Below are 57,671 nucleotides of genomic sequence, written 5' to 3' on the forward strand. Positions count from 1 at the left end.
CTTGTCGGGCTAGCGGTGGCAGCCTCGGGCGTTATCTCGGCATCTGCCGTTGCAATCGGCGCAGCGTCATACCTGCACGCTTTGACCGGTTTTACGATCCCTATTTTGACCATAAGCGTTGTTTTCATCATGGGTCTTATCGCGCTTTGGGGGATCACGGAGTCAGTCCTTGTTGCGGCTATCATCACAATCATCGAAATCGCAGGTCTTCTCTTTGTGATTGGCTGGGGCATGTCGATCCAGGATCCGCAGGGATACGCGATAAGTTCGATGCTTCCGCCGCTGGAACTCGGCGCGTGGAGAGGCATTTTCGCGGCATCACTACTCGCTTTCTTTGCATTTGTTGGCTTCGAGGACATGGCCAATGTCGCGGAAGAGGTGAAAGACCCTGTGCGCACCATCCCAAAGGCGATTTTGCTAACGCTCGTTCTGGCGACCGTATTGTATTTAGGAACCTCAATGACGGTTCTACTTGTCGTTCCGATTGATGTTCTTTCGACGTCAGCAGCACCCCTCGCGCTTGTGTTTTCAAACGCGCCCGAGGTGATCAAACAGGGCTTTTCCGCAGTAGCGATTGTGGCGACAGTCAATGGAGTGCTGATCCAGATGATCATGGCCTCTCGGGTGATCTACGGGCTAGCTGATCGTGACCATTTGCCGAAGGTTCTCGCGATAGTGCCTAAAGCAACTCAGACACCGGTTGTCGCTACATTGCTGGTCGTGGCGATCATCGTTCTGCTGACCCAAACTATACCGATTGGCACTCTGGCAGAGCGCACGTCTCAGATCGTTCTGGGCGTCTTTGTGCTCGTCAACATTTCGTTGATCCTGCTGAAGATGAAGCCGGACGAGGCCGCCGAGCACTTCCGCGTTCCTTTTGTGGTTCCGGTTCTTGGGGTGATCACCAGTGCATTGCTTTTCGGATCTGGATTTCTGTAACTAAACACTACGACCCAAAGGCTTCCACGAGCTACCACGGCATATGACGACTGACCAAACCTCCATAGGATCAACACTCTCGGCTTGGTGGCATAGAACCTTTGTGAACCGGAATGACGGCACTCACTGCCTTCGCTACAGTCGAAGGTCAGAGGGCAAAGATTGCACGTTTCGTGGGCAATATCGCGAAGGAAGCCGGTTGCAACACAAGGATGATCAATACTGACGAAATGCACGGCCAAATGTTGCTTGATGATGTGGCCGAGGTAATTCTTCTTGCCTTTGTCGGCGAGCGTAGGCACCGCGAGTCATTCGAGGCATTTTTTGCGTTAGGTCCAGAAGAAGCGCATGACTACCTTAACAAAATGCTTGTACGAACAGTTTTTTGACCAAATGCGACGATGTTGATCTCAGGCGCAGTTACGGGGCATCCATCCTCGCCCCAATAATCCAGACAGCGGCTCTGTCACTGGGTGATTTCCTTCCTACGCGACCGCTTCGCGAGGCAATCCTTGCAGCACAATTCATTATTGGCTGCGGGATCTGTGTGAAATTCGTGGGCGTCACTTGGGTCGAACTCCGCCGGGTGGTTGCAGCGGGCTTCGTCTATGTCATCGTCCTTGCCATCTTAGCTACCGCTTTTTTCGCCTTTGTGACTGCGTTGGACTTCGGCCAGCCGGTCGAGGCTTTCATGGCCGTTGCCCCCCGATGGACAGGCCGAGATGACAGTTTTGGCCATCGTCTCGGGCGCGGATCTGGGCTTTATGATCACCCACCGTCTGACAAGGGTCGTGCTGGTGATCATCGGCGCGCCCATAGCGACCAACCTTATCCCGCGCTGTTCCAAGCCTCGGGGTTGATCATGTGAATGGGAGCACCTTCAGAATAGGCGTTCACCTGATCGAAGATATCCGCGAATTGCAGGTCGAATTCGTCCTCGGTCACAAAACCTATATGCGGTGTCGCAATCAGTTCTGGGTGCGATAGCAAAGGGTCATTCGGGTCAGTAAGCGGCTCGGTATCAAAGACATCAATTGCGGCCTTACCCGGGCGACCGGCGTTCAGCGCGTCCAACAACGCACCCGGAGCGATCAGCCCGGCCCGGGAGGTGTTCACAAACAGAGCTCCCGGTTGCATCTGCGAGAAATCCGACGCTGTGATGATGCCGCGTGTGTTGGGCTTCAGGCGGACATGGACTGAGACAACGTCGCTGTTGGCAAAGAACGCTTCGCGGCTTGCGGAGACTTGAACACCATCCGCCTGCGCGCGCGCCCGACCTTCGTCCGAGGACCACCAGACCACGTTCATCCCAAACGCCTCGGCGTAGCCAGCAACAGCGCGGGCGATGCGGCCATATCCATACAGACCCAGCTTCCGACCCCTCAGGGTCTTGCCAACTCCGGCCTGCCAATGCCCGGCTTTGACCGAGGCCATCTGCGCAGGCAAATCGCGCATCCCGGCCATGATCAGCGCCCATGTCAGTTCTGCTGCTGCATATGAAGGCGTCCCGCCATGCATGTTCGAACACAGCAGCACGCCGCAATCCGAGCATGCCTGCACATCGACATGCGGGTATACGCTGCGCTGACTGATCAATTTCAGATTTGGGAGTTTTTCAACCAAATCGCGGGTGATCTTGGTGCGTTCTCGAAACAAAACCAGCGCTTCAGCGTCCTTCAAGCGTGCGGCCATTTCGCTGGTATCTTCGACATGATCTGTCCAGACCTTCACGTCATGGTAAGATAGCTTTTCAAAACAGGGCAGGCCCTGCAGTGTATCAAACCAATCATCCAGAATGTGAACTTTCATCGACTTCCTATACCCTACTCGGTGCTCAGATTTCTTGGCGTCGGCACAAAATGACGAGTGTCGAGTGCTTCTAGCGCATTGCGAACCCGTTCACGTTGATCCAGCAAATGGTTGAATTGCTCGTCACACCCGGCAATCGGAGTCGGGTAGTCCGAGATATCCCTCCGCAGAGCCGCCTGCGCCAGCCTGAGTTCCTGACGCGCGATATCAAGGCATTCGGAATAGTCGTCCATCGTGACACCCTCATGATGTATACCATAGTATACCCAGTTAGACCCACCATTTCAACAGCCGTTCCATTCTGATTCCGGTACATAAACATGCCCATCCGCCAATTTGCGGGCAGTCCTTACCAGACCGGCAGATATTACGTTGAACTCCTCGTCGTTCGAAAAGTCCACCAGAACGTCGATCTTGCCTGAGGCGTGTTCCAATACAACGTCAGCCGGGCTTGAAGCCGGGCGATCAAGCAAACCGTCGGCGACGGTACCGGGCGTCAAAGCGCAAGACGCCATGCATTGCGCACCTGTAACGGCCAGTGTCGGGTGAGTTTTCCATGGCATGAAATACCGAACCGCAAGAGTTCCACCCTCTCTGGCGGGTGCGATCAACCCGAATTTCGGAGTTACCGATTTCGAGACGTCCCCCATACCCATCAGTTCTCCGGCTTCGATCCGCACGGCCTCCATCCGATCAAAAAAAGCACGGTTGGCATCCAGCTCTTCGGCGCTTTCATATCCTGTCAGTCCGAAATCCTCAGCTCGAGCTATCGCCATCGGCATAGCGACATCCATGCAAGTCAGCTCGACCCCCTGCACTGTATCGCGCAAATTTCCAGTGGGTAGAAATGCACTAGTTGCCGAACCCACAACGCCCATGAAACTCAGCTGCACCGGTGCAGAATGGCCGGGGACTCCGGCGATTTCCACATCGCCGTCGTACACCAACTCACCGCCCGGGGTCTGCACTTTAGTAACGACACGGGCGCCTGTATTGACGGCGCGAATACGGATTTCGGTTTCATCGCCGTTGGGCTGGAACAATCCCATTTCGATCGCAGCTGGACCAACTCCTGAGAGGATGTTCCCGCAGGTGGGTTTGAAATCGACCCGCTTTTCATCAACAGAAACCTGCGCGAAGAAATAGTCGATATCGGCCCATTCGTCCTCGCTGACTGAAAGCATCGCCACTTTGGTCGTCACTGCGTTACCACCACCGATCCCGTCGATGTTGAGCGCTTGTCCAGCCCCGATGGCAGCGACCAGAACATCGGCCAAAGTGTCCAAATCTTCGGGCAGATCAGAGCGTCGAAAATAAGGTCCTCGGGAAGTGCCGCCGCGCATGAAAACATATGGGATTGCTGTCTGGGTCATCGCGAACCCTCCTTTACAAACCGTTGATATTTCGAATTTCAGCGCTGCCCAGCCCGCCAGATTGGCCGGCCGGGCAACCGTGGAGCGCTTAATTGAGCGGCCATGGCAGGTTCACCATGTCTTGCAGCAGACCCGGCGGGAAATCCCTGTTCAAAGCGCCGGCCATGAAGCACATGAAACCGATGCCACAAGCCGTCAGGAGCAGCGTCATCTGCCAGCTGGACCCGGCGCGAATGCGGAAAAATGCGATCAGGAACCCGATCAGGGCTAGGATAAAACCCACTACCCAAGTGGCCGCGATCAAACCTGCAAACCAGGCGAGCGTTGACCAAAGTCCATGTGGCGCGCTCGCATCTTCGCCGGCGAGTTCCTTGTCAGCAAAGATCGCATCCCCCTCGGGTCGCCGCATCATCTGGATCAACAGAATGACGCAGCAGAACAGCGACACGCTGCCGATCACAAGCGGGATGATCTTGTCGGTCATGTTGTAGTCAGGGATCATGTTGGCATTGACCAACGCCACGATCAGATAGGCCATGATCACTAGCAAAAAGATCAGCGGCGCGCGCTTGCTTCCGGATTTGACCTCACCTTCGGCCATGATCATCTTGGCCTGCCGAATGCCCAGAATGACCGAAACCACAGTGACCACGATCAGGACGATCACGATCGGGCTAAAGACATATTCCATGCCTTCTGCAAAGCTTTTGCGGAAGCGGAACGAAGCGATCTGGAACGCCTGGTTGGTGAATTTCTCAACCGGGTTCGACAGAACGAAGCCGATCAGAAAGGCCGGGCGCGACCAGTCAAAGCGGCGCAGGAAGATACCGATCAAGCCGATGACAAACAGGGCCAGAAGGTCTTCGAAGTTTTGTCCGGACTGGAACGCTGCGAAGCTGATCAGCATGAATAGGAATGGCGCCAGATAAGTGAAGCGGATCGTCGTGAGCTTGGCGATACCGCCGGAGGCCGCGATGCATAGGATGGTGCCGACCACGTTGGCCAATGCCAGCAGCCAGACGATCGAATACGTAATATCGAGGTTGTCCTTGAGCATGCTTGGGCCGACCTCGATATCGCCGGACCCCAACAGGGCGACCGCACCGATGAAGATTGCCATAGAGCCGGAACCGGGAATGCCGAACAGCAGGGTTGGAACCAGCCCTCCACCTTCTTTGGCGTTGTTCGAACTTTCCGGTCCAATGACACCCCGCACTTCACCCTTGCCGAAGTTGCTTTTATCTTTAGTCGATTGAACCGAATGGCCATAAGCGATCCAGTCAACAACCGAGCCACCAAGGCCGGGAATGACACCGACAACCACGCCAATGATTGAACAGCGGACTGACAACCAGATGTTTGCAGCCCAGTCTTTGACGCCATCAAGCCAGCCCGCGCCCAGTGAGGCACCCTTAGCAATGGATCGGTCTTGACGCAGCAGCGAGACGATTTCCGGCACCGCAAAAATACCCAAGCCAACGATGACCAACTTCAAACCATCGGTCAGGTAGGGAATGTCATAAGTCGCCATACGCAGCGACCCGCCTGCGTCCGCCTCGCCAATCGTACCGACCATCAAACCCAGCCCTGCGGCCGCGACACCCTTCAGTGGGATACGTCCGGCTAAGATAGCGACCATCGACAAGCCAAGAATGGTGATCATCAGCATCTCGGGCAGACCGAATGCCAGAACGATGGGCCGCGCGATCAGGATAAACATGGTCAGAAATGTTGCGCCGACCAAACCGCCAAAAAGCGATGAAGCAAAGGCCGCTGACAATGCCCGCGCGGCCTCGCCCTTTTTTGCCATCGGAAAGCCGTCCAGCACGGTCGCCTGTGAGGCAGAGCTGCCGGGGATGCCCATAAGAACCGATGCGAAGGTGTCAGAGGTCGGAACAACGGCAACCATCCCGATCATCAGCGCCAACCCAAGAATAGGGTCCATGCCGAACATGAAAGGCAGCAATAGGGACAGACCAGCAATACCGCCAAGCCCCGGGAAAACACCTACGGCCAGCCCCATGACGACGCCGAGAACAAGATACCCCAGAACAATAGGTTGCAGGATCAGACCCCACGCGTCATTGAGCGCAGGAAGAGCGGTGGCGAAAACCTCCATAGCGGCCGCCTTTCATAAATTGTCTTGTGTTTGGAAAAGCGCGCGCCCGACCTTGGGGCACGCGCAGTGGTGTTTGGGCTTAGTTCAGCTCGACACCATAGGCTTCTTTGAGCCAGTTAAGGACATAGGCCTTGGCGTTGTCATCGACGTTTGTCGCAGTTTGCAGCGCCGACTTGGAGCCGTCACCTACAAACACAGGATATTTACCCACGCGCTTCGAGGAGATGTCAGCAAAGTCGCCGCGCTCGGTCACAGCCTGGAACGCTGCGGTGTATGCGTCGACCACTTCCTGAGGCGTGTCACCCGGCAGGAAGGCCAGCTTCTGAACCGGGAAACCGGCTACAAAGAAAGCTTTCCACGCATCCCATGCCTCACCGCTGGTTTCACAGCCATCGGTTGCTTCGCATACTTCCTTGAATGTCGGGATGTCCGGGAAGGTCGGGTCGCGCACGATGTTGCCGTCCGCATCAAGAGCCCCCCAGGTCATCATCGGCACAGCCTGACCGGATTCAACCAGAGGTGCCGATCCACCCAGATAGCCGGACGAGGTCTGATAATCGATGTTGGCTTCACCGCGCTCGAACATCAGACGACCATCGCCACGTCCTTTGATGCCAAAAACAGGCTCAACATTCATACCCAGCATTTGCCAGGCCAGCAGCGGCACAAGGTCAAGACGTGTCGCGCCCTGCGAACCGTAAATGAAGTTGGTATCTTTAAGCGCGTTCGCGGAGCCATCAAACTTTGCTCCGTCTTCGGCGTTCAGATAGGCAACACCACCGGTTCCCGACGCCATGACTGGAATCCAGTCGTTGTATTCATAGCGCACGCGAGGATCGCTCAGCAGATATGGGAATTGAGTTGAACCGGAGGTGCCAAACAGCAGCGTGCCGTCGTCATGGCTCTGGTCCTGAAACCAGTTTGCGCCTTTGGTCGAACCAGCGCCCGGCATGAATTTCACGACCACCGTCGGTTGACCCGGTAGAGCTTCGGACAGAAGCGGCGCAAAGAAGTTGGCCCATTTGGCAGACCCGCCGGTTTCCGAGAACGGGATGACCCATTCAACTGTCTTGCCCGAGAAATCGACCTCGGCAGCGGCAGGTGCGGCGATACCGGCGGCGGCGATCAGCCCTACGACGGCGCGACGGGTGAAGTTGGAAATGGTCATTGGTTCCTCCCTGTTGACCAGACAACCACGCTAGCGCCCTCTGCGCCACCGTGATCGCAAATAGAACTGTGGGGTTGATTCCCCCTCCCATCTGGCAATCATGGAGCGCCAACCTTGCGCGAAACTTGCAGGAGACCCGATGCGGATCGTCATCGTCGAGGATAACGAGACCCTCGCCAAAGCTATTGCTTACCGCCTACGTGACCGGGGTCATGCAGCAGAAATGCTTGTGGATGGCGATGAGGCTGAATTGTATCTCGCGCAAGAGGGCGCGGACCTAGTTGTTCTGGACATCAATTTACCCGGACAGTCTGGGCTGGAGATTCTAAAGTCTCTTCGCAATCGAGGCGACGGAGTACCGGTGATCTTGCTCACGGCACGTGCCGAAACACGCGACCGCGTTTCCGGGTTGGATATGGGTGCCGATGATTACCTGGTTAAGCCATTTGAAATGGACGAGTTGGAAGCACGTATCCGGGCGCTTTCTCGACGCAAAGACCTCGACTACGGAGCAAAGGAGAGCATCGGTGGCCTGGAATTCGACCGCGCCGCACGTCAGGTCAGTGTGCAGGGCGAAGTTATGGACATTCCGCGGAGGGAAATCGCGGTGCTTGAATGCCTGTTAGAGCGCAGGGGTAGAATTGTTCCCAAAAGCCAACTTACAGACTACGTCTATGGCGTGGGTGCCGATGTCGAGGCCTCTGCCGTTGAGCCTCATGTATCTAGGCTGAGAAAACGTCTTCAAGATCTCGGTATTAGAATAAAGACAGCCCGAGGTCTGGGATATCTGCTTGAGGTGCAGAAGTGATCAATCACGGCTCGCTCAGGTCAAGGCTTTTCATTCTTATCCTAACCCCCTTGGTGTTAATTGCCGCTCTGCTTGGTCTTTGGCGCTTTATGATTGCGCAGAATACGGCTCAGGAATTGTTCGACGACAGCCTGTTATCTGCTGGCCTAGCCATATCGCGAGATGTTGCGATTTCGGGGGGTGACGCGCTGTCACCAACAACACGCAGCATGATCCGCGACGCGTCGGGCGGAGAGATATTTTACCACGTAACGGGCCCCGGCGGCATCTATGTAACAGGCTATGCCTACCCTCCGGCAGCCACCAACCCGTCTGCTCAAGAGGCGTACAAACCGCAGTTTTTCGAAGCGCTCTACCGTCAGGAACCAGTGCGCGTTCTTAAGATGACGGAACGCGTGACCATAGACAATCTAATCGGAGATGCGACGGTTACCGTCTGGCAACGCATGGCGGACCGCAATGCGTTTGCGAATGAGCTGTCAATCCGCGCAGGAATTCTCATGGGAATTCTGCTGGCCACCCTCGCCATTGTGGTGTGGTTCGGCGTCGCTCGTGGCCTTAGGCCCTTGCTGGATTTGCAGGACGCAATAGACCTGCGTTCACCGGATGACCTCAGTGAGATTAAGCGCCCTGTCCCAGTCGAAGTTCAAGGAGTTGTCAGTACCCTGAACCGGCTTTTTGGGCAGGTGGAAAACAGTATCAACGCGCACCAAGTGTTCATATCCGAAGCTGCACATCAGCTGCGGAATCCTGCGGCCGCCGTGCAATCGATGGCCGAAGCGCTGCAGGACGCAAAAACTGATGACGACCGCGAAAAACGCATCTCAGAGCTTGTTGAGGCGGCAAAAAACTCAGCAACGGTTGCCGAACAGCTTTTGTCACTCGAGAGACTTAGGCAGCCGACGCATCAAGACCAAATGGACAAAATTGACTTCCGCTCGGTCGTGGAAGAGGCCTGCGCCGAAATGGGAGTCCACATCCTCGCAAAGGGTATCGAGTTTGATGTCACGATGCCTGAGAGAGCGGTCGCGGTGTTCGGCGATCAGGTCTTTCTGATTGAGGCTCTAAAGAACCTGTTGGACAACGCGGTCAAACACGGTGGCCCAAAATTAAGCCAAATCTCAGTTGAGCTGCGGTGTGACGGCAAATACGTCAACCTAACCGTGACCGATGACGGTGCTGGCCTGTCGCCAGACCAAAGCGAAGCGGCATTCAATCGGTTTTCTCAGTTGGAAAATTCCGAGGGCAGCGGTTTGGGGCTGTCAATCGTCTCTGCGGTGGCGCAGCGCCACGGAGGAATAATCGAAATCAACCAAGTCGAAAGAGGAGCGAGCATTACGCTTAAGCTCCCCATAGTCTTGTAAGCTGTTTCAAATTTCACTCGAAATCCGAAACCGATCAAAATCAACGCGCGTTCTTGCGATTGATACGAAAGCAAGTTTTTCGCACTGAGCGACGAACGCAGCGATCATCATATATATCTTTGTCGCCTTTGGACTCGATGCGGTCCTTTGCCTACATCTGTTGAATGTCCACATTTGCGAAGAAGCTGTCATTAAGGGAAAAACACCGTATTCTCGCAGTCAAATAGCTGCTCGCACTGATCTGGAATGTTTTTGCAATAGCCAAGCTTGTCGGGTCGCCAGACGATTGATGGATTCTGAATCTGTTCATTGAATAGTCAGCCCGCTTTGAAAGCGGATTCTTGATTAGTGACGCGTATCTCATCATGATCCAAAGATGTCAGTTGAAATAGACCAGTGGCTACAAGACCTCGAACTGGGTCAGTACGCAGACGCATTTGCGGAGAACGATATCGATGCGCGTGTTCTGCCGCTCCTGTCTGGCGACGATTTAAAAGAGCTTGGAGTAAGTCTGGGTCACCGAAAAATCATCCTCGCTGCAATTCACAAGCTGGTCAGCCAGCAGCAGACAACTTCGTCGTTACAAACAACTCGTGAACAAGCACCGACCTCAGACAATGCGAAAAATGACGATCTGCTCAAAAACAAGCATAGTGAACCTGCCACGGCAGAGAGGCGTCACGTAACAGTCTTGTTTGCCGATCTCGTCGGCTCCACCGAACTTACTAATCGGTTTGATCCTGAAGATATGCGGGAACTGCTGCAAAATTACCAGGATGCTGTGGCTGGAGCCGTAACTCGATACGGTGGCTACGTTGCAAAATACTTGGGCGACGGCCTTCTCGTGTTTTTTGGCTGGCCGACGGCTTACGAAGATCACGCAATTCGGGCGATAAAGGCCGGTCTCGAGGCCGTGCGTCGTGTCAGGGAGCTCAAAACACCGGACGAAGAGTGTTTGTCGGTGAGACTGGGCGTTGCAAGCGGCGATGTGGTGGTAGGCGACACCATTGGTGAAAACACATATGAAGAAGGGGCCATGACTGGTCCGGTTGTCAATCTTGCGGCCAGGATTCAAGAACATGCAGAACCAAACTCGGTCGTTTTGCCGGCCGAGGAAACTGAGACAGCTTTGCATGGGATTTTTGAGTACAAATCCCTTGGAAAGACAGAGTTAAAGGGTTTTGCTGAACCGCGCACACTTTTGAAAGTTGTGTCGGAACGCAGTGCGGAAAGCCGGTTTCGAGCTTCACATCGCGATAATACCGCCAGCGCGATGATTGGCCGCGACTACGAAAAAGGGATACTACTGCAAACATGGCAACGGGCTCAGAATGGGCACGGAGAGGTTGTTCTGCTGTCCGGTGAACCCGGGATTGGAAAATCGCGACTTACAGAGGAGTTCCTTGCTGAAACCGCAGCAAACGAGCAAGCCGATGTTATTAGACTGAACTGTTCCCCTTATCTCAGCAGCAGCCCCTTTCATCCGGTTGCCCAACGAATTTCCCAGGACGCCGGGGTCGAACCGGGCTTCGACGATCATCTGATCCTCGAACATGTTAAGAATATGCTTGAAGGGCGGCCCGGACTGGACTGGGAACAGGTTCTGCCTGTCTTCGCAGCTTTGGTCGCACCTCGAAGTGCACTCGCCCAAAAGGTACTCGAGATGTCACCGCAGGAGCAGCGTGACATAACAATCCAAACTTTGATCCACACCGTACAAGTGCGATCAAGCGTACGTCCGGTAATTCTGTGCGTCGAAGATGCTCATTGGATTGATCCTTCCACCCAAGCCCTGTTAGAACGGTTTAAGTCAATATGCACCGATCTTCCCCTGATGATCCTGATAACCCACAGGCCTGGGTGGGAACTGGCTCGAGATGACGGGGACACGCACGTTCAGTCTTTGGTATTGCGCCGGTTTGATGCTGCGCATGTCTCAAACCTTGTCGAAAACATTACAGGCAAGAAACCCGACGACGCCCTGATTGCCACAATCATTGAAAAGACCGACGGTGTACCTTTGTTCGTGGAAGAGCTGACCCGAGCGATTGTCGAGGCGGGAGAGCACGGGCAAATCCACATACCTTCGTCCTTGAAAGGCGCGTTGATGGCGCGCCTCGACGCGGTGTCGCCTAAGGCAAAACAGGTCGCACTTACAGGTTCTGTAATTGGTCGAGAATTTGAGCCGAGTATTCTGCATGCGGCGATGCGCCTTGCAGATTCTGATATCAACAAATGCCTCGAAGAGCTTGCTCGAACCGGCATAATCTTCGAAAGCGGACACAATCGCGGGCATTTTGTTTTCCGTCATGCCCTTATTCGCGATACCGCCTATCAGTCCATGCTGAGCTCGACCCGAAAACAGCAACATGCAGACGTGGCGCATGCGTTAATACGGACAAGGTCCGCTGAGATCGAGCGTCGTCCCGAACTGGTCGCCCGCCACCTTTCAGAAGCTGAGGATTGGGAGGCTGCGTTCGCACAATGGCAGACTGCGGCAGAAATGGCGTTGGCGCGATCTGCCAGCCAAGAGGCGATGACCAACGCCAACGAGACGCTAAGAGCAGCCGAGAATTTGGGCTCAGACACCAATTCAGAATTGATCAAAGCCAAGATCCTGGTTGGCCGCAGCCATGACAGCCTGGGCCAATTGCCTGAAGGGATAGCGGTTCTCAAGGACGCTTCCAACGCAGCCCGGGCGGTGCAAAACGTAGAGCTGGCCGCAGACGCGGCCAACCACTTTGCTGACTCATGTATGATGTCCAGTGAGAGGCACGGTGAGGCAATCGATCTCTGCGATAATGCGCTGAAGGATTTGCCCGACGATGATGAAGTCCGTCGGTGCAGATTGATGAGCCAACTTGCGCGTGCCCATATGTTCGTTGGTCAATTTTCCGAAGGGGCGCGTTACGGCCAGCAATCCATGGAACTGGCCGCAAAACTGGGTGACTATAAATCCCAGTTCTCGGTCATGATGATGCATTTCGGGGCCCCATTTGTTGCGCGGAAGGGAAGAGAGGCCCAGCATTGGCGCGAAAACCTGGAGGCTATGCATGGTGTGGCCGAACATCTTGGTAGTATCGATCAAGGGCGAGATCGCACTCTCAGCTTGTTTGTCGGCGCCGAGATGGCCGACCGCGCATTGATGGACCATTCACTGGAATTGCTCACTGAGATTTCGGAAAAGGACAATCATCTGCAACTCTATTGGGTTCAGAAACACGCACGCGCCATGGTTGCAATTATGGACGGCGATTTTGAGCAGGCCGAGAAACACGCCACCGAAGCGGTTAAAATCGGTCGGAAGACTCATGGGGAGCATGTTGAGGGCGTTTTTGGAGTTCAGATGTTCACCATCCGCCGCGAACAAAACCGGCTGCACGAGGTCGCTCCTGTAATCAAGAAACTGATGACAGACAGCCCTGAAGACATTTCGTGGAAGCCGGGATTTGGTCTTATCGCTGCCGAGCTTGGATACAAGGAACCTGCCGAACGTGTACTGATTGAAATGGCCGGCAATGGCTTCGATCTTCCACCTGACGCCATGTATTCAACGACATTGTCATATCTGGCAGACATATGTGTCGCCGTTGAGCATCAGGAACACGCCAAGACACTCTTTGACATGCTTGCCCCATACGAAGACCTGACAATCACCGCAGGGGCAACCACAGTTTGCACTGGCGCCGCTGCGCGACGCTTGGGCCGTCTGAGCGCGGTATTGAAAGATTGGGATACCTCAGACGCAATGTTCCAGAAGGCCATAGAGATCGACACCCGCATGAAATGCCCGCCTTGGATTGCCCATAGCAAGGCGGCTTATGCATCCGCATTAAGGCGGCGGGGACACCCGGACGATGTGGAACAGGCGTTTCAACTGGAAGGGGAAGCGTTGGCAATTTCACAGAAATTGAGTATGGTTTCCCTAAGGTCAAGGCTCGAAGGAGTACCGAGTTAAGGTAAAAATCTGGTTTGGGGGAAATTATGCCAAGGTACATAATTGAAAGAAATTTTGCCGAGCAGCTGAACGTCACAGACGATGACAAAATTCACATCAAAGAGATCAATGACGAAGTCGGTGTCGAGTGGATTTTTTCGTTTCTCAGTGCCGACAAACGCAAAACGTACTGCCTGTACGAAGCCCCCGACGAGGAAAGCCTGCGAAAGGCGGCCAAACGCCTGAACATCCCAGCCGATGTAATAACGCCTGTGGATCGGATTGATCCGGCAATATTTGCCTGATCAGCAACATATTTTTCCTAATTCAGTAAAATGCCTTCGCGGGGCAACGCGACGGGAAACAATCGACCGAGGCAGAACTGCAAGAAGCCCGACCTGACAATAGGGAGGCTTACGCATGTTTGATCTGAAAACACTCGACGGTGGTACGGCAACCGTAGACCAAGACGCATTGGGCGCTCTTGATGCATCGCTTCGTGGCGGGGTCTATCAGAAGGGCTCTCCTGAATACCAGGACGCTAGAACAACGTGGAACAGCATGTTCGAACGTTACCCCGGGTTCGTAATCCGCGCATTGGGGGCCAGTGACGTGCAGAAGGCCGTGAACTTTGTTCGGGATGCCGGCCTTGTAATGTCTGTTCGGTCCGGTGGGCATCAGATTGCGGGTCACGCTGTTGCAGATGAAACAGTCATGCTTGATCTGTCACAGATGCGGTCGGTTCACGTCGATCCTGTCAAAAAGACCGCTCGGGTTGCGCCAGGAGCACTGTTGGGCGATGTGGATCGCGAAACGCAGGCGCACGGTCTTACTGTTCCCGTTGGAATCAATTCGACCACGGGCATCGCAGGACTTACCTTAGGCGGTGGCTTTGGGTGGACCACTCGGAAATTCGGCATGACGATCGATAACCTGCTCTCAGCGGAGGTCGTGACTGCGAACGGAGCCATTGTCACGGCGTCCCCCGGGAGCCATCCGGAACTCTTCTGGGCGATCCGTGGAGGGGGTGGAAATTTCGGTGTCGTGACCTCATTCGAGTTTCAACTGCATGAGTTAGGGCCTGATGTCCTATCTGGCCTCATTGTCCATCCGATAGAAAAGGCGCCAGAGCTTCTGGCCGAATTCGCGACCATTGCTGACAATTCCCCGGATGAGCTGACCGTCTGGAGCGTGATGCGAAAAGCGCCGCCTCTGCCATTCTTGCCAGAAGAGTGGCACGGGCGCGAGGTGCTGATCTTTGCAGCCTGCTACAGCGGTCGGATGGACGAAGGTGAAAAAGCCATGGCGGCATTGCGCTCGCTTGGCGAACCAATTGTCGATGTGATTTCTCCCCACAAGTTCGTAGATTGGCAGGCCGCTTTTGACCCGTTGCTGACACCCGGCGCGAGGAACTACTGGAAAAGCCACGATTTCGATGCGCTTTCTTCGGACGCGATCGCTGGTCTTCTCGATGCAATCTCCACGCTTCCGGACCCTGCGTGTGAGGTGTTTATTGCCCATGTCGGCGGCGCGATGGCACGCGTCGAGGCCGGTTCGACCGCGTACCCCCAAAGATCTGCTCACTTCATCATGAATGTTCACACACGTTGGGAGGATCCCAGCAAGGATGCCGAGTGTATTGATTGGGCGCGAGAACTGTACGACAGGATGCAACCGCACTCGAGCGGAAGCGCTTATGTCAACTTCATGCCCGAAGATGAAGCGAACCACATGGCTGGCGCTTATGGCGACAACGGCGAAAAGCTTTCTAGGGTCAAAGGCACCTATGACCCCGCCAATTTGTTCAGAGTGAACCACAATATCTTGCCTGCGTGACGGCATTTGGAACTGCTGGCAGCGCATTAGAAAGCACTGAAAGAATTCGCCTTTTGAGGCATGCGGTATACCCGTAAATTGCAGAAACGGCTCCCGACATTTATCGGGAGCCGTGTTTACTGAATAGGAGGGTCATTCAAAAATCAGACGTGTCCACCACCGATCAAGCCGATATGGGATTGGCTTTTGGATGTTTGTCTCTGCCAATTGGGATCAGGCTAATGCAAAATCATCCAAAACAACTCATTTCGCCTTAGGTGAGTGAGCTTCCGCTTTGGACTCGCCGTAGAGGTTCGGAAGTATTCAGTCACCGTCTGTTGCGCGGACTTTTCCGTCACTGGCGGGCCGCTTGTAGCCCATCCGTCGGACGCGAAAAAATAGATTTAGGCTAGTCGTTGACTTTGGGATAAATGAACCCGTTCACCGGGTAGAAGCTGCCATACCGACCCGGATGACTTTCGACGCGGACCAACGTCCAATCATTGTTCTTGGATACGTCCTTGACGCCCATCTTCAATGATACCTTGTTGCGGTGCCAGTTGGCGTGGTTCACGATGACTTCTCTGTCAGTAATCACATCTGATACGACGGCCACGTGACCAAGGGGCATCCCTCTGGTTGCTCGAAATGACATGACCGCACCGACAACCGGTTCACTGCCTCGCTCAAAAGTACTGCGCGCCTTGCCCCACCAATCCTTGGCGTTTCCGCGAATTTCGATACCGCTGAGGTTACGTGCGTAGGGCACACACCACACCCTTTGCCCTCGAGCCTGTTTTTGTGAAACCTCGCGCAACGCCATGGCCTGACGTTCTGGATCGAGATCCGCGTCGTTTGAGCCCTGAGCGCAGGCAGATACAAGAACACAAAACCCCATCGTAACCGCAGCGCGAGCAGTACCGGGCAGGCGCGGCCGTTTTGTACTCTTTTTGCTGTCGCTGTTTTGCAAGAAACTACATTGCCGGTTTGAGGGGTTGATGAGTTTTATGGCGATCTTGCGGGTTATGAAAAGAGCCAAACTTGTTCCCCGGCAGAAATTTGCCAGTTGATGGTCATCCTCTATGGGCCAAGCGCCCGACTTTGCAAAGTCAGCTTTCTGCGCATAGCCACCTTCGGTTGATCATGCAGCATCGGTCACTAGAGGCTCGAAGCGGCCATTCGCTAACCCCCCGCCACCTAGTAGGCCCCTCTGCGGACGAAGCAGTCTCCTGTCGTAGCGCCGAGATTTGACGCACCGGAAGCATGGACACCCAGCCTATCTGGATGTAGCGCCAGATAAACCTTTGCCCGGGACCGAAATGACGGAAACAACATACCCAAGCCCTGTTCAATCGCACCGCCATGCTGACATTGCCGTTCACGCAATCGGGCTGGTAGCGATTCTGGCGGCTGGCGGATTGCTACTCTTTAAATCAATCCTCGGCCTCGAGCCGAAGTTGGTTTTTGCAGTCGCTGTTTATGTGCTTTGTGCGCTGTCGTCCAATCTAGCATCCGTCGCCTATCACTTTTCTACAAATCACCACCGGCGCACACTATTGCGACGTATTGATCACGCCGCGATCTACCCCAGCATTTCGGGTACCTTCACACCCATTTTCGTCTTGGCAGATACGACCTGGACGATGGCCTTGCTGTGGCTTTGTTGGGGTCTGACAGCCCTGGCCGTCTGGAACAAAGTCACGAACGAAACGGTCAAATCTCGATGGTCCACTGCATCCTACCTTGGACTGGGCGCAATTGGGTTAAGTGCCCTTCCTGACTTAACGAATTTACCTATCACGACATTGTGGTGCGTCTTGGCTGGCTCAGCTGCATACGTCATTGGAACGGTGTTTTACGCCCAAAAGACTATGCCTTACCGGTATGCTGTTTGGCATACATGGGTGAACATTGGCGGAGCCCTGATGTTCGCGGGTATATGGATAGCACTATCCACGCAATGGTAGATTTTGCGGCGGTAGGATTAACCGTTTCGCAACCGGAACTTTGATCGTTCACTGGAACGATAGGCTTGTTTTGGTCTCGAAGGCCAAGATCTCAGAACGCAAGAAGCTGGGCCTCGGCAAGAGAGGCAGACTTAGGTAACTACGGTCGCGGCCCACTTCGACGCCAAACTCGTGCAAAAGGTCTACTAAATCGCGAGTTGATAGAGGCCATCGAACACAAATCATCACGGCCAGATGAATGACCTCAGGATTACTTTGAAGTACTTGAATGGCAATGCACATTCATGGACCGAGACCAGGAAAGCCCCCTGCCCGCCTCAACCCAAGCTGTTCTGAAAAGGCGATTGAACTGAGCTGATTTGCAACGGGTCTGATGGTGTGCAGAGATGGACAACACCTGTGCACGCATGTGCCTAACAGATTGAAATCATGGCACACAAATAACTGCGGAAAGGAGTAAGCTCATGCTTGATACTTACAATATCCGCACCGCAGACATGCCAAGTGAGATGCAGATCTTGCTAGACAAGTATCCTCGTGACAGCTGGGACGCACACCCAGGCTTCAAAGAGAAAACGCGTCACTGGCTGGGTGCGCACCAGATGTTCCGGCGCCTTGCCGAACTGGTTCGGACGGATGCAGAAGACTACCTGAAAAAGGACGTGTCGCCAGATGAATACGCAGCGCGCCTGTCCTACTATGGCAATGCCCTCGTGGGGAATCTGCATGGACATCATGGGTGGGAAGATCGCAGCTACTTCCCCGAGCTTTCTGCCGCGGATTCCCGCTTTGATGCCGGGTTAGAAGTGTTGGAAAAGGACCATGCTGATCTTGATCTGGTGCTTGACCAATACACCCGGACGGCCAATCGTGTGATAAAGCTCATTCATCTGGACGAGGTTCAGGCCCGATCCGAAGTGGGGGCACTGCGCGATACATCTGAGGCCATCGAGGCCTTTCTACAACGCCACCTGAGCGATGAAGAGGAACTTGCCGTTCCAATCATCCTCCATCACCGCCTGAGAGGATAAGGCCACCCGAATGACCGACCATTCCAAACAGGAAGATCAGTCAAACGCGGAAACGCGCCGCGCACGAGGAGAATTCGTGCGCGGCGTCAGCGGTTTTCGGCATTCGATTGGCGATCCGGATTTTCCGGCTGAACCAAACCGTTATCACTTGTTTGTCGCCTTGAACTGTCCTTGGTGCCATCGTGTAACTTTGGCTCGCAATTTGTTGGGGCTGCAGGGCAGCCTCTCGATGGACGTAGCCTTTCCAAACCGTACGGACGAACACCATCCTGACGGCCCCAATCACTGGCAGTTTGCACCCGAACAAGTGGCATCGCTGACCGGTAGCCCGCTACCTGAATGTACTGATGAAACCGGCACGGGTCAGGGATTTAAACTGGTGCGGGAAATCTATCGGGCCGAAGGAGCGGACGAACGATCGGTGCCGATACTCTACGATAAAAAGACGAACCGAATCGTTAACAACGAAAGCGCAGAGATCATTCGGATGCTCGGCCAACACGCAGCAGAACTGGGTTGTTCGTGCAGCGTTTCTGAACAGCAAAAGTTGTACCCCGACGAGCTGGAGCTTCGGAGTGAGATTGACGATTTGAACGAGCGGATTTACGTCAATATTAACAATGGCGCGTACAAAGCAGGTTTTTCTTCAGATCAGGCAATTTATGCCAAAGCGTTCGAAAACTACTTTGAAACACTGGCCCAGCTTGAAACGCGTCTTGCCAGTGATGAACGCCCATTTCTAACTGGAAACACCTTCACCGAAGCTGACCTGCGCCTGTTCCCAACGCTGTACCGTCACGATCCTGTCTATTACCTGCGCATGAAGTTGAACGGCGCTAAAATCCTTGATTACCCACACCTGTGGCGCTGGCTTTGCCGAGTTCACAGTTTGCCGGGCGTTGCGAAAAGCAGTTCTCTGGACCATTGTCGGCAGGGGTATTTCGGACGTAGTTGGAATGGCGTCATACCTTTGGGTCCTTTACAGCCTATGCCTTACCCAGAGGCTTACAGCCATCCGGAATTGGCAAGGTCAACTGGGCACGTTCGGAATTAGAAATACCCAGAAAAGCGCAGTTTTTGCTTTGGGACAAAACTAGCGCGCGACCTAACACTCGGTGACACCCACAACCCAAGGTTTGTCCGGTCTTTTCTGTCGCTTCACAGAAATGCCCTAGGATTTGTAGAGCCCGGGCACCAATCCCTCTGCCAGCTCTTTCAGAAGGTGCGGCGCAGTCCCCGCAGGCTGTATTGGGCCATAGTGCACATCGTAGGTTCCACCCAATTTAGCGATCAACTCAGATACGTACCTTAAGGATGCTACCCTGCGCCCGACCTCATCATTTCCTCCGCTGAGTAGCGCAGCCAGTCTTCGCGTTCGGTAGTAGTGCCGCGAATTACGCATGTTCGCCGAGGCGGGAACAATCGGTGCCCCGCTTTCTGCGGAAACACGTGTCACCCCGGTTCGCCACGGCGGTTCGACCAGACGTCCGTTTCTCAATGTTGGCACGCGGCCCGAACCAAAAACCAACAGCGCGCCCTCCACATTCAGATGCGCCAACATGCCCGCCCTGGTTTGGCGCGCCGTCAGCACCTTGTCCTGTCTGTCCAAGTCCACCGGGACAATCAAATCGCGCCCAAGAAACCGCTCGGCCTCTCGCCCGGCAACGACCTTCAGGTCGGAACGGTGGTCGAGCAGAGCTCCTGCGTGGGCCAAAAAATCGAAAGTGCCGATTGGATGTGTTGATCCAATGATCACGGGGCCGCTGGCAGGAATGTTCTCAAGCCCGTGGGCTTTGACAACAGTTCCCCCATTCATAGCTAGAACCGCTCTCACCAGGTCATGCCCAGTACGTTCCCCCAGCTCTAACAGAATTTGTTCTGTTTCGTTCAAGGCAAAAAAAGCCTGGCCGGTCACGGTACGGCTGATCAAGTCAACGCCCTTCATTAACTGGCATAGCGTCTTTAGCCTAAGGTCAGCGCCAATCGGAATGCGCAGTCGAGCGCGCAGCAACTCATCCAGCGGATCGTGTTTCTTGTCGTTGGTCAATACCGTTGCCCCGTGGTTACCGCAAAGCTAGCACGCTTTGACAACAACGGCACAAGGCCAAGCGAACAGTTTTGAAGCTCTCTGTGGTCCAGACTGCGCGTCGGCGAGATTGAATACTAAGGGATGTGCAATGATACTCTTTGGAGATCGTAAAAGCGTATACGATTGACTTTCTCAACATGCGCTAAATTCTTGTAGACAAAGGAGGAGAGACCGAGTGCAAGCTGAAGGTTTTATCAAAGGTCGACCCTTGAGCCTTGCTGTGTTGGACTATGGTTTATTCAAGGTTCATTCCAACGGTCGCATTATCGGCATCTCGGGCTTTGCAATCCAAACGGATGAAAATGAAACGATCCTCGTCGACACTGGCCTCCCGGAGAAATACGCTCAGGATGCCGAAGCAGCCTCCAAAGAAGACCGATTGGATGAGTTTGGCGAGGTACTTGCGTGCACGCCCGACAACTTGCCTGCAGCACAGTTGGCCAAACTTGGTTTAACCTCCGAAGATGTCACACTTCATGTTTGCACACATACCCATATCGACCACGTGGGCGGGTTGCATGCATTTCCAGAAGCGCCGATCTTGATCTCTGCGAAGGAACGCAAACTCGCCAAGCCACTGTATTGGGGCAACGCGTGCCCAATTGACTGGCCCGCGTGTGACTATTTTCAGGTTGAGGGTGATGTGCGTGTCGGCCCGGGGCTAACGGTGCTGGAAGCGCCGGGTCATTCGCCGGGGCAGATTGCGCTGTTGGTTGAACTACCGTCACAAACGATAATGTTGACCAGCGACGCGATTTCAAGAGCAGAAGAAATTGACGAGAAGTTCGTGGGGGCGTGGAACGAGGCTGCGGCAAATGCCAGCGCAGAACGGTTGACGAAACTGGCAGCAGAGAAAGACGCGTTCGTGATTTATGGCCATTGCCCGAAACAATGGCCCAGTTTACGAAAAGCGCCAGAGACTTACAGCTGAGCTTCGCTAATCGACGATGAAAATAAACAAGCGGTCACATAACGCCCTGCCCGCCTAAAGCCAGATTGCTCTAACCAACCTTCGAAAAACGGATCAGATCAAACAGACCTTTTCGGCAAGTTCATCAATCAGCACGCGTTGGTTTTCGCTGTAATCAACCGGAAGATCGATCAGGTGTACGCCACCCGCTGCAAACGCCTGCTCAAAGGTGGATATCAGATCCTCAGTTCGTTCCACCCGGTGGCCGGTCGCGCCATAGCTTCTGGCATATTGCACGAAATCGGGGTTGTTGAATTCAAGTCCCCAGTCTTCAAAACCAGCATGAGACTGCTTCCAGCGGATCATCCCGTATGAGCTGTCGTTCAGAATGGTCACAACCAGGTTGAGGCCCAAGCGAACGGCCGTTTCAACTTCCTGACTATTCATCATAAAGCCACCGTCGCCACATATCGCCATGACGCGTCGGTCAGGATAGAGCTTGGCTGCCATCATCGCTGAGGGAAGGCCGGCTCCCATCGTGGCCAGCGCGTTGTCCAGCAAAACGGTATTGGGTTGGTAGGCCTGATAATTGCGGGCGTACCAAATTTTGTAGATGCCGTTGTCCAACGCGATGATATCGCAATCCCGCATGACTTTGCGCGTGTCGGCCACGACGCGCTGTGGGATCACCGGAAAGCGCGGATCATCTGCCCCTTCCGAGATGTGCATATCGGTTTCCTGCTTGACCCTCTCGAAATAGCTACGGTCAAAATCCAGTGGGCCACCAAGCTTATCGCCCAACCGTTCGATGGATTGAGCCAGATCGCCGACAACTTCGACCTGCGGGAAGTAAACCTGGTCAACTTGCGCCGCCTTGTAGTTCACATGGATCACCTTGGTTCCGCCTTCTTTCATGAAGAAGGGCGGTTTTTCCACGACGTCGTGACCCACATTGATAATCAGATCAGCGCGTTCAATCGCGCAGTGCAGATAGTCCCCATCGGATAACGCTGCTGTTCCCAAAAACAGATCGGACCGCTCGTCCACCACACCTTTGCCCATCTGTGTGTCAAAGAAAGGAATCTGCGTGTCATTTACAAAGTGACTAAGTGCGCTGCGGGCGTGTTTCCGGTTGGCACCAGCCCCCAATAGCAGCAAAGGCATTTTGGCCGAGCGGATCATCTCGGCCGCCTCATTCAAAACCGTGTCACCAGCTACGGCATAGTAACGGGGATGAGGTTGCAGGACGGGTTCGGTGGTGTCTTCGGCCGCTATGTCCTCGGGAAGTTCCAGCAGAACCGCACCGGGGCGCTCCTCTTGCGCGACGCGAAACGCTTCTCGGATTAACGAGGGAATGGTGTTGCCGTGCACAATCTGCTTGGACATCTTACAAATCGGGTCGAACAGAACCACCACATCAACGATCTGAAACTGGCCCTGCTTCGATTTTTTGATGGGCTTTTGACCCGTGATCATAACCAGCGGCATCCCACCCAAATGAGCATATGCTGCTGGTGTGGCAAAGTTCGTGGCACCGGGGCCAAGTGTTGCCATGCAGACCCCCGCCTTACCCGTCAATCGCCCATATGTTGCCGCCATGAACGCTGCGCCCTGTTCATGGCGGGTCAGAACAAGCTCAATCCTGGATGTCCTCAAAGACTCCAACACATCCAGGTTTTCCTCGCCCGGAACGGCGAAAACATACTCGACACCTTCAGCCTCCAGCGCTGCGACTAACAAATCCGAGGCTTTGGTAAGGGACGTTGCGGTTTGGTCAAAAGCGGACATGTGCTCTCCTGGTATCGCGGTCGATCCGTCAGTTTGGCATGACATTGAAGTGCAGACCCGACCCTTTCAGATAAGGCTCCGGCCCCAGAGTTTTCAGCGGCTTGCAACTATGGGTTTCGAAGACAGCGCATCCATCGACACCCACCAGCCATGTTTCAATACAACACGCGCGAGACGGAGCTTCAACAGCCGTATGAGCCGACGGTATTGAGTTGCGCACAGCCCCCTCGCGCTAAGCCAAATGCTCCTGCCAAGACCTTCGCGGCTTCTAAACAGGCTATCGTCGGACCGCTGACACGAACATCGGAAAGAAGCGCTTCTAACAACGACAAGCAGCCTCCTCGCGCACTTCTATCCCTGGTCGTGTAAAAAGTGGTACGCATTTCGGAGCGGCAAAAGGAACCGGACGTTCAGGATTCACTGCCAAAAGAGCAGCCTCGGGATCGGTATTGAAGTACCTTTTGGGCGATCTGTGCCTGACAATTTTCGCATCTTCGTGCATGATGAAAAACTAGGCAGACTGATTTTGCCTTCCGGGAAGTGCTTGAATTATCAAGAGGCTCGCTATGGAAGTATTGGTTAATGGCATAAACACGGTTCTTTGGAACTACGTATTAATTTACGGACTTCTTGGAACCGGTATCTTTTTTACAATTCGACTTGGCGCACTTCAGTTTCTTCATTTTGGGGAAATGGTGCGCGTACTCACATCTTCGAAGAGCACGGACAAAAGAGGTATTACTCCGTTTCAAGCACTGACAGTAAGTTTGGCTTCACGTGTCGGCACTGGAAACCTGGCCGGCGTAGCTGTGGCCCTGACCTTAGGAGGTCCGGGTGCCATCTTTTGGATGTGGATCGTAGCATTGGTTGGAATGGCCACGGCTTATTCTGAAAGTACTTTGGCCCAACTCTACAAAGTCACATCGTCCAACGGCAGGTTCAGAGGAGGCCCAGCGTTCTATATGGCCAACGCCTTGAATGCTCCTTGGGCCGGAGTCATTTTTTCGATCTGCCTGATTGTCAGCTTTGGTTTGGTTTTTGTCGCGGTCCAATCCAACTCGATCGCGGAAGCTTTCGAGGGCGCGTTCGGGTTAAACAAATTGATGGTTGGCATAGCGCTGGCCGCAGCCGCAGCGGTGGTCATATTCGGTGGAATTAGAACCATCGCAAAGTTCGCTGAGATTGTTGTTCCGCTTATGGCAGGTCTCTACCTGTTGCTTGCATGTGTTGTCGTAGTCCTGAACATTTCCGAAGTACCTGCTATGTTGTGGTCGATTGTTGCAGGGGCCTTTGGCCTTCAAGAAGCTGCCGGAGGCGTGACAGGCGGCGTCATGGCTGCTGCCCTTAACGGCATAAAACGGGGACTTTTCTCCAACGAAGCGGGCATGGGCTCGGCACCGAACATTGCAGCGGTTGCCACACCTGAGCCCCACCACCCTTCCAGCCAAGGTTTCGTTCAGGCATTTGGGTGTTTTGTGGATACGATTTTGGTCGCGACGGCAACTGCGTTGCTAATTCTTTTGTCGGGCGCAATCGAAATTGATGGTCCTACGGGTATGCGACTGACTCAAGACGCGGCGGCGGTCCATCTCGGCGAAATCGGTCGCCACTTTATCGCGATAGCTATCGTCTTTTTTGGCTTCACATCCATACTTGGCAACTACTCCTATGCCGAAAACGCGATGACGTTCCTAAAACTGGAAGGGAAGCTGCCGATTTACATCTTGCGATTGGGCTGCCTTGCAATGGTTGTTTGGGGCGCCGTGCAAGCTGTTGCCACAGTGTTCAATTTCGCGGATGCGGCCATGGGAATAATGGCAACTATTAATTTGGTGGCGATAGTGCTCCTGTCCGGCACCGTATACAAATTAACGGTGGACTATTTTTCGCAACGCCGACAGAACCTTGAACCTCGCTTTGTCGCAAGCAAATTTCCCGAACTTAGCAAGGGCGTAGATCACACTGTCTGGACGGAGGAGATCCATGCCGATACTCAAAACCACCGATAGCGAAAGGCTTCAGGAAGTCTTGGACGATATCGCAGATCGCATTGCCGGCATGTCCGAAAGGGGGAAAGTGGCGCAATACATTCCAGAACTCGCCACAGTTGATCTGAACCAATTCGGTATTGCCATTGCACCAATCAACGGCCCGCTAATTTCCGCTGGGGACGCGGGCACGCTGTTCTCGATTCAGAGCATCTCAAAAGTGTTCTCGCTCACATTGGCGCTGCAACAGGTTGGTGCCACTTTGTGGCAAAGAGTCGGCCGGGAACCGTCCGGCGATCCATTCAATTCAATCGTTCAGCTTGAACACGAACGCGGAATCCCAAGGAACCCGTTTATCAACCCGGGTGCGATCATAGTGGCAGATGTTCTGCTCGAAGACCGTTCTTCTGATGAAGCCGTCAACGACCTTTTAGCATTGTGCCGAGAGCTTTCAGAGGACAACTCGATCGAGGTCGATGCGTCAGTTGCAGAGTCTGAGATGCGAACTGGGTCCAGAAACCGTGCTCTTGCGCATTTTATGCAGGCAGAAGGTAATCTTAACGCACCTGTAGAGGATGTTCTGTCTCTGTACTTTCGCCAATGTAGCATCGCCATGTCTTGTGAACAGTTAGCATTGGCGGGCCGCTTTCTCGCTGCAGCGGGTCAAAACCCGGCCACCGGTGCCACAGTATTGTCCGCACAGCGAGCCAGAAGAGTAACCGCACTGATGATGATGTGCGGTTCTTACGATGCCTCGGGCGAGTTCGCCTTCCGAGTTGGCCTTCCAGCGAAAAGCGGTGTTGGTGGCGGAATCTTGTGCATTGTTCCTGGGATCGCATCTATAGTCGCGTGGAGCCCCGGGCTTGACCAAAAGGGCAATTCCCATTTGGCATCCATCGCATTTCAGGAGCTAGTTCGTGCCACAGGCTGGTCTATCTTCGGGCCAAGTGCGTAACCGGGATTGGGTGAACTGCGTCAAAACGAAATGAATTCCGCTTCGATGACTCACGGATAACGCCTGGATAGCGAAACGTGTCTCCCTATTTCCCGGTTCAATCTGCAGTGTTTAGTCGCGAAAAAGCTTTGCAAGGGCATTCACCCATCTGCCACAAAACTTCATTCTCACAAGGACGGCAGGAACAGTGCCAGATTTGGGAACACGATCAATAGAACGACCAGCAAGATCGAGCAGAAAATAAACGGGAAGGCGGACGTATAGATTTCGCGCATCGTTGTGCCCGGCGGTGCGACACCTTTCATCACAAACAGCAACAACCCAAATGGTGGTGTGGTGAAGCTGATCTCGAGCGAGAGCAACATGATCAGACCGAACCAGATCGGATCAAACCCGAGCGTCTGCGCCAGTGGAAAGAAGATTGGCACGGTCAGCAACATGATCGAAATCTGCTCCATGAACATGCCAAGTAACAACAAGACAGCGAACATCACCGTTAGCATGGCCAATGGAGCAAGCTCAAACGCGATGGCCCAGTTCACCAGTCCTCGCGATGCTCCGGAAAATGCCAAAAGCTGGCTGAACGTGGCCGAGCCGAAGACGATCAAATAGGCCATCAGCGTGACCTTGAGAGCGCCGATGACCGACTTTTTGATCGCCTCCCACGAAAGGCAGCGAAAAATCGCGGCCAGGATCAATACGCCCAATGCGCCAAACGCTGCTGCCTCGGATGGGGTGACAAAGCCACGGATCATCAAGACGATAATTACGACCATGACACCAACCATCGGCACGACCTCAGTCATGAGCAGTTTCAGGCGGTACGCCAACGACATGGGCTCGACGTCGTAAGCAGGAGCCGCCTCGGGATCCAACCGAGTCTGGAGCCAGATCGTGCCGATGTAGAACAAGGCGAGTATCAGACCGGGAATGACTCCGGCTATCAGCAATGCTGCGACGTCTATCTGCGCGAGCGTGGCCAATAGAACGGCAAGCGCCGAGGGCGGGATGATGATCGCCAAGCCACCGGTTCCCAAAATTGGTCCAATGCTCATGTATGATTTGTATCCGCGGCGGTTCATTTCAGGGACCATGAGCGACCCCAAAAGCGCGGTTGAGCCCATCGACGACCCCGACAACGTTGAAAACGCGGTGCCGCCAAGAACCGTCACATAGCTCAGCCGTCCCGGCAGTCGGCCAAGCAGCTTGTCTATCGCGCTGAACATGCGCCCACCCAACCCGGTGTGGAAGAATATCTCACCCATCAACAAGAACAGCGGGATTGGCATCAACGCGTATTTGGTCAATGCGCCCAGCCCGTTGTTGAGGAGCTGCGTGACGCCGCGCTCCCCCCCCATAAAGACCCAGGCGCCCAGAATGTTGGCTGCAAGAAAAGCCAGTGCCACGGGCATTCCGATGGCCATCAGGAACACTATCGACCCAAGCAGCAGGGCAAGCGCTTCGTACCACTCCATTATTCGTGTATCCCTGCTTCTCCGCTGTGCATCAGCTCGGGCCCGAAGACAAAGCGCGAAAATTCAACCGCCATCATTCCAAACGATAGCGGAAAGGCGATAGTCAGCATCCATCGGGGGAAATAGTAAGCGCGGGTGTCGTAGTCCCCGCGCTCGATATTCGTCAGGACCAGATCAGCCCCTTGCCAAGCGAGGATCAGGCAGACCAGCACGCAGGCGGCTGCCACCGTACGGCTGACAATCCGGCGTAAACCGACAGGCAGCGCGGCCGTCACCAGTTCGATGTGGACGTGACCCTTCTCCCGTACCAGCCAAGGCGCGCCCAGCATGGTCATGTACAACAGTCCGTATTCTGCAGACGTAAACAGCCAAGCAAAGGGTTGCAGCCCGGCATTTCGCATTAGAACTGACGTGATGACGGATAGCATCAGCCAAACCAGCAATAGACCAGCGATAATGGCCATGCCAAACAGCACTGCGTCATAGATCCTTTTCATCATCTCGCCTGCTCTGCCCCTGGTAGTGAAAGGCCCGCCCGCCTGGGACGGGCCTGTCGGTGGTCTTAGTTCGCAGCGTCGAGATCGTAGAACAGCTCGATCAGGCGATCATAGTTATCGGTGCCGCCGGGCTGCTCGGCCATCAGGCCCTTCATACGCTCCCATGTCTTTTCGCGGGCCGCGGCAAGGTAGTTTGCCTTTGCCTCACCTTCCAGCGTGACAACTGTCATGCCTGCAGCGTCCAGGGCCGCAAAGTCTTCGTCGCGTTTGCTGCGCAGGGCTTCAACACTGTCCTTTTCGTGTTGGATCGCAACGTCTTGCAGGATCGTGCGCGCCTCTTCAGACAGCGAGTTCCAACGGTCGAGGTTCACGATGACGCCAAGATCAGTCGAGAAGAAGCATGGTTCGATGCGGTAGTTCAGGAACTCGTTCCACTTCAGGTCGATCAGGCCGATCTGGGTCCAGCCTGTCGCATCAACGACACCGCGCTGCAGGGCCGAGTAGACCTCGCCCGTGGGCAGGTCGATGACTTGCGCACCAAGGTAATTGGTGAAGAAAGCGTTGTAGACGTTGTTGCCGCGCAGCTTCAAACCTTCGACTTCCAGATTACCGTCAGCATCGAAACTGGGCTCGTTACGGGTCCAAAGGTTGTAGCAGACGCCGCTGTCGAACCAGCCAAGGTATTTCAGGCCCATTTTGTCCTGATGAATCTGGTCGATCAGTTCCGTTCCGCCATTTTCGCGGGTTTCGATCGCGGTCAGGTTCGACGCGACCATCGCGTCTTTCTCGGGCAGCGCGCCACCGTAGAACGAGCCCGGCGTGTAAACCATGTCAACGATCCCGTCGCGCACCGCATCGGGCTGTTGGAACATGCCAATGGCTTCCGGCCCGCCACGCACGTCGATCTGAATGACCCCTTTGCCCGCTTCGTTTACCTTGTCGACAAAGTCCAGAAAGCTTTGGGTATAGATCAGTGTTTCGGGAAAGGCGTGAACCGCCGAGATCGTTTCTTCGGCTTTGGCCGTTCCGGCGACGATCACGGCCCCTGCCAAAAGGCCAGCCAATGCGTTCATCTTCATGTTTATTCCTCCACGTGTTTCAGGGGCATTTTCTTGGCTTCCCCTAATTTCAGGTCTCTTGACCCGTATTGCGTCGTCTTTGCGCGACGTGTCCTAATCCGGTTTGTTCGGCCAGGCCCAAGGGGCGGCCTTGTTGCGATTATCCCTATGAGCACTGATAGCCTGCGTATGTTGCTGGGTCAGATCGATGTCGTCCCAGCCGTTGATCAGCTTCACACGCCATCCTTCGTCAAGCTCAAAGGTCGCTGTTATGCCCCCGAGGGTCAGGCGGTTCTCGGTCAGATCAATCGACGCAAGGCACGGGGCATCTTTCAGCGCTTGCTGCAGTTGCGCCACCTTCTCAGCGCCGACGCGAGCGGGCAGCAGGCCGTTGTTGATGGCGTTGTTTGCGAAGATGTCGCCAAAACTGGGTGCGATGACCGCGCGAATGCCTGCGTCGACCAGCGCATAAACCGCCGCCTCGCGCGACGAGCCGCTGCCAAAGTTATGTCCGGCAACCAGAATGCTGATCCCCTCGTGGCGGTTCAGCGGGAAATCCGCTGACAGCTGTTCATTTTCGTCCCGCCGCATGTCGTGCAGCAAATAGCGGCCATACCCCTCGCTGCGCGGGACTGACATGAAACGCGCCGGGATCAGTTGATCCGTGTCGATATTGTCGAGCGCCAGTGCCAGGGCCTGCCCCTGTTGCGTGCTCCACCCCGCCATCACGCCGCCCTGCCCTGCAAAAGCGGCCTTACATCCGTAATTGTGCCCGTTACGGCCGCTGCAGCGACCATCGCCGGGGACATCAGATGCGTTCGCGCGCCGCGCCCCTGACGACCGCGGAAATTGCGGTTGGTTGAGGATGCGCAGCGCTTGCCCTCGGCCACAATGTCGCCATTCATGCCAACGCACATAGAGCAACCTGACGCGGCCCACTCCAACCCGGCATCTTGGAATATCCTGTCCAACCCTTCGGCTTCGGCCTGCGCCTTTACCCGCGCCGAACCGGGCGCGACAAGCCCCGGCACACGCGCCTGGCGCCCAGACAACACCAAAGCGGCCTCGCGAAGATCTTCAATCCGCCCATTCGTGCAGGAGCCGATAAACACCTGATCCACCGGGATACCGTCCAAAGACTGCCCCGGTCTCAACGCCATGTACTCCAAAGCATCGTGTGCTGAATTTGACTTTGCTGGATCAGTGGCGTCTGGAGTGGGGATGTTGGCCGTTATGGGCAGGGCCTGTTCCGGGCTGGTGCCCCACGTCACGGTTGGTGCGATGTCAGCTGCGCTGAGCGTAACCTCGCGATCGAAAACTGCCCCTTCGTCCGTGATCAGGCCACGCCACGCATTTTGCGCTCTTTGCAGATCTGCGCCCGAAGGCGCGTATTCGCGTCCTTCAAGATAGGCAAACGTGATCTCATCCGGCGCAACCATGCCAAACCGCGCCCCGCCTTCGATTGAGAGGTTGCAAAGCGTCATGCGCCCCTCCATCGATAGATCCCGAATTGTCTGACCTGCATACTCAATCGCGTGGCCCTGCGCACCGCCGCTGCCCAATTGCGCAATCCAGTTCAGGGCAATGTCCTTGGCAGTGACACCGAACCCCAAACGCCCCTCGACGCTTATGCGCATGGCCTTGGGTTTCCTCTGCCAGACCGTCTGCGTGGCCAAAACATGCGCAACCTCTGTCGCCCCGATGCCGAAAGCCAATGCGCCAAATGCCCCGTGAGTGGATGTGTGGCTGTCCCCGCAATTGATAAGCAGCCCGGGCAATGTCAGACCCAACTCGGGCCCGATTACGTGAACGATGCCCTGCGACGGGTCGCTCAGATCAAAAAGTCTGATGGTGTGGTCCGACGCGTTGTTTCGCAAGGTTTCGATCATCCGGGCGATCTTTGGATCGGCGATCCGGTCTCGGTTTCTTGTGGGCGCGTAATGATCCGCCACCGCAAAGGTGAGAGCAGGTTCAGCCACGGGTAAGCCGCGCTCTGCCAGCTTGGCAAAGGCGTGATGAGACCCTTCATGCACTAAGTGGCGGTCAACCCAAAGCAGCGACACACCATCCTCGCGCCTCAGAACCTCGTGCGAGGCCCAGAGCTTGTCGAGCATGGTGCGCGGCGTGCTCATTTCCCGGTCTCCTCGCTGCGTCCGATCGCGGGTTCCCAATGCCGGGATGAACCGGTTCCCACGCGCGCCAAAGGCATCTCGAGCCGAAACATGTCAGAACGATAGAGGCCAGATAGATACTCGACCCCATTTCCTTCGACATCGCGAACGATGCGCTTAAGCGACAGCAGAGCTGAGCCGACGGCAACGCCCAATGCCTCAGCCACGTCAGGCCCCGCCAATGTCGCGGAGACGGTCTGATGCGCCTGTTCAATCTGCACACCGCTGCGCTCCAGAAGTTTGAACAGCGGTGTCGTGGCGAGGTCGCTTTCCGAGTAGTTCTGTGCAATCACGGCGGGCACATAGGTCGTCAGATGCGAAAACGGGACGTCATCAGTCAGACGCACCCGCGTTGCGATCTGCACCTGATGGTCGCTCGGAAGCCCCATGGCCTTAGCCACCACCTCCGGAGCTTTGCCGTAGGAAAAGGACAATAGCCGTGCGGTTGTGCTCTGGCCCATTTCGACCAGCTGCGGCATGAGCGTGTTGAAATCCATCGCTGCGGGTGCACCAAGGGTGGACTGGCCGGAAACCCGGGTCCCACTACCCGCCTGACGCTCGATCAGACCATTGCGTGAAAGCGCGTCCAGCGCCCGCCGTATTGTCACTCGCGAGACACTGAATTTCTCTGCCAGCCGCTGTTCACCGGGCAGGGTTTCCCCCGCCGAAAGCTGTCCTTCGGTGATTTGATCGTGCAGATGCAGGTAGACGCGTTGCGCCTTGGTCCCGTCCGGTAGATTGGCCGCGTTGATCTTGTTCACCCGTTGATTCCCCTTTCACAGCACCTTCAATCGTAAAACCGGAACTTGGAAAATCAAGCTTTAGTATTATTGCTTCTCGAAAAATAGTCTTACAATTATTTAATAACCTGTATTACAAATAATACAACAACCGGAGGAGCTTTTGCATGCCGATCGTCGAATTGCATGTGATCGAGGGCTATAGCGCGCAAGAAAAACAACGGCTTGGCGTGGCGCTGACCAATGCTGTGCGATTCGTAGTGCCTGCGGCGCCAGAGCTTGTGACCGTCGTGATCCACGACATTTCAGACCAGAACTACTATCGGGGCGGCAAGAGCAGACAGCCTGCTCGGGCCAAAGAAGACCCCGAGCACATCGTGCGCGCCTTCCTGGCTGAAATGAGTGATCGCGCGTTTGAAAGCGCCCGGAAAAGGCTCAGCTCGGACTTCGTGATGCAATTCCCCGGAACCGCGCCCATGCGAGATCTTAAGGACCTCAGGAGTTGGGCGGCAAACCGGTATCGCCGTATCGCGAAAACGTACGAGGGGTTCGACGCAATGCAAAGCGATGGCGACGCCGCGACCGTTTACTGCCGGGGAACGTTGTCTGGCAAATGGACCGATGGTTCAGCATTCGAAGGCATTCGCTTCATTGACCGGTTCGAGATTCAGAACGATCTGATCACACGTCAGGATGTCTGGAATGACATTGCAGAAACAAGGGCGCAGGCATGAGCGAGATAGACCCAATTACCCTTTCTGTACTTGCAGGCCGCATGGAACAGATCGCCGACGAAATGGACGCAACCCTATTTCGGGCGGCCTTTAATCCGATCATTGCCGAGGCGCATGACGCCAGCCATGGTCTGTATTCTGCAACAACGGGCGACACTCTGGTTCAGGGTAAGTCCGGGCTGCCGATCTTCGTGGGTGTGATGTCTTTCGCCGTGAAAGCGGTGATTGAAAAGGCCGCCGCTGACGGGGATCTGGAAGACGGCGACATCTACATCTTCAACGATGCACATATCGGCGGAACACATTTGTCTGATATGCGCCTGGTGCGTCCCTATTTCCGCGATGGCAAGTTGTTCTGCTATCTCGCGTCGGTTGGGCACTGGCACGACGTGGGCGGTGCGGTGCCGGGAAACTATAACCCCGCTGCGACCGAAGTTTTCCAGGAAGCCTTTGTTCTGCCGCCGGTCAAACTGGCGCGTAAAGGTGAGGTGAACCAGGACATTATCGACATTCTGCTGCGCAATACCCGCCTACCCCAATCAGCGATGGGGGATTTGAACGGGCAGCTTGGCGCTCTGGATCTTGGGGTCCGTAGGATGGACGAGTTGCTGGACGAATATGATGCTGAAACAGTCTCGGCCGCTCTTGAGGCGCTCAGCGATCGGGCCGAGGTGCTTATGCGATCTGAGTTGCAGGACTTGCCGGACGGTCGTTGGGAGGCCGAAGATTTCCTGGACAATGACGGTATCACAGATGATCCGCTCCGCATCAAATTGGCGCTTGAGATCAAGGGCGATCAAATGGTGCTGGATTTCACGGGGTCGTCTCCGCAATGCGCCGGGCCTGTAAACATCGCCCTGCCCACGACCGTTGCAACCGCCTATGTGGCTGTCAAACACGTTTTTCCGGCGCTGCCTGCCAATGCCGGCGTGATGCGTCCCATCGAAGTCATCGTGCCTGAAGACAGCCTGTTGGCGGCCGAGTTCCCTGCCCCGACAGGTGGATACACAGAAACCATTCTGCGAATGATCGATGTTGTATTCTCTGCCTTTGCCAACGCTGCACCGGATCGGGTTGTCGCCAACGCTTATGGGACAATCAATGCGCTTTCTATCGCCGGCAAACGCTCGAACGGACAGCCCTGGGTGATGTTCAGCTTTTATGGTGGGGGGCACGGCGGCTCGGTCGAGAGCGACGGGCTGAACCACGGTAACGCTCCGATCTCGACGGCGACGATCCCACCGATGGAAATTCTTGAAGCCGCCTATCCGGTCATGTTCCGCCAGTGGGCTCTGCGCCCCGACAGCGCGGGTACAGGTGCGCATCGTGGGGGGCTTGGCGCTGTCTATGAAATTGAAGTTCTTGAGGAAAACGGCGCTCAGGCGTTTCTGTTCGGCGAACGCGGCAAGTTCGCGCCGAAGGGTATCGCCGACGGTGGCGACGGGGCCATGAATGTCTTCACGTATGAACAAGACGATGGGTGGAAGGCACCGCCACTGGTTTCAAAAATGAGAGGAATCGAATTGAAACAAGGACAAGCGGTTCGCCTTGAGACACCCGGCGGTGGCGGCTATGGCGCTGCGGGCCGCCGCGCTCCTGCAGCGATCGCCAAAGATGTGGCTCGGGGTCTTGTGAGTGCCGAACAGGCGGATCAGGTCTACGGCACCACATGGCGGGAGGTTGCGCCATGACTGGGCGTATGATCGGCGTGGACGTGGGGGGCACGTTCACGGATGTTTTTGTTCTGAACGAAGCAGACGCCAGCGCAACCGTCGCCAAGGTTCCAACCACACGCCCGGATCAATCAGGTGGCTTCCTGGACGGGATCGGGCGCGAGGTCGACGATCCGTCCGAGATCTCAGTAGTGGTACACGGCACCACGGCAGGCACAAATGCTCTGCTGGAACGCAAAGGGGCCAAGACGGGAGTGATCTGTACTGCAGGTCTGCGGGACGTCTTGGAGATGCGCCGAAGGGACCGGCCGCGCACTTGGGGATTGCGCGGCGATTTCGCACCCGTTGTGGATCGCCGCGACCGTTTGGAGGTGCCGGAACGTACACTGGCGAATGGCACCATTCGCACACCTGTCGATCTGGTTGCCGTGCGCAAAGCAGCAGAGCAATTGCAAGAGCAAGGATGCGAAGCCATCGCAATCCTGTTCGCCAATGCCTATGCCAACCCTGAAAACGAAGCCGCCGCTGTCGCCGCCGTACGCGAGATTTGGCCGAACCCGCATGTATCCGCCTCGTCAGAAATCCTACCGGAAATTCGTGAATTCGAAAGGTTCTCGACCACGGCGCTGAATGCCTATCTGCAGCCCGAAGTCTCAGGCTATCTGACCCGCCTGGAAAACGCCCTGCAATCCGGTGGGTTCGATGGTGAGTTCATGATCGTGCAGTCCAATGGCGGGGTCATGGGGGTCAACACCGCGTCCCGCCTACCAGTGCGTACGGCACTGTCGGGTCCGGCGGCGGGTGTGATTGCTGCAGGTTACATTGCGCAATCTGCTGGCTTCGACAATGTGATCACGGGGGATATGGGCGGCACCAGTTTTGATGTTTCGCTGATATCACAGGGGCAGACGATGTTGTCGGCCCAGACCTCCATCGATTTTGGGATGGTTGTGCGCAGCCCAATGATCGAAATAACAACAATCGGCGCGGGCGGAGGATCAATCGCCTGGGTCGATAAGGGCGGATTGTTAAATATCGGCCCTGAAAGCGCGGGATCAAATCCCGGTCCTGTTGCCTACGGTTTGGGAAATGATCGCCCCACGGTTACGGATGCCAATGTCGTGTTGGGTCGCATCGATCCGGACAACCCAATCGGAGGCAAACTGGAAAGGCTGGATGTGGAGGCCGCTGGCAAAGCAATCGACATCCACGTCGGCGAACCGCTCGGTTTGTCCAGGCTTGAGGCCGCCGAGGCTATCCTGCGCGTCGCCAATTCCCGTATGGCCGGAGCGATCCGTCTTGTAAGCATCGAGCGCGGCTTTGACCCCAAACGTTTTGCCTTTATGCCGTTCGGCGGTGGCGGAGCTTTGCACGCAGGAGCAATGCTGGCCGAAGTGGGGATCGCCCGCGCAATCGTTCCGCGCTATCCTGGTGTCACCTCGGCGCTAGGCTGTGTGATCGCCGACATGCGGCAAGATTTTGTACAAACGATCAACACTCTGGTCACGCAGTTGGACAAAGCTGCACTAGGCGAATTCATGCAAGAGCACGTGGACCAGGGTATGGCGCTGCTTGACGCATCGCGGACCACCTTCGACAAGCGTGAGATCTCATTCGAGCTTGACATGGCCTATGTCGGTCAAACACATACCGTGCCGGTGGCGCTGACTGTTACGATGACAGATGGCAAGGTAACACCACCAAGCAAAGCCGACATCGAAGAGGCCTTCGATACGGCCTATCAAGCCACCTATGGAAGACTGCTGAAAAACGGCGTGCGGCGCATATTGAATCTGCGTAGCGCTGTAACTGGCAAGCGACCGAAATTCGATCTTTCTTCCCTTGCTCCGGCAACAGAAGGCAGTGCCACGCCCTCGTCGACGCGGAAAGTTCACTTCGGAGATGCCTGGCATGACACTGCCATCTATGATCGCTTGTCGCTTCCGGTTGGCACGTTAGTCAAAGGTCCAGCCATTCTGACGCAACCGGACACGACCGTCCTGATCGAACCGGATTTTCAAGGGCGCGTGGACTCCTTTGGCAACACGATTATCGAACCACGGGAGGACGACTGAATGAGCGAACCAGAAACCTGGGACCCGCGCAAGACGGCGCTGCTGACCATCGATCTTCAGAACGACTTTATTCATCCTGACGGAGCCTATGGCCGGGCTGGCCAGTCGGCGCAAGAAATCGCAGCTCTTCCCGAACGCATCGCGCCCTTAGCGCGAAAGTTGCAAGCCGCGGGCGGACGCTATTTTTCAGCGCAGTTCACACTTGTACCCGACCGCAACGGCGAGCCATTGATTGCGCCACACCTGAAGAAATTGCGTCCGTTCCTGACCAAGGGCGACTTCGCGCCGGGCGGGTTTGGTCACAGTTTGGTCGATACGTTGCAACCCTGCGATTTCGTCATCGAAAAGGTTGCCTACTCTGCCTTCTATCAGACTCGGCTGGAATATCTGATGCGCGCGTTGGGTATCGAGAACCTGATCGTTGGGGGCATCGTGACCAATGGCGGCGTTGCCTCAACTCTGCGCGATGCGCATTTGCGAAACATCGACACCGTTATGCTGACAGACGGATGTGCGGCCTTTCAGCAAGAGGTTCATGACGCAACACTCCTGTCACTGGGCACCGTCACGCATCAGCGAAATTGCGATCAAATGTTGAACTGGTTGGAGGGAGCCAAATGAGCCTTAAATCCCGACTGGCAAAGAAAGAAATTCTGGTTGCACCGGGCGTGTATGACGGTCTGACGGCTTCGCTGGCTGAAAAAGCTGGCTTCGAAGCGCTATATCTGAGCGGCGCGGCTGTTGCCTACACGCGACTTGGCCGTCCCGATATCGGGCTATCCACGGCGTCCGAGATGGCGGACACGATGACGCTGATTGCCGATCGTGTCTCGTTACCCGTTATCATCGACGCCGATACCGGCTTTGGAAACGCATTGAACGCTCAGCGTACCATGCGACTGTATGAGCGAGCCGGTGCATCCGCACTGCAAGTTGAAGATCAGACCTTTCCGAAGCGCTGCGGTCATCTGTCGGACAAATCCCTTATCCCGACGCAGGAAATGGCTGGAAAGATAGCAGCGATGGCCGACGCGCGCGCCAGAAGTGACACGCTAATCATTGCCCGCACGGACGCCATCGCCGTCGAGGGGTTCAGCGCGGCTATCGAGCGCGCGGAAACTTACCTTGAGGCTGGTGCGGATGTACTTTTCCTCGAAGCGCCGCAAAGCCGCGAACAGCTTACGTCCATCGCTGACCAGTTTGCCCCAAGCGTTCCCCTTTTGGCGAACATGGTCGAAGGCGGGGCGACCCCGATCCTTGGTGCTGACGATCTAGAGGCTCAGGGTTATTCCATCGTCATTTTCCCCGGCGGGATCGTCCGGGCTTTGGCCAAAACCGCTCAGGCCTACTATCAGAGCCTGGCAGAGAATGGCTCGAACAAGCCCTTCGCACAGAACATGTTCGACTTCGGCGGTTTGAACGAAGTCATCGGAACCGCCGAGATGCTCGATGCCGGGGCCCGCTATGATGACACCCAAGGTTGAGAGTGTTGCACCCGATCAGTTCGATCTGAAGACCGGTACCCTGATCATCGGCGCAGGGGCTTGCGGTCTGGTTGCGGCCCTGTCGGCTTCGGAGGCGGGACAGGACGTGCTGGTGATCGAAGCCGATCCAGTTCCAAGCGGTTCAACCGCGTTGTCCGCCGGGCTGATCCCTGCTTCCGGCACAAAAGTTCAACAGGCCGCGGGGATCTTGGACGATGCGGTACTCTTTGCCAGCGACATTCAGTCGAAGGCCCACAGCGAGAACGATCAAGCTCTGGTCGAATTGTTGACCAGCAATGCCGCCGAAGTCATCGATTGGCTGTCTGAACGCCACGCCCTGCCCTTCTCGGTTGTTACGGATTTCGACTACCCCGGTCACTCGCGTCGTCGGATGCACGGGCTGCCGACGCGCTCGGGACAAGAGTTGATCGACGCGCTTCGCAGCGCCTGCGAGCGTGAAGGTTTGGACATCATTTGCAATCGCCGCGCGACAACGCTGTATCGGGATCAGGACCAGATTTTAGGTGTTGCCGTAACAGGCCCGGACGCAACGGTGGAAACCATTGCCTGCGACCGGCTTATCCTTGCCTGCAACGGTTTTGGTGGCAACCCCGCCCTCGTTTCCAAGCATATGCCGCAAATCGAAGATGCACTATGGTTCGGGCATAGCGGTAACCGAGGTGAGGCTGTTCTGTGGGCAGAGGGGCTGGGTGCCGGGCTGCAAAACCTGGGGGCCTACCAAGGCCATGGCAATGTCGCGCACCCACATGGAATCCTGATAACCTGGGCGGTGATTACCGAAGGCGGCATACAGGTGAACCGCGACGGTCATCGTTTCTGGGACGAGTCACAAGGCTATTCTGAGGCCGCCCGCGCGGTACTGGCGCAGCCCGGCGGACAAGCCTTCGCCATCTTTGACGGCCGCATCGCTGCCATTGCGCGCCAGTTCGAGGATTTCAAGCGCGCGGAAGAGACAGGCGCGATCCGATCCGCTGATACAATCGAAGATCTATCGAAGGCACTGGGCCTGCCATCTTTGGCTTTGGAGCAAACAGTTCAAGAAATCCCCATTGGCGGCACGGATCAATTCGGCCGGTCTTTCAACCCGCCACCTTTGGCGCCGCCTTACATGGGCGTCCGCGTCACAGGGGCCCTATTCCACACCCAAGGCGGTTTGCGCGTTGATTCCTCTGCGCGCGTCCTCAAAGAGGACGGTTCCCCATTCACCAACCTTTATGCAGGCGGCGGCGCGGCTGTTGGTGTGTCGGGCAAAGGGGACAGCGGGTATCTTTCCGGAAATGGCTTGCTGAGTGCCGTTGTGTTGGGTCGCATAGCTGGGTTGAGTGCCTGATGTAATACTTGTGCATTCTAACTATCGGAAGCGGTGGTGTCGTTCCGTCTGGAAGCTTAACGTTCGAAGGCGGTTTGATGGTGTTCGGAACACTAGGTTGGCCAGAAAGCCATGACATAGTTGCAGAACGCGAAGCAACCGCCAGCCTTGTTTGGCGGTCGGGTTTTCACGATGACTTGCGCAGATTAGCCACGACTTGGGCAGAGCCCGCCACCAAGGTCGTACGGGCCGAGAAGTCAGATCGGGGATCTGCGCATATGCCCGTATCTCAGCTTGAAACGACCATTTGGAACCAGCGACGATCATCCACGGTCTCGAAGGTGCAAACCACTCCCAGCGCAAGGGCGAGCCTTTTGGTGTAATCGGGTTCTGCTGATACTGGCAATAGAACACGGCCGCGCCCATTTCGCGGCGCAAGGTATCAAAAACGGCTTGATCCAGGCACCAGGGGCTTAAGAGATCACCGGGCCTGCGGCGCATGACCTTTCCACGCCCAAAAGCAACCACCTCATGTTCTGCGGCGATGGCGGGCATATTCAGGCGCTGATCGGCACCGCGTTCGAACAGGTAACCTGGCGGATCTATCTCGTACAGTCGTTGCACAATCATAACGACGCGTCCCCCGGACGGGTTATCAAAGCGCGACAGCAGGGTCTCCTCAACAAACTACTGTGCCTTGATCAGCCCGGCTATGGAGCCGGTATCTCCAGCTTTCAGCAGATCGTCGATGATGATGTAATCAGCGCCGTATGGTGTGGCTGCGTCAGTAGAGCGGCATTGGCGCGGTGAGTCGCCAGACTGTACGATGACCTATCTGGCTGTGCAGATGTTTGTCGAGGGCAAGACAGCAGATTGGATGGAGCATGTCTCAGACGGGGACCACAGCGCAGCGCGCGCAGAATGAAGCGCGCGAGCCCGACCGAGCAAGTCGCAGCAGAGCAACCCCGCCAGAATCCTTCCTGCCCCATTCTACGTCCATTTAAAGGAGGGTATCGGATGTTCTCGTCTACTGGGGCCAACGCGACCCTCGTTTCGCCCCCGAGAGGCCCGCACGGCGCGTTTGCGATTTTCTGGACCCCTCAGCCGCCCCTTTACCCTGCAAAATCCCATCGCTGCAGAACGTCTCTCGCCCGTGCCATTTTCTGCGCATTCGCCACAACTTCATGCCCTCCGTCGCGCACCTCCTGATCAAGCAGAAAAGGCTCTTCGTACCCACATGTATTGCAGGCAGCTTTCTCACCGGTAATCACCGTATCCGGCGATCCGCATTCCGGGCAGCGTGCCTGGACGTCATCGTTGAACATATCGCGACCTCTCCTTCGTTTACCGATTGTCAGTACCGGGACCGCCCGGCAGCATCGCTGATTGGCGCATCTGCTTGAACTCGTCTGACGTTACGGTTTCGCTGCTTGCATCGATACCTTTTGGAATCCGCGCTCTCTTGTGCCCGACCACGGAAAGGCTGCCCCTTGTGATCTCCAGACATGTCGACCCGTAGCATTTAAGTCCGCTTGTGTTGATTTGGATGGCAGTCTGTCCGTTCGAGTCAGTGACCAATGGCGTCTGGGGAGGTGGGTTGCATGCTGAAACCAGCAAAGCGAACCCAAACAAGTCCATCTGTTCATACGAAATTCCCTTTTTTTTCAAAAATAGGCTGGCTGCTATTTAGTCAAATCTGTCGGGTGTCAGTTTCGAGCGCGCAGAAGACACTCACGAAATATCATCGCATAACCGCAGTGAGCCCAAAGCGGGCGTATTCGGTATGCTTTCCTTGCTAAGACCAATGGCAGATAATGAAGAGTTTGCGCGGTTCCAAAAGTGACTTCAACACACCATTCTTGCCAATTCAGTTACGGGCTCATTATTGGACTGCACAGGTAAGTCAGAAGCCGATTTGGTGTCCAAGCACATTGGAAAACTCATGAATAAACATTTATATTTACGTGAACTGCGCGAGCAGATTGACGCTAGGTAAGCATTTGAAATAAATCAGCAAATCATACATTTTTGATCGCAAAAACAAATGCTTCAGAAATGCGCTGCAAAGTCCTAGGCCATCTAGAGACGTTTAATTTTGCTCCAAGACCTCCAAATAGCCACCAGCCTTTGAACTTCAACTGTGCCTGCGCGGGCGTGAGCTTCGTCCGTATGGCCCCTACTCAAACAGGATGGTCCCCATGAATTTTATTCTGCGTGGTAGCCTGGTTACCCAAATCACCATCGGCCTGGTCGCGGGTGTTCTGCTTTCCACCGTTTGGCCCTCAGCCGGGTCAGCCATCGGCTTGCTTGGCGATTTTTTGTCGACGCATTAAAAGCCGTAGCACCCGTTCTGGTGCTAATCCTGGTTTGCGCTGCGATCACCAACCACAAAAAGGGCAGCGATGCCCGTATGGGCCCCGTGGTGCTGTTGTACCTAATCGGAACCTTCGCAGCTGCTCTGGTTGCGGTTGCGGCGAGCTACATGTTTCCGGTTACTTTGCATCTGACCGGCACGCCCGAGCTTTTGGATGCACCGGGCGGTCTTGCCGAGGTAGTTAAGAATATCTTGCTGAAAATCGTGGACAATCCAGTGAATGCCCTGGCAACTGCTAATTACATCGGCATTCTAGCCTGGGCCGTTGGTCTTGGGCTTGTTTTCCGTCACGCCAGTGACACAACCAAGACCCTGATGTCGGATCTGGACGGCGCGATCACCAAGATCGTCGCAGCAATTATCCGGCTGGCTCCAATCGGTATCTTCGGTATCGTGGCTTCGACGATTGCTGAAACCGGCTTTGAAACACTTGCAAGTTATGGCCAACTTCTGGCGTTGCTGCTTGGCTGCATGATTTTCATGGCGCTGGTTGTCAACCCGCTGATCGTGTTCCTACGCATCCGCAAAAACCCATATCCGTTGGTTTTCACATGCCTGAAAGAGTCCGGTGTTACCGCATTCTTCATGCGCAGCTCGGCCGCCAATATTCCTGTGAACATGGATCTTTGCCGCCGAATGGATTTGGATGAAGAGACTTACTCGGTCACGATTCCAATCGGTGCTACGATCAACATGGCTGGCGCTGCGATCACCATTACTGTCATGACGCTGGCCACCGTTCACACAATGGGTATTCAGGTTGATTTCATCTCGGCCGTGTTCCTGAGCATCATTGCTTCGATTGCTGCCACCGGGGCTTCGGGCGTAGCAGGAGGATCACTGTTGCTGATCCCAATGGCCGCCAGCTTGTTCGGCATCGACAACGCAACGGCCATGCAAGTGGTGAGCATCGGCTTCATTATCGGAGTGTTGCAAGACTCTGCGGAGACCGGTCTGAACTCATCGACCGACGTTCTGTTCACCGCGGCGGGATCGTACAAACAAGGAGATCCTTACCCACGAAAGCTGGCCGAGGCACAGCTACCCGCTTAGGCACCGCCCGAAAGGCTTCAACCGCTGGCACTGGTCGGCGGTTGAAGAACGGATCGGTACGCAAGACAGGCATCGGGTGCAAGTCACTGAACGATCGTATCGAGCCCAAACCTTAGTTTCGGCATACTTTTTAATTTTTTGTTCAATTGTCGGTTTAGACGCACGCTTACTTTGGTCGGGGAGTTACGCTCGATAGTCAGAGACGCTAAGATTGCAGTTAAGTAAACAGGCAGGTAAACGTAATGCGAAGTGCTATCTTCCCACATTTATTTACATTTTTCCTAGGCGCTATGGTCGTTGCTCAATCCGCAACGGCAGCTTCTCTCGGACAATACGAGGTTTTTGGCGTTGAAGATGGAGACATGCTGAAATTGCGTGCAGGACCGGGAATAGGGTTCAACGTGATAGCGGGCCTTCCAAATGGAACCGTTTTGCGAGTTCACAGTTGCGAGCAGACCGGCGGCACCCGTTGGTGCCGGGTCTCCATGAAACGTGCGCGTGGTTTAAAGGGATTTGTATCTTGGGCATATTTGCGAAAACTATGATTTTAGCTTTGCAGGATGCCACCTTAGATATCCAGGTCTGGTCAAAAGAACCTGAATTGAGGCGGTTAGGATGTTTCCTTAACTTCGGCAAATTTTGCACGACAGGTAGCGATTGAACTGGATTGCAGTGACTGTCTTCTATTGTGGCGGTTTCGTTCCGGCGACCCAGAACTCATTCCGCCTCGATTGGACACTCGCAGCCAAGAAATCCACGAAAAGTCTGACCCGGGCCGTGTTCTTCAAGTCGCGATGTAGCAGTAACCAGATGCTTCTGTAGGGCATGGGTTTCTGAAACGGTGCTCTGATCAGGTTAGGGTGCCGGTCTCCCAGATTGCACGCAAGGTAAGCCATGCCAAGCCCGGATGCGGCCAGCGTGATCAATGGGACAAGTTCAGATACTCGATGTTTAAGCGCGGCTTTTGGGTAGTAGCTGTTCTTAACCCAGTTCGCCGTGGTCGCCTCTTCTGGCTCGTGCCAGCCAATTAGGTGGAGCCCCTCACCACCGTTATCGGTGATCCGCTCAGCATATTCTCGTGTGCAATAGGCAGCCTGCGACATTTGCACGAGCTTTCGGCCCACGACATCATCCGTCACCTCACTTGCAACTCGGAGCGATACGTCCGCTTCCCGTCGCGTCAAATCACGAACGTCATTTGTGAAGTTCATGTTCAGGGTGATGTTTGGGTAGAGATCGGCGAAAGCGGCGAAATCGTCCATCAGAGATGTCATTGCCAGACCATGGGGCAATGTGATGTAGACCGTGCCAGTAGGTTGAGCATCGCGGCCGACAATCATTCGAGACGCCGCAGTCATTTCCGCCTCAACGCGTTCGGCGTGAGGCATAAGGTCTTCCCCAAGCTGGGTCAGCGCCAAGCCTTGCTTTGAGCGATCAAAGAGGCGGCTTCCGATGCGTTCCTCCATAACCGAAAGCCTCCGGGTCAGGGTCGTATGGTTGACCTGAATGCTATCGGCGGCGCCCCGCAATGTCCCAGTTCTTGCAACAGCAAGAAAATACTTCAGATCATCCCAGTTTAGAGAGTGGCTTTCCTTGATCGACATGAATCTTGTGTTTCATTTTTGAAGCAGCGTGTCCAGAAATACCTATCTACAGATCAATTTTCGGGCGGGTTACCTTGGGCTAATCAAACGCAAACTCAAGGACTATGACCGATGAACCATATACAATCTGTGTTGATTACCGGCGCAAATGCCGGATTAGGTCGCGAGGCAGCCCGGCAGCTTGCGCTTCAGAAAGGTATATCCAAAGTCTATCTGGCTTGTCGTAACCCAATCAAAGCGGAAGCCGCAAAATCAGCGCTGGAACGTGAGACCGGGCGCAAGATCTTTGAAGTTGTCCTGATAGACGTGACCAGCCCGGCTTCGGTTCGCGCTGCTGTAGCCGCACTTTCCACCCCAATCGACGCGGTAATCCTGAATGCAGGAGGCGCGGGCGGGCGGAACCCAAACGGCCTTACCAGCGATGGCGTGACAAATATCTTCGCAACAAATGTTCTGGGCCATGTGGTGTTGGTCGACGCATTGTTAGAACGCCAGTTAGTGACGTCTACAATTCTATATGCCGGGTCCGAGGCTGCTCGTGGTATTCCCAAGATGGGTATGCACCGCCCAAGCCTGTCCGATGGGACGGTGGACGAGTTCAAGTCAATCGCCGATGGTACCAAATTCGGCCCCGACGGTGATCCGATGCAGACCTATGGGTATGCCAAGCTCACCGCAACCCTCTGGATGGGGGCGATGGCGCGTCAGAACCCTCATATTCGCTTTGTAACCATTAGCCCGGGCGGCACGGCCGGAACGGCCGGCTTTGATGACCTGCCACTTATGAAACGCATTGCCTTCAAACATGTGGGCGGTGTGCTGATGCCTCTGTTCGGCATGATGCACAGCGTTGAAGCCGGAGCAAAACGGTATCTGGACGGGTTGCTGAACCCGGATTTCCAGACCGGCCACTTCTACGCCAGTAGAACTGGTTATCCCACCGGTCCGGTTGTGGATCAGGCCAGCATTGACGCGTCTCTTTCAGACATCACCAATCAGGACAACGCAAACAAGGCATTGCGCCAATTCGCCTAGAACAAAGGAGTAATGAAATGGAAACCACACTGAACATCCTCGTGTTCCTCACAATCCTCATGTTGTCTGGTCTCGGCATCATGTCGATGTTTGCCCCCAGGCGCATGGTTGCTAACTTTGCCATCGAGCCGGTTGGCACTGCCGGGCTCAGCACAATCCGCTCGGTGATCGGCGGGCTGTTTTTGGCCTCAGTGACTTTATTGGTGATCGGTCTGACCACCGGGCAGACGCTGGGCTATGCGGCTGTCGCGGTCCTGATGGCGGTTGTAGCTGCCGGGCGTATTGTCGGAATTTTAGCGGACGGGTTTGACAAAGCAGTTGTGCCACCCTTGGTCGCTGAACTGATGATCATCGGAGTGTTGGTCACCGCGTATTACCAGCTTTCCGCGTAACCGGGTTTGTTTCAATCGGACGGCGGCAAAGTTGGAAGCAGCACCGTCCGATCGACCAAGCACCACCTCTATGAGTTATCATTCTCGCAATACACGCTTTGTCTGAAAATCGGACATTCGCTGTGACTAAGTGAATGGCTACACCGAGCCCAAACTGGACGTTCGGATGCATCACACAGCAAGATAGTGTTGAGACCAAAAAAAATGAATGTGATTTCGACTGGAGCCACAAATTACGCCATGTTGTTAAGATCATCACATCATCCAGTTAGCCCGAAAAATAGACGCTCCCCCCCGAGGCAGCATCCAGCCAAGCCTGAATGACTTGAAAATTCTGATTTATGCGTGAAACTCAAAGTATGAGTGAGTATTTTGATGAAATGTTCAACGGCGATGGATCACTCAGAGGTCCATACGAAGAGATCGGCCGCTGGTTCAATGCTGAAGACGTATCACGATTGAGAGCAAAACAGCGCGAAGCCGAAGAAGTCTTTAGACTGACGGGAATCACTTTCAACGTTTACGGCAAAGCCGAGGCTGAGGAACGCCTAATCCCATTTGATATCGTACCGCGCGTCATTTCAGCACGAGAATGGCAGCGGCTGGAACGCGGTATTGAACAACGGGTTCGGGCAATCAACGCCTTTCTCCACGACATTTATCACCGCCAAGAAATCGTGCGTGCCGGGCGTGTGCCAGCCGAGATGATTGCCGGGAACGAAGCGTTCCTGCCGCAGATGCTCGGCGTCTCGCCTCCTGGTCAGGTCTACACGCACATTGTCGGGGTCGATCTGGTGCGAACCGGGCCGGACGAGTTTTTCGTTCTGGAAGACAACGCCCGCACGCCATCTGGGGTCAGCTATATGCTGGAGAACCGGGAAACGATGCTAAAGATGTTCCCCGAGCTCTTCAGCGCGACTAATGTTCGGAATGTTTCTGACTACCCCCGCAATCTGAGACGATCCCTTGCTGCCTGCGCGCCGGCTTGCGCCGACGGGGAACCAACCGTCGCAGTATTAACCCCGGGCATCTATAACTCGGCCTATTACGAACATGCGTTCCTCGCAGATCAGATGGCCGTGGAATTGGTCGAAGGTCACGACCTACGCGTTGTCGATGGGCGCGTCTGCATGCGCACTACCAGGGGCTATAAGCCCATCGACGTACTTTATCGCCGGGTAGATGACGACTTTCTGGACCCGCTGAATTTCAACCCCGATAGCGCCTTGGGCGTTCCGGGTATCCTGGACGTTTACCGCGCAGGAGGCATCACGATCGCCAACGCACCGGGGACCGGCATTGCCGACGATAAGGCGATCTATTCCTACATGCCTGAAATCGTTGAATTCTACACGGGTGAGAAGCCCTTGCTGCAAAACGTCCCGACCTGGCGCTGCAGTGATCCCGTGTCTCTCTCCTACGTGCTGGACAACCTGTCCGAGCTTGTCGTGAAAGAAGTACACGGGTCTGGCGGCTACGGAATGTTGATTGGGCCGACCGCCAGCAAGAAAGAGATTTCGGCGTTCCGCGACAAGCTCAAATCGCGGCCCGGGAACTACATTGCCCAGCCGACTCTGTCGCTTTCGACGGTTCCGATCTTTGCGCGCTCGGGACTTGCGCCCAGACATGTTGACCTAAGGCCGTTCGTTTTGGTGTCGCCCGAAGGGATCAAGATCACGCCCGGCGGTTTGACCCGCGTGGCGCTTAAGAAGGGATCTCTCGTCGTGAACTCAAGCCAGGGTGGCGGGACCAAAGACACCTGGGTTCTGGAGGACTGACCATGCTGGGAAAAACTGCTGGCGGGTTGTTTTGGATGTCCCGGTATCTTGAACGAGCGGAAAATACGGCGAGGCTGCTTGAAACAGGTCAGAGAATGGCGTTGACCCGTACCAAGAATTCAGCCGAAGAATGGGGGTCTGTTCTAAAAACGGCCGGTGTTCTGGATGGATACCACGCCAAGTACGACGAGATTTCAAAAGACAATGCGGTCGATTGGGTGCTACGTGACGCTGATAACCCATCCTCGATCAAGTCGGTCATCAAGCAAGCCCGAGACAACGCGCGCCTTGTTCGGACGGCACTGACCCATGATGTCTGGAGCGCGGTGAACTCCACCTGGATGCAGATCGATGAGGTGATGAAACGACGCGTGAATGAGCGGGACTTACCTGCAACGTTGGAACTCATTCGACAACAGGCGGCTCTGGTCCGTGGTGCCACTTTGGGGACCATGCTGCGCAATGACATTTTCGATTTCACCCGCATCGGGACGTTTGTCGAAAGGGCCGACAATACTGGCCGCATTCTGGACGTGAAATATTATGTTCTTCTGCCCACAGCCTTCTCGGTCGGCTCGTCACTGGACAACATCCAATGGGAAAGCATCCTGCGCTCTGTCGGCGCTGGCGGCGGGTATCGAATGACCCATGGTGAGAAAACGCGTCCTTCTGACATCGCGCAGTTTTTGATACTGGATCAGCGGATGCCTCGCAGTTTGCACTTCTGCTGCAGAAAGATTCAGGAAAACCTGTCCTACTTGAAGAAAGACTATGGTTTTGCCGGGCCTTCGTGCGAGGCATCAAATGCTCTCTACGAGAAATACCTGGATCAGAAAATCTCGGATATCTTTGAATTTGGACTGCATGAGTACATTCAGGATTTCCTGACAGATCTCGGTAATTTGAACCGTCAGATCGAGATTGATTACAGGTTCTACGAGTAGCCAATGAAACTGCACATTCGACACGAGACACGATACGATTTTGACGCGCCGGTTCCTTTCGGACTGCAACAGCTGCGAAAAACACCAAAGTCATTTCGAAATCAGAGCATCGTAAGTTGGAGCACCCAGATCACCGGCGGGCGCAAAGAGCTGACATTTGAAGACTATCACCGCAACACGGTGGAATTGATCAGTTTCGAAGCAAACACTCAGAGCATCTCGTTGATCTCAGAAGGCGTTGTTGAAGTGAAAGACACCCAAGGTGTTTTGGGGCGTCACGAAGGGTCGACGCCCTTATGGCTGTTCAAAAGAAGCACTCCGCAGACATCGCCAGGGAAAGGAGTTGCAGAGCTGATAAGCGCGTTGCCCAACAGCGATCCGCTGAAGCAGATGCATGCTCTGTCCGAAAAAATTCGAGCTCAGGTCTCTTACGAAATTGGAAGTTCACACCCGGGCTGGAGCGCAGAAGATGCCCTCAAAGCCGAGCGCGGCGTGTGTCAAGACCACGCGCACATCTTTATTACCTGCGCGCGACAGATCGGAGTGCCAGCACGCTACGTCTCGGGCTACTTGATGATGAACGAAACGGAGCTGCAGGACGCGACCCATGCCTGGGCCGAAGTGCATTTGGACGGGCTTGGCTGGGTGGGTTTTGACGTTTCAAATGGGATTTCACCTGACGATCGGTACGTACGCGTCGCAACCGGGCTGGACTATGCCCAAGCCGCACCGGTAATAGGGAATAGAATTGGGACAGCGGGCGAGCAATTGACAGTGCAGTTGCAAGTCGCACAGCAGTAACGGAGAATTTGATGACCTATGCTGTGGGCATGCGGCTGAATCGCGGGCTGGTGTTCATGTCCGATACGCGCACAAATGCTGGCGTGGACAATGTTTCGACCTTCAACAAGATGTTCAACTGGACAGTCGAAGGGGACCGGTCGATCACAATCCTAACGGCCGGAAACCTGGCCACTACTCAGGCCACGATAAGCCTTCTGGAAGAACGAACAAAAGCGCCGGCAGATCGTTCGCCATCGATCTTAGAAGCTCCGACAATGTTTCAAGTTGCGCAACTGGTCGCGGCTACGCTGAACGACGTCATCGAAGAGCATGCCCGGTCGGGCCAACAAGCCGACAGCGCCTTTCACGCGACACTCATTCTGGGCGGTCAGATCAAGGGTGGCCCGTCTCGACTGTTCTTAATCTACCCTGAAGGCAATTTTATCGAGGCCGGTGATGATACACCGTTCTTTCAGATCGGAGAAACAAAGTACGGTCGCCCGATTCTGGTGCGCGCCTATGATCCAGAAATGACCTTCTCAGAAACCGTAAAACTCTTGCTTGTCAGTTTTGACTCCACGATTAAGGCCAACCTGTCTGTCGGAGCGCCGCTTGACGTGCTTCTCTACGATGAAGACAGCCTTGAAGGTGGTGCGCGGTCTAGGTTCGAAGCTGACGACCAGTACTTTCGCAGTGTATCCGATGGATGGGGTGACGCGTTGAAATCGGCCTTGGCCAAACTTCCTGAATATAGATCGGGGCGAAACTCAAACGGTTGAGCGTCCGCTTTGTCCCGCAGCCCGAACTTAAGACTTGTTCTGAACAACGTCCGGTTCCAACGTAAGCGGTCAGTGCGACGTCGAAGCGGACGTTGCTGCGGAACAATCCAGAATTTAGAGTTCCGTTTCGGTAGCATGTCGGCCATTCAACATTTTTTTCGAATATCTGGCCAGGAGCCAGCGGCACCAAAATACTGTTTTTAAAAAGTATTTAGAAATATTGGCGCGATGCTTGCCGGACAAAAGCCGACGATTTCACCCAGCCGCTTTTGCCTCGTCCTCCGCAATGGGCTTGATTTCTTCGTCAGACATGTCGCTCAGGTGAGCAACCTCGGCCTGAACCTGTCGAAAGATTGGGGGAGGAAACCGCCAAGCAGCGCGATAGCCTGCATCCGCTGCTTTGCGACGATCTGGGCCATGGTTTTCCAAAGGTATTCATACGCAACCCCGCGCATGAGGAGCCGCAAGCTTTCGCGCTTCGACAAACTCGCAGAAAGGCAGCGAAACCATTGACTTAATGCCTCGGATTTCCAGCCCAGCGCCCCAAAAAAAGACCGCCCCCGAGAGGGCGGTTTTTTGCTGCGCGGAAGAGGTGGGATTCGAACCCACGGAGGACTTTCACCCTCGCTGGTTTTCAAGACCAGTGCATTCGACCACTCTGCCACTCTTCCTTTCAGCGCGCTGCGGAACGTACCGGACACAGATTACGCGGTCAACGTGTTCCATGCCCTGCTCCTTGCGGTTTTAGTGGCAAATAAATCAAATACTTGCGAGCGACTTCCATCGCTTTTCAAGACCGCCGCATTCGACCACTCTGCCACCTTCCCGCGTGGGGCCGGGTCTAAGGCCATCGCGAACCGGTGGCAAGACCAAATAGGGAATTCTTGCCGAAGCGCGGGCTGCGCTCTTTCCATGACACTTTGGGCGCGTTATGATCCACAGGAAAGACCGGAGCAGGCTGGCAATACAGAACCAGTAAACGGCGGCGGGCCTCAGGAAGCGAGGCCAATCAGGCAAGGGATGACAAAATGAAGCGAGCGACTGAGACACGCGCAAACCCGCGAGCGTTAGCGATGCTGGCCGTGGTTTCCGTGGTTTTGGCTGGTTGTGAAGAGGCGCTATCCACGGACGGTGCCGCGGTGGACGCCGATAGTTCCCAGACAGACACAGATGGCTCTATTGAGCTGTTTCCCGACCTTAGCGGCAGTCCGAAGGACTCGGTCGAAGCGCCCGACGTATTCCTGGTGTCCGAAGCCGGCCTTTGGGATGGCCGCCCCTCACTGGGTGGCATTTGGGTAGCGCATCCCGACGTGACGCAGCCCGAACGGGTCCGCATCAAAAACGCCCGAAACAATAAATCAGTGACCGGTGCCTTGTTCCGCCGGGAAAGAGACCTGCCGGGTCCTGCCTTGCAGCTCTCTTCTGCCGCTGCCGAAGAACTGGGTATTCTCGCCGGCGCGCCGACAGAGGTCGAGGTTGTCGCCTTGCGTCGCAAAGAGCCTGAACCCAAGCCCGAACCTGTCGAAGAAAAACCCGAGGTCGAAGAGACACCGGAAGCCGTGACAGAAACCGCTGCCGCAACGGATGCCCCTGCCGCAGATGCGACCGAAGCAGAGACTGCTGAAACGGAACAGCCGGAAAAGCGCAAATGGTGGCAAAAAAAGAAACCGGCAGCTGCGGCTACTGGCGCGGCGACAGCGGCGGCCGTCGCGGCTGATGCTGCGACCGACACGGCGGCCGAAACCGCCACCGAAGCGGCAACTGAAGCGGCCGAAGTCGCAACCGAAGCTGCCCCAACTCTGGTGGACCCAGAGGTCACGCCGCCCGCTGAACAACCAGCAAAGCGCAAATGGTGGCAAAAGAAAAAGCCGGATGAGATCACCGAAACGCCACTGGACCCGATCGCGGGTGCAGCGGCAGCGATTGAGGCATCCGAACCCACAGTGGCCACAGCGGCCGCGACAACGACGGCGGCAACGGCAACGGCATCATCGCTATCCAAGCCTTTCGTCCAGGTCGGCACCTTTGGCGTAGAAGAAAACGCCAACAGCGCGGCCAATAAGATCCGCCGCAACGGTTTGAACGCCGAGGTGCGCGAGCTGACTTCGGACGGCAAATCTGTCTGGCGCGTTCTTGTCGGTCCCGCCGCAACACGGTCAGAACGCAATGCCATCCAACGCGATGTCAAAGATCTGGGCTTTTCCGACGCGTTCACCGTCAAGAACTGAAACAAAGGAGGCTCCCGTGCTGTCCTCACTGCGATCATCTGTTTTGACCCTCGGGCTGGCGCTGTTGGCCCTGCCCGCCCACGCCTTCGACACTCAGGCCCGCGCGGCCTATGTGATGGATCAGACAACGGGAACCATTCTGCTGTCCAAGGACGCAGACCAGCCCTTGCCGCCCGCCTCCATGTCCAAGCTGATGACGCTCTATGTGGCGTTTGAGGCGCTGCGTGATGGCCGCCTGACGCTGGATGAAACCCTGCCCGTGTCTGAACACGCCATGAGCTATGGCGGCTCGACGATGTTCCTCAACACACAGGACCGGGTGCGCGTCGAAGACCTGTTGCGTGGCATCATCGTTCTGTCCGGCAATGACGCCTGCGTCGTGATTGCCGAGGCGCTCAGCCCGGATGGCACCGAGGCCGGATTTGCCCGCTATATGACTCAGCGCGCCAAGCAGATCGGCATGGACAATTCGAACTTTGCCAACTCGAACGGCTGGCCGGCCGCGGGGCATATGATGTCTGTTCATGACCTTGCCGTATTGGCCGACCGTCTGATCACGGATTTCCCGGAATACTACCCCCTCTTCGCCGAAGAAGAGTTTGAGTTCGATGGCCGCGCGCCATCGAACAAGCGCAACCGCAACCCGCTGCTAAAACTGGGGATCGGTGCTGACGGCCTGAAAACCGGTCACACGCAAGAGGCGGGCTATGGCCTTGTCGGGTCGGCCAAACAAGGCGACCGCAGGGTGATCTTTGTTCTCACAGGTCTCGACTCCACCGCGCGCCGGGCAGAGGAGGCTGAGGCCGTGGTTAACTGGTCGTTTCGCAATTTTGTCGAGAGGACAGTTGCCGACGCCGAAACGCCGATAGCCGAAGCAGAAATCTGGATGGGTGCCGAAAAATCCGTGGGCCTTGTGCCCGAAGAAGACCTGACCCTGTTGTTCCCCGTGCTCAACGACAAAAACGTTGAGGCCGAGGTGGTCTATGACGGACCGATCAACGCGCCGGTGGCAAAGGGCCAGCAACTGGCTGAACTGGTCATCAAACCCGAAGGGCTGCCGGAAATCCGCCGCCCCTTGTTTGCGGCCAATAATGTACCGGTTGGTGGCTTTGTCGTGCGCATGAAAACCGTAGGCGGTATTGTCCTGAAAGACGTGATCGGCAATCCGCTGGAGGCAATGTGACAACGTCTGGGTTGTTTCTGACCTTTGAAGGTATCGACGGGTCCGGAAAGTCATCACAAGCACGCATGTTGGCCGAGCATCTGCGCGGCATGGGCTATGATGTCGTACTAACGCGCGAGCCCGGCGGGTCTGCCGGTGCAGAAGAAATCCGCAGCCTTGTTCTGGAAGGTGACCCGGACCGTTGGTCGGCCGAGACAGAGATCCTGTTGTTCACCGCAGCGCGCCGTGACCATCTGGAACGCACAATCGAACCTGCGCTGGCCCAAGGCAAAGTGGTGATCTGTGACCGCTTTGCCGACAGTACCCGCATGTACCAAGGCCTCTCTCGCGGCGATCTGCGGGGGGTGGTGGACCAACTCCACAGCCTGATGATCCGGCGGGAACCCGACCTGACTTTGCTGATCGACATGGACCCCGAAACCGGCCTATCCCGCGCCAAGGGGCGACAGGGCACGGAAGAGCGGTTCGAGGACTTTGGCCTGGACCTGCAACAACAGATGCGTGCGGGTTTTCTGGCCCTTGCGGATGAGTTTTCCGACCGTTTCCGCGTGGTTGATGGCAACCGGGACATGGACAGCGTAGCACGGGATGTGACAGATATCGTTTTGCAAGCATTGCGGTAAACGATAGATGAGCGACGAAACCCCGACCCCGGATCAGGCCCCCGGTGCCCCGCACCCGCGCGAAACCCAGCACCTGTTTGGGCAGGACGCAGCGGAGCAGGCGTTCCTGAGCGCCTTCAATTCCGAAAGGCTGCACCATGGCTGGCTTATCACCGGCCCGCGCGGCGTGGGGAAGGCAACGCTGGCTTGGCGGATCGCGCGGTTCCTACTGGCGACACCTCCGGCGGAGGAAGACGGGCTGTTCGGCGCCCCACCGCCGCCCGAAAGCCTTGAGATCGACCCGGAACACCCTGTCGCTCACCGTATTCTGGCTGGGGCTGAACCCGGACTCGCGGCGATCACCCGATCGCTGAACGATCAGGGCAGGCTGCGGAATGAGATCGTTGTGGACGATATCCGCAAGCTGGGCAAATTCTTCGGCCTGTCCTCGACCGATGGCGGCCGTCGGGTGGTGATCGTGGATTCTGCGGATGAGATGAACGTCAGCGCGGCAAATGCTCTGCTGAAGATGTTGGAAGAGCCGCCAGCCCGCACCACTCTGCTGCTGATCTCGCACCAGCCCTCGCGCCTGTTGCCCACGATCAGGTCCCGATGCCGAACGTTGCGTCTGTCTCCGCTGGGGCCTGACGATATGCAATCCGCGCTGACGCAGTCTGGTGCGCAACTGCCTGAGAACAGTGATCACCTGGCCGCTTTGGCCTCTGGATCCGTGGGCGACGCAGTGCGTTTGATTAATCTGGGTGGGCTGGAAATCTACGCAGAACTCATCGCCATTCTGGGCACCCTCCCCCGCATGGACCGACAGCGCGCACTGGCATTGGCCGAGGCCGCTGCCCAGCGCGGCGCAGCTGAACGGTTCGAGCTGTTATTGACCCTGATCGACGTCGCCCTGTCCCGCCTTGCCCTGACCGGCGCAACCGGAAGCGCCCCTATGCCCGAGGCTGCCCCGAATGAGGCCGAAACGCTGACCCGTTTGTCGGCCACGCCCCATCAGGCCCGCAAATGGGCCGAGGTCGCCGCGGTGATCACAGCCCGCGCGCGCCACGGTCAGTCGGTGAACCTTGACCCTGCGGCTTTGGTCCTAGATACGGTATTCAAGATACAGGAAACCGCCGGTCAGAGCAGATGAGCAATACCCCCGAAATCACCGACAGCCATTGCCATCTGGACTTCTCCGACTTCGAAGGTCAGCTGGACCAGATCGTCGCCAACGCCGCCGAAGCAGGCGTGACCCGCATGGTGACCATCTGCACGCGTCTGCGCAACGAACCCACTGTTCGCGCCATTGCCGAGGCCCATGCCCCCGTTTTCTACGCCGCGGGCACGCACCCTATGAGCGCGGCAGATGAGCCCATGGCGACCGTCGACGAGCTTGTTGCTTTGTCGCGCCACCCCAAGTTTGTGGCCATCGGTGAGACCGGGCTGGACTATCACTACACCGCCGACAGCGCCGAGGTGCAGAAACAATCCCTACGCATCCATATCGAGGCCGCCCAGCGAACTGGTCTGCCACTGATCATCCATGCGCGGGCTGCTGATAACGACATGGCGCGCATTCTGGCCGAAGAGCACCGCAATGCGCCCTATTCTTGTGTGATGCACTGCTTTTCTTCGACTGCCGAGCTGGCCACGGCCGCTTTGGACCTGGGCTTTTACCTGTCCATGTCCGGTATCGCCGCCTTCCCCAAAAGCCAGGAATTGCGCGATATTTTTGCTAGTGCCCCGGTTGACCGCATCCTTGTCGAGACCGACGCGCCTTACCTTGCGCCGCCCCCATACCGCGGCAAACGAAACGAGCCCGCATATACCGCCCACACGGCGCGCAAAGGGGCCGAGGTGTTCGGAATGGCCTATGCCGATTTCGCAGCCCAAACCCAGGCCAATTTCGACCGGCTGTTTACCAAGGCCGCAACCTACAAGGCGGCTGCATGACCCAGTTGCGCTGCACTATTCTGGGCTGCGGATCTTCCGGCGGCGTGCCCCGGCTGGGCGGACACTGGGGAGACTGCGACCCCAAGAACCCGAGGAATATCCGGCGGCGCTGTTCGATGCTGGTGGAACGCGATGGCCCCGACGGCACAACTTCGGTTCTGATCGACACCACTCCGGACATGCGCAGCCAGTTGCTGGACAGCGGAACCGGACGTCTGGATGGGGTGATTTATACCCACTCTCATGCTGACCACGTGCACGGGATCGACGATCTGCGCATGATCGTGTTCAACATGCGCGAACGGGTGCCGGTTTGGGCCGATGGCGATACTCAGAACGCCTTGCTGGGTCGGTTCGGCTACGCTTTCATTCAACCCGAGGGCTCGCCCTATCCGCCGATCCTGGATCTGAAATCCATCGACGGGCCTTTCGAAGTAGACGGCCCCGGCGGTCCCATCCCTTTCCTGCCGTTCAAGGTGAACCACGGATCAATCGACTCGCTGGGTTTTAGGATGGGCAATCTCGCCTATTTGCCCGACGTCGCCGAAATCTATGATGACGCCTGGCCTGCGATGGAAGGACTGGATTGTCTGGTAATCGACGCGCTGCGCCGAACCCCGCATCCCACCCATGCGCATCTGGAAAAAACACTGGGTTGGATCGAACAACTGCAACCCAAACGCGCGGTTCTGACAAACATGCACATCGACCTGGATTATGCCACGGTCGAAGCAGAAACCGCTGACAATATTACCCCGGCCTATGACGGAATGGTGATCCACCAGGCGCTCTAAACCTCCACGCAACCGACACACGGCACATCCGCTCGATGTCGGCCCGTTCCGCAAAGTGGTGACATGCTCCAAAGCCTGATTGACGTCATTCTACCGGTTTTTCTTGTGATCGGGGCGGGTTACGCCTCGACCCGATTGGGGTACTTCAAGGAAATCCACATCGATGGGTTGATGAAGTTCACCCAAGGTTTCGCGATCCCATGTTTGCTGTTTCTGGCGATCTCGCATCTGGACCTGAGCGCCAGCTTCGACCCCCGGCTTCTGGCGAGTTTTTACACCGCAGCCGCCCTGTGTTTCACCGCTGGTCTGTTCGGCGCGCGGTTCATATTTGGCCGCGATTGGGAAGATTGCGTGGCCATCGGGTTCTGCTGCCTGTTCTCAAACTCGGTCCTGCTGGGCCTGCCGATCACTGAACGCGCATATGGCCCGGACAACCTAACGGGGAACTATGCGATCATCGCTTTCCACTCGCCCTTTTGCTACGGCGTCGGCATCACGGTAATGGAAGTGATCCGAAACCGAGGCCATGGCGGACCACGCATGATCAAATCCATCCTGTCGGCCATGTTCCGCAACGCGTTGATCCTTGGCATCGCACTTGGATTTATCGTGAACCTGTCGGGGCTTGGTGTGCCTGCAGTCGTGGACGAAGCCCTGGGCCTTATTACCCGTGCCGCGCTGCCGGGCGCCCTGTTTGCGCTTGGCGGCGTGCTTGTGAAATACAAACCCGAGGGCGACTTGCGCACCATCGCGTTTGTGTGTCTTGTCTCACTTATGCTGCACCCTAGCCTTGTCTGGCTATTCGGATCATCCGTCGGTCTGCCCCAAGACCTTTTCCGCTCGGGCGTTTTGAACGCGGCTATGGCGCCCGG

The 57,671-nt window shown here is 55.8% G+C and carries 53 protein-coding genes, 1 tRNA gene and 1 pseudogene (2 of these 55 running past the window's edge); 37 read left to right on the forward strand and 18 right to left on the reverse strand.

All coding sequences use genetic code 11. The features are described from left to right. The 4 genes and pseudogenes from ACR0MV_RS09765 to ACR0MV_RS09780 all read left to right on the forward strand — a co-directional run. Positions 1–939: the 3' portion of an APC family permease gene (locus tag ACR0MV_RS09765; protein ID WP_480701988.1), read on the forward strand. Its footprint begins 282 nt before the window's first position; 939 of the gene's 1,221 nt are visible here — the last part of the coding sequence; its start codon lies beyond the left edge, outside the window; the stop codon is at positions 937–939. 113 nt (positions 940–1,052) lie between these two features. Continuing rightward, on the forward strand, positions 1,053–1,328 hold the full coding sequence (locus ACR0MV_RS09770; protein WP_170422416.1) for a hypothetical protein: 276 nt from the start codon (positions 1,053–1,055) through the stop codon (positions 1,326–1,328). After that, positions 1,325–1,582: pseudogene (locus tag ACR0MV_RS09775) on the forward strand (AbrB family transcriptional regulator); the annotation flags it as partial. The gene ACR0MV_RS09770 and the pseudogene ACR0MV_RS09775, both read left to right, overlap by 4 nt. A 121-nt stretch (positions 1,583–1,703) precedes the next feature. Continuing rightward, positions 1,704–1,799, forward strand: a complete 96-nt coding sequence (locus tag ACR0MV_RS09780; protein ID WP_480702262.1) for a hypothetical protein — start codon at positions 1,704–1,706, stop codon at positions 1,797–1,799. Here ACR0MV_RS09780 and ACR0MV_RS09785 read toward each other — a convergent pair. The 5 genes from ACR0MV_RS09785 to ACR0MV_RS09805 form a co-directional block, all read right to left on the reverse strand. Continuing rightward, positions 1,768–2,748 carry a D-2-hydroxyacid dehydrogenase family protein gene (locus ACR0MV_RS09785; protein ID WP_480701990.1) on the reverse strand — a complete coding sequence of 327 codons (981 nt, stop codon included), beginning with the start codon at positions 2,746–2,748 and terminating at the stop codon, positions 1,768–1,770. The two genes, ACR0MV_RS09780 and ACR0MV_RS09785, sit on opposite strands and share 32 nt — an antisense overlap. Positions 2,749–2,762: 14 nt before the next feature. Continuing rightward, positions 2,763–2,981: a hypothetical protein gene (locus ACR0MV_RS09790; RefSeq protein WP_480701991.1), complete on the reverse strand. Its 219-nt coding sequence runs from the start codon at positions 2,979–2,981 to the stop codon at positions 2,763–2,765. Positions 2,982–3,032: 51 nt separating this feature from the next. Further along, complete coding sequence (locus ACR0MV_RS09795; RefSeq protein WP_480701992.1) at positions 3,033–4,121, reverse strand: 4-oxalomesaconate tautomerase; 1,089 nt, start codon at positions 4,119–4,121, stop codon at positions 3,033–3,035. An 88-nt stretch (positions 4,122–4,209) separates the two neighbouring features. Continuing rightward, complete coding sequence (locus ACR0MV_RS09800) at positions 4,210–6,240, reverse strand: tripartite tricarboxylate transporter permease (RefSeq protein ID WP_480701993.1); 2,031 nt, start codon at positions 6,238–6,240, stop codon at positions 4,210–4,212. Between the two features lie 79 nt (positions 6,241–6,319). Further along, positions 6,320–7,408 (reverse strand): tricarboxylate transporter, encoded by a 1,089-nt coding sequence (locus ACR0MV_RS09805; RefSeq protein WP_475204466.1) that lies wholly within the window; start codon positions 7,406–7,408, stop codon positions 6,320–6,322. 139 nt (positions 7,409–7,547) lie between these two features. On the opposite strand from ACR0MV_RS09805, the gene ACR0MV_RS09810 reads away from it, so the two are divergent. The 5 genes from ACR0MV_RS09810 (at position 7,548) to ACR0MV_RS09830 (ending at position 15,353) form a co-directional block, all read left to right on the forward strand. Beyond that, positions 7,548–8,216: a response regulator transcription factor gene (locus ACR0MV_RS09810; RefSeq protein WP_480701994.1), complete on the forward strand. Its 669-nt coding sequence runs from the start codon at positions 7,548–7,550 to the stop codon at positions 8,214–8,216. Positions 8,217–8,269: 53 nt separating this feature from the next. After that, positions 8,270–9,580, forward strand: a complete 1,311-nt coding sequence (locus ACR0MV_RS09815) for a sensor histidine kinase (protein WP_480701995.1) — start codon at positions 8,270–8,272, stop codon at positions 9,578–9,580. A 376-nt stretch (positions 9,581–9,956) separates the two neighbouring features. After that, complete coding sequence (locus ACR0MV_RS09820; RefSeq protein WP_480701996.1) at positions 9,957–13,538, forward strand: adenylate/guanylate cyclase domain-containing protein; 3,582 nt, start codon at positions 9,957–9,959, stop codon at positions 13,536–13,538. A 26-nt stretch (positions 13,539–13,564) separates the two neighbouring features. Further along, a complete protein-coding gene (locus ACR0MV_RS09825) occupies positions 13,565–13,822 on the forward strand; it encodes a DUF4242 domain-containing protein (RefSeq protein ID WP_475204474.1) in 258 nt (85 codons plus the stop codon). Between the two features lie 115 nt (positions 13,823–13,937). After that, a complete protein-coding gene (locus tag ACR0MV_RS09830) occupies positions 13,938–15,353 on the forward strand; it encodes an FAD-binding oxidoreductase (RefSeq protein WP_480701997.1) in 1,416 nt (471 codons plus the stop codon). Between the two features lie 388 nt (positions 15,354–15,741). Here the strand turns inward: ACR0MV_RS09830 and ACR0MV_RS09835 are convergent, their stop codons facing one another. Beyond that, complete coding sequence (locus ACR0MV_RS09835) at positions 15,742–16,101, reverse strand: CHAP domain-containing protein (RefSeq protein WP_480701998.1); 360 nt, start codon at positions 16,099–16,101, stop codon at positions 15,742–15,744. 550 nt (positions 16,102–16,651) lie between these two features. Here ACR0MV_RS09835 and trhA point away from each other — a divergent pair. The 3 genes from trhA to ACR0MV_RS09850 all read left to right on the forward strand — a co-directional run bounded on the left by trhA (position 16,652) and on the right by ACR0MV_RS09850 (position 19,384). Continuing rightward, entirely contained in the window at positions 16,652–17,299 is a 648-nt protein-coding gene (gene trhA / locus ACR0MV_RS09840; RefSeq protein WP_480701999.1) for a PAQR family membrane homeostasis protein TrhA, read from the forward strand. 464 nt (positions 17,300–17,763) lie between these two features. After that, entirely contained in the window at positions 17,764–18,330 is a 567-nt protein-coding gene (locus tag ACR0MV_RS09845) for a hemerythrin domain-containing protein (protein ID WP_480702000.1), read from the forward strand. 10 nt (positions 18,331–18,340) lie between these two features. Further along, entirely contained in the window at positions 18,341–19,384 is a 1,044-nt protein-coding gene (locus tag ACR0MV_RS09850) for a glutathione S-transferase C-terminal domain-containing protein (RefSeq protein ID WP_170422439.1), read from the forward strand. A gap of 117 nt (positions 19,385–19,501) precedes the next feature. On the opposite strand, the gene ACR0MV_RS09855 is transcribed toward ACR0MV_RS09850, so the two are convergent. Further along, on the reverse strand, positions 19,502–20,377 hold the full coding sequence (locus ACR0MV_RS09855; RefSeq protein ID WP_170422441.1) for a 1-acyl-sn-glycerol-3-phosphate acyltransferase: 876 nt from the start codon (positions 20,375–20,377) through the stop codon (positions 19,502–19,504). Between the two features lie 217 nt (positions 20,378–20,594). Between ACR0MV_RS09855 and ACR0MV_RS09860 the strand changes: the two genes are divergently transcribed. Then, positions 20,595–21,350, forward strand: coding sequence for an N-acyl homoserine lactonase family protein (locus ACR0MV_RS09860; RefSeq protein WP_170422443.1), 756 nt, complete (start codon positions 20,595–20,597; stop codon positions 21,348–21,350). Between the two features lie 93 nt (positions 21,351–21,443). Here the strand turns inward: ACR0MV_RS09860 and ACR0MV_RS09865 are convergent, their stop codons facing one another. After that, positions 21,444–23,117, reverse strand: coding sequence for an acetolactate synthase large subunit (locus ACR0MV_RS09865; protein WP_480702001.1), 1,674 nt, complete (start codon positions 23,115–23,117; stop codon positions 21,444–21,446). A 566-nt stretch (positions 23,118–23,683) separates the two neighbouring features. Between ACR0MV_RS09865 and ACR0MV_RS09870 the strand changes: the two genes are divergently transcribed. Continuing rightward, positions 23,684–25,126 (forward strand): alanine/glycine:cation symporter family protein, encoded by a 1,443-nt coding sequence (locus ACR0MV_RS09870; RefSeq protein ID WP_170422447.1) that lies wholly within the window; start codon positions 23,684–23,686, stop codon positions 25,124–25,126. After that, positions 25,101–26,060, forward strand: coding sequence for a glutaminase (locus tag ACR0MV_RS09875; RefSeq protein ID WP_480702002.1), 960 nt, complete (start codon positions 25,101–25,103; stop codon positions 26,058–26,060). Before ACR0MV_RS09870 ends, ACR0MV_RS09875 begins: the two co-directional genes overlap by 26 nt. Positions 26,061–26,227: 167 nt before the next feature. Here the strand turns inward: ACR0MV_RS09875 and ACR0MV_RS09880 are convergent, their stop codons facing one another. The 6 genes from ACR0MV_RS09880 to ACR0MV_RS09905 form a co-directional block, all read right to left on the reverse strand. After that, complete coding sequence (locus tag ACR0MV_RS09880; RefSeq protein WP_170422451.1) at positions 26,228–27,535, reverse strand: TRAP transporter large permease; 1,308 nt, start codon at positions 27,533–27,535, stop codon at positions 26,228–26,230. Beyond that, complete coding sequence (locus ACR0MV_RS09885; protein WP_170422453.1) at positions 27,535–28,035, reverse strand: TRAP transporter small permease; 501 nt, start codon at positions 28,033–28,035, stop codon at positions 27,535–27,537. The genes ACR0MV_RS09880 and ACR0MV_RS09885 overlap by 1 nt, the downstream gene beginning before the upstream one ends. A 62-nt stretch (positions 28,036–28,097) precedes the next feature. Further along, on the reverse strand, positions 28,098–29,111 hold the full coding sequence (dctP, locus tag ACR0MV_RS09890) for a TRAP transporter substrate-binding protein DctP (RefSeq protein ID WP_170422455.1): 1,014 nt from the start codon (positions 29,109–29,111) through the stop codon (positions 28,098–28,100). Positions 29,112–29,204: 93 nt separating this feature from the next. Then, complete coding sequence (leuD, locus tag ACR0MV_RS09895; protein ID WP_480702003.1) at positions 29,205–29,816, reverse strand: 3-isopropylmalate dehydratase small subunit; 612 nt, start codon at positions 29,814–29,816, stop codon at positions 29,205–29,207. Further along, a complete protein-coding gene (leuC, locus tag ACR0MV_RS09900) occupies positions 29,816–31,222 on the reverse strand; it encodes a 3-isopropylmalate dehydratase large subunit (protein WP_480702004.1) in 1,407 nt (468 codons plus the stop codon). Before leuC ends, leuD begins: the two co-directional genes overlap by 1 nt. Beyond that, positions 31,219–32,022, reverse strand: coding sequence for a GntR family transcriptional regulator (locus ACR0MV_RS09905; protein WP_170422461.1), 804 nt, complete (start codon positions 32,020–32,022; stop codon positions 31,219–31,221). The genes leuC and ACR0MV_RS09905 overlap by 4 nt, the downstream gene beginning before the upstream one ends. Positions 32,023–32,168: 146 nt before the next feature. Between ACR0MV_RS09905 and ACR0MV_RS09910 the strand changes: the two genes are divergently transcribed. Genes ACR0MV_RS09910 through ACR0MV_RS09935 form a run of 6 tightly spaced genes read left to right on the forward strand, consistent with a single transcriptional unit; the run spans position 32,169 to position 39,318 of the window. Continuing rightward, entirely contained in the window at positions 32,169–32,735 is a 567-nt protein-coding gene (locus ACR0MV_RS09910; protein ID WP_480702005.1) for a tautomerase family protein, read from the forward strand. Further along, positions 32,732–34,426 carry a hydantoinase B/oxoprolinase family protein gene (locus tag ACR0MV_RS09915; RefSeq protein WP_480702006.1) on the forward strand — a complete coding sequence of 565 codons (1,695 nt, stop codon included), beginning with the start codon at positions 32,732–32,734 and terminating at the stop codon, positions 34,424–34,426. Before ACR0MV_RS09910 ends, ACR0MV_RS09915 begins: the two co-directional genes overlap by 4 nt. Continuing rightward, a complete protein-coding gene (locus tag ACR0MV_RS09920) occupies positions 34,423–36,483 on the forward strand; it encodes a hydantoinase/oxoprolinase family protein (protein WP_480702007.1) in 2,061 nt (686 codons plus the stop codon). Before ACR0MV_RS09915 ends, ACR0MV_RS09920 begins: the two co-directional genes overlap by 4 nt. Continuing rightward, positions 36,484–37,104 carry a cysteine hydrolase family protein gene (locus tag ACR0MV_RS09925; RefSeq protein WP_480702008.1) on the forward strand — a complete coding sequence of 207 codons (621 nt, stop codon included), beginning with the start codon at positions 36,484–36,486 and terminating at the stop codon, positions 37,102–37,104. After that, positions 37,101–37,967 carry an isocitrate lyase/PEP mutase family protein gene (locus ACR0MV_RS09930; protein ID WP_480702009.1) on the forward strand — a complete coding sequence of 289 codons (867 nt, stop codon included), beginning with the start codon at positions 37,101–37,103 and terminating at the stop codon, positions 37,965–37,967. The genes ACR0MV_RS09925 and ACR0MV_RS09930 overlap by 4 nt, the downstream gene beginning before the upstream one ends. Next, positions 37,948–39,318: an FAD-dependent oxidoreductase gene (locus tag ACR0MV_RS09935; protein WP_480702010.1), complete on the forward strand. Its 1,371-nt coding sequence runs from the start codon at positions 37,948–37,950 to the stop codon at positions 39,316–39,318. The genes ACR0MV_RS09930 and ACR0MV_RS09935 overlap by 20 nt, the downstream gene beginning before the upstream one ends. A gap of 21 nt (positions 39,319–39,339) precedes the next feature. On the opposite strand, the gene ACR0MV_RS09940 is transcribed toward ACR0MV_RS09935, so the two are convergent. Next, entirely contained in the window at positions 39,340–39,927 is a 588-nt protein-coding gene (locus tag ACR0MV_RS09940; protein WP_480702011.1) for a hypothetical protein, read from the reverse strand. Positions 39,928–40,409: 482 nt separating this feature from the next. After that, a complete protein-coding gene (locus tag ACR0MV_RS09945) occupies positions 40,410–40,622 on the reverse strand; it encodes a hypothetical protein (RefSeq protein WP_480702012.1) in 213 nt (70 codons plus the stop codon). Positions 40,623–41,495: 873 nt separating this feature from the next. On the opposite strand from ACR0MV_RS09945, the gene ACR0MV_RS09950 reads away from it, so the two are divergent. From ACR0MV_RS09950 to ACR0MV_RS09960, 3 genes are all read left to right on the forward strand, one after another. Further along, positions 41,496–41,630: a hypothetical protein gene (locus tag ACR0MV_RS09950; protein ID WP_480702013.1), complete on the forward strand. Its 135-nt coding sequence runs from the start codon at positions 41,496–41,498 to the stop codon at positions 41,628–41,630. Between the two features lie 20 nt (positions 41,631–41,650). Beyond that, on the forward strand, positions 41,651–42,724 hold the full coding sequence (sstT, locus tag ACR0MV_RS09955) for a serine/threonine transporter SstT (protein WP_480702014.1): 1,074 nt from the start codon (positions 41,651–41,653) through the stop codon (positions 42,722–42,724). 242 nt (positions 42,725–42,966) lie between these two features. Then, on the forward strand, positions 42,967–43,269 hold the full coding sequence (locus ACR0MV_RS09960) for an SH3 domain-containing protein (protein ID WP_170422477.1): 303 nt from the start codon (positions 42,967–42,969) through the stop codon (positions 43,267–43,269). A gap of 138 nt (positions 43,270–43,407) precedes the next feature. Here ACR0MV_RS09960 and ACR0MV_RS09965 read toward each other — a convergent pair whose 3' ends face one another. Beyond that, positions 43,408–44,328: a LysR family transcriptional regulator gene (locus ACR0MV_RS09965; RefSeq protein WP_480702015.1), complete on the reverse strand. Its 921-nt coding sequence runs from the start codon at positions 44,326–44,328 to the stop codon at positions 43,408–43,410. Positions 44,329–44,439: 111 nt separating this feature from the next. Between ACR0MV_RS09965 and ACR0MV_RS09970 the strand changes: the two genes are divergently transcribed. The 6 genes from ACR0MV_RS09970 to ACR0MV_RS09995 all read left to right on the forward strand — a co-directional run bounded on the left by ACR0MV_RS09970 (position 44,440) and on the right by ACR0MV_RS09995 (position 50,039). Then, positions 44,440–45,363, forward strand: coding sequence for an SDR family NAD(P)-dependent oxidoreductase (locus ACR0MV_RS09970; protein ID WP_480702016.1), 924 nt, complete (start codon positions 44,440–44,442; stop codon positions 45,361–45,363). A gap of 17 nt (positions 45,364–45,380) precedes the next feature. After that, positions 45,381–45,755 (forward strand): DUF4345 family protein, encoded by a 375-nt coding sequence (locus ACR0MV_RS09975; protein WP_170422483.1) that lies wholly within the window; start codon positions 45,381–45,383, stop codon positions 45,753–45,755. A gap of 359 nt (positions 45,756–46,114) precedes the next feature. Next, a complete protein-coding gene (locus ACR0MV_RS09980; RefSeq protein WP_480702017.1) occupies positions 46,115–47,533 on the forward strand; it encodes a circularly permuted type 2 ATP-grasp protein in 1,419 nt (472 codons plus the stop codon). A 2-nt stretch (positions 47,534–47,535) separates the two neighbouring features. Continuing rightward, positions 47,536–48,477, forward strand: coding sequence for an alpha-E domain-containing protein (locus ACR0MV_RS09985; RefSeq protein ID WP_170422487.1), 942 nt, complete (start codon positions 47,536–47,538; stop codon positions 48,475–48,477). Positions 48,478–48,480: 3 nt separating this feature from the next. Further along, on the forward strand, positions 48,481–49,278 hold the full coding sequence (locus ACR0MV_RS09990; protein WP_480702018.1) for a transglutaminase family protein: 798 nt from the start codon (positions 48,481–48,483) through the stop codon (positions 49,276–49,278). An 11-nt stretch (positions 49,279–49,289) separates the two neighbouring features. Beyond that, positions 49,290–50,039, forward strand: a complete 750-nt coding sequence (locus tag ACR0MV_RS09995; protein ID WP_480702019.1) for a proteasome-type protease — start codon at positions 49,290–49,292, stop codon at positions 50,037–50,039. Between the two features lie 584 nt (positions 50,040–50,623). Here the strand turns inward: ACR0MV_RS09995 and ACR0MV_RS10000 are convergent. Next, positions 50,624–50,710 (reverse strand) — tRNA-Ser (locus ACR0MV_RS10000). A gap of 357 nt (positions 50,711–51,067) precedes the next feature. Here ACR0MV_RS10000 and ACR0MV_RS10005 point away from each other — a divergent pair. The 7 genes from ACR0MV_RS10005 to ACR0MV_RS10035 all read left to right on the forward strand — a co-directional run. Then, on the forward strand, positions 51,068–52,267 hold the full coding sequence (locus tag ACR0MV_RS10005; RefSeq protein WP_480702020.1) for an SPOR domain-containing protein: 1,200 nt from the start codon (positions 51,068–51,070) through the stop codon (positions 52,265–52,267). 16 nt (positions 52,268–52,283) lie between these two features. Continuing rightward, positions 52,284–53,450 (forward strand): D-alanyl-D-alanine carboxypeptidase family protein, encoded by a 1,167-nt coding sequence (locus ACR0MV_RS10010; RefSeq protein WP_480702021.1) that lies wholly within the window; start codon positions 52,284–52,286, stop codon positions 53,448–53,450. Then, entirely contained in the window at positions 53,447–54,073 is a 627-nt protein-coding gene (tmk, locus tag ACR0MV_RS10015; protein WP_170422491.1) for a dTMP kinase, read from the forward strand. Before ACR0MV_RS10010 ends, tmk begins: the two co-directional genes overlap by 4 nt. A gap of 7 nt (positions 54,074–54,080) precedes the next feature. Next, positions 54,081–55,202, forward strand: coding sequence for a DNA polymerase III subunit delta' (locus ACR0MV_RS10020; protein WP_170422493.1), 1,122 nt, complete (start codon positions 54,081–54,083; stop codon positions 55,200–55,202). Next, the gene (locus tag ACR0MV_RS10025; RefSeq protein WP_480702022.1) at positions 55,199–56,005 is read left to right on the forward strand and encodes a TatD family hydrolase; all 807 of its coding nucleotides are present in this window, start codon (positions 55,199–55,201) and stop codon (positions 56,003–56,005) included. The genes ACR0MV_RS10020 and ACR0MV_RS10025 overlap by 4 nt, the downstream gene beginning before the upstream one ends. Then, entirely contained in the window at positions 56,002–56,799 is a 798-nt protein-coding gene (locus ACR0MV_RS10030; RefSeq protein ID WP_475204550.1) for an MBL fold metallo-hydrolase, read from the forward strand. Before ACR0MV_RS10025 ends, ACR0MV_RS10030 begins: the two co-directional genes overlap by 4 nt. 63 nt (positions 56,800–56,862) lie before the next feature. Then, positions 56,863–57,671, forward strand: the 5' portion of a protein-coding gene (locus tag ACR0MV_RS10035) for an AEC family transporter (RefSeq protein ID WP_480702023.1). 124 nt of this gene lie beyond the right edge of the window; 809 of the gene's 933 nt are visible here — the first part of the coding sequence; it begins with the start codon at positions 56,863–56,865; its stop codon lies off the right edge, out of view.

This window comes from Ruegeria sp. BC3, from assembly GCF_056539265.1.

Excerpts from the sequence above, each read along its gene's own strand:
- ACR0MV_RS09770 (WP_170422416.1), top strand. The coding sequence starts at position 1,053 with ATGACGGCACTCACTGCCTTCGCTACAGTCGAAGGTCAGAGGGCAAAG.
- ACR0MV_RS09780 (WP_480702262.1), top strand. The coding sequence starts at position 1,704 with ATGATCACCCACCGTCTGACAAGGGTCGTGCTGGTGATCATCGGCGCG.
- ACR0MV_RS09785 (WP_480701990.1), bottom strand. The coding sequence starts at position 2,748 with ATGAAAGTTCACATTCTGGATGATTGGTTTGATACACTGCAGGGCCTG.
- ACR0MV_RS09790 (WP_480701991.1), bottom strand. The coding sequence starts at position 2,981 with ATGGACGACTATTCCGAATGCCTTGATATCGCGCGTCAGGAACTCAGG.
- ACR0MV_RS09795 (WP_480701992.1), bottom strand. The coding sequence starts at position 4,121 with ATGACCCAGACAGCAATCCCATATGTTTTCATGCGCGGCGGCACTTCC.
- ACR0MV_RS09800 (WP_480701993.1), bottom strand. The coding sequence starts at position 6,240 with ATGGAGGTTTTCGCCACCGCTCTTCCTGCGCTCAATGACGCGTGGGGT.
- ACR0MV_RS09805 (WP_475204466.1), bottom strand. The coding sequence starts at position 7,408 with ATGACCATTTCCAACTTCACCCGTCGCGCCGTCGTAGGGCTGATCGCC.
- ACR0MV_RS09810 (WP_480701994.1), top strand. The coding sequence starts at position 7,548 with ATGCGGATCGTCATCGTCGAGGATAACGAGACCCTCGCCAAAGCTATT.
- ACR0MV_RS09820 (WP_480701996.1), top strand. The coding sequence starts at position 9,957 with ATGTCAGTTGAAATAGACCAGTGGCTACAAGACCTCGAACTGGGTCAG.
- ACR0MV_RS09825 (WP_475204474.1), top strand. The coding sequence starts at position 13,565 with ATGCCAAGGTACATAATTGAAAGAAATTTTGCCGAGCAGCTGAACGTC.
- ACR0MV_RS09830 (WP_480701997.1), top strand. The coding sequence starts at position 13,938 with ATGTTTGATCTGAAAACACTCGACGGTGGTACGGCAACCGTAGACCAA.
- trhA (WP_480701999.1), top strand. The coding sequence starts at position 16,652 with ATGACGGAAACAACATACCCAAGCCCTGTTCAATCGCACCGCCATGCT.
- ACR0MV_RS09845 (WP_480702000.1), top strand. The coding sequence starts at position 17,764 with ATGCTTGATACTTACAATATCCGCACCGCAGACATGCCAAGTGAGATG.
- ACR0MV_RS09850 (WP_170422439.1), top strand. The coding sequence starts at position 18,341 with ATGACCGACCATTCCAAACAGGAAGATCAGTCAAACGCGGAAACGCGC.
- ACR0MV_RS09865 (WP_480702001.1), bottom strand. The coding sequence starts at position 23,117 with ATGTCCGCTTTTGACCAAACCGCAACGTCCCTTACCAAAGCCTCGGAT.
- ACR0MV_RS09870 (WP_170422447.1), top strand. The coding sequence starts at position 23,684 with ATGGAAGTATTGGTTAATGGCATAAACACGGTTCTTTGGAACTACGTA.
- ACR0MV_RS09875 (WP_480702002.1), top strand. The coding sequence starts at position 25,101 with ATGCCGATACTCAAAACCACCGATAGCGAAAGGCTTCAGGAAGTCTTG.
- ACR0MV_RS09880 (WP_170422451.1), bottom strand. The coding sequence starts at position 27,535 with ATGGAGTGGTACGAAGCGCTTGCCCTGCTGCTTGGGTCGATAGTGTTC.
- ACR0MV_RS09885 (WP_170422453.1), bottom strand. The coding sequence starts at position 28,035 with ATGATGAAAAGGATCTATGACGCAGTGCTGTTTGGCATGGCCATTATC.
- dctP (WP_170422455.1), bottom strand. The coding sequence starts at position 29,111 with ATGAAGATGAACGCATTGGCTGGCCTTTTGGCAGGGGCCGTGATCGTC.
- leuD (WP_480702003.1), bottom strand. The coding sequence starts at position 29,816 with ATGGCGGGGTGGAGCACGCAACAGGGGCAGGCCCTGGCACTGGCGCTC.
- leuC (WP_480702004.1), bottom strand. The coding sequence starts at position 31,222 with ATGAGCACGCCGCGCACCATGCTCGACAAGCTCTGGGCCTCGCACGAG.
- ACR0MV_RS09910 (WP_480702005.1), top strand. The coding sequence starts at position 32,169 with ATGCCGATCGTCGAATTGCATGTGATCGAGGGCTATAGCGCGCAAGAA.
- ACR0MV_RS09915 (WP_480702006.1), top strand. The coding sequence starts at position 32,732 with ATGAGCGAGATAGACCCAATTACCCTTTCTGTACTTGCAGGCCGCATG.
- ACR0MV_RS09920 (WP_480702007.1), top strand. The coding sequence starts at position 34,423 with ATGACTGGGCGTATGATCGGCGTGGACGTGGGGGGCACGTTCACGGAT.
- ACR0MV_RS09925 (WP_480702008.1), top strand. The coding sequence starts at position 36,484 with ATGAGCGAACCAGAAACCTGGGACCCGCGCAAGACGGCGCTGCTGACC.
- ACR0MV_RS09930 (WP_480702009.1), top strand. The coding sequence starts at position 37,101 with ATGAGCCTTAAATCCCGACTGGCAAAGAAAGAAATTCTGGTTGCACCG.
- ACR0MV_RS09935 (WP_480702010.1), top strand. The coding sequence starts at position 37,948 with ATGATGACACCCAAGGTTGAGAGTGTTGCACCCGATCAGTTCGATCTG.
- ACR0MV_RS09940 (WP_480702011.1), bottom strand. The coding sequence starts at position 39,927 with ATGATTGTGCAACGACTGTACGAGATAGATCCGCCAGGTTACCTGTTC.
- ACR0MV_RS09945 (WP_480702012.1), bottom strand. The coding sequence starts at position 40,622 with ATGTTCAACGATGACGTCCAGGCACGCTGCCCGGAATGCGGATCGCCG.
- ACR0MV_RS09950 (WP_480702013.1), top strand. The coding sequence starts at position 41,496 with ATGAATTTTATTCTGCGTGGTAGCCTGGTTACCCAAATCACCATCGGC.
- ACR0MV_RS09960 (WP_170422477.1), top strand. The coding sequence starts at position 42,967 with ATGCGAAGTGCTATCTTCCCACATTTATTTACATTTTTCCTAGGCGCT.
- ACR0MV_RS09965 (WP_480702015.1), bottom strand. The coding sequence starts at position 44,328 with ATGTCGATCAAGGAAAGCCACTCTCTAAACTGGGATGATCTGAAGTAT.
- ACR0MV_RS09970 (WP_480702016.1), top strand. The coding sequence starts at position 44,440 with ATGAACCATATACAATCTGTGTTGATTACCGGCGCAAATGCCGGATTA.
- ACR0MV_RS09975 (WP_170422483.1), top strand. The coding sequence starts at position 45,381 with ATGGAAACCACACTGAACATCCTCGTGTTCCTCACAATCCTCATGTTG.
- ACR0MV_RS09980 (WP_480702017.1), top strand. The coding sequence starts at position 46,115 with ATGAGTGAGTATTTTGATGAAATGTTCAACGGCGATGGATCACTCAGA.
- ACR0MV_RS09985 (WP_170422487.1), top strand. The coding sequence starts at position 47,536 with ATGCTGGGAAAAACTGCTGGCGGGTTGTTTTGGATGTCCCGGTATCTT.
- ACR0MV_RS09990 (WP_480702018.1), top strand. The coding sequence starts at position 48,481 with ATGAAACTGCACATTCGACACGAGACACGATACGATTTTGACGCGCCG.
- ACR0MV_RS09995 (WP_480702019.1), top strand. The coding sequence starts at position 49,290 with ATGACCTATGCTGTGGGCATGCGGCTGAATCGCGGGCTGGTGTTCATG.
- ACR0MV_RS10005 (WP_480702020.1), top strand. The coding sequence starts at position 51,068 with ATGAAGCGAGCGACTGAGACACGCGCAAACCCGCGAGCGTTAGCGATG.
- ACR0MV_RS10020 (WP_170422493.1), top strand. The coding sequence starts at position 54,081 with ATGAGCGACGAAACCCCGACCCCGGATCAGGCCCCCGGTGCCCCGCAC.
- ACR0MV_RS10025 (WP_480702022.1), top strand. The coding sequence starts at position 55,199 with ATGAGCAATACCCCCGAAATCACCGACAGCCATTGCCATCTGGACTTC.
- ACR0MV_RS10030 (WP_475204550.1), top strand. The coding sequence starts at position 56,002 with ATGACCCAGTTGCGCTGCACTATTCTGGGCTGCGGATCTTCCGGCGGC.